Source organism: Rufibacter roseolus (assembly GCF_017916365.1).
GTDB classification, from domain to species: domain Bacteria; phylum Bacteroidota; class Bacteroidia; order Cytophagales; family Hymenobacteraceae; genus Nibribacter; species Nibribacter roseolus.
Genome location: NZ_JAFMSU010000002.1, coordinates 749,730 through 807,400 on the forward strand (window position 1 = coordinate 749,730; position 57,671 = coordinate 807,400).

A 57,671-nucleotide genomic window follows, 5' to 3' on the forward strand; every position below is an offset into this window, starting at 1 on the left:
CATCGGCAGAGACCGGCAAATGGTATTTGTCCAGGTCATGGGTCATAAAACGCCCGAGGTTATGATCCAGCACCGTGTGCTCCTCCAATGCTACCCCAATGCCCCAAACAGACCCGCCCAGAATCTGACTCCTGCCGGTTTTAGGGTTGATGATGCGGCCGGCCGCCACCGCGGTGACTATGCGGGTTACCTTCACGGTACCTAGCTCCTCATCCACTTGCACCTCCACAAACGTGGCCGAGTGGGAATAGCTGGAGTATTTTTTCTGTTTACTGTCTGGTTTCTGAGAAGCCTCGGCTTCCAGCGGCTTGCCTTCATTTTGGTCCAGAATGGCCTGGAGGCTAATGGAAGTGGCTGGTGCATGGGTCAGGAACATTTGTTTGTTGGCAAAAGACACATCGGCTAGTTTAGCTTCTGAAAATGGAGAGTTTTTCATTTTTTGGGCCATTTTTAGCAACTGCTCTTGTAATTTCTCGCACACCAGTTTCACCGCCGAGCCTACCGAAGATACGGTCCAGGAACCGCCTTCCAGGGGAGATTTGGGCATGGTAGAGTCACCCAGTTCAAACGTCACGTCCTCCAGCGGAAGGCCCATGACCTCGGCGGCGATCTGGGTCATGACGGTGTAAGTGCCGGTACCTATATCAGCGGTGGCGCTGGAGACCGTCAGTTTGCCGTTTGGGCTTAACACCGCTTTGGCCGAGGCTTCCTGCTGTTGGGCTTCCCAAGCTCCGTGGGCCACTCCCCAGCCAATGAGCTGATGCCCTTCTTTCATGGAGCGGGGTTCCATTTTGCGGTTGGCCCAGCCAAATTTCTCGGCACCCTGCCGGTAGCATTCTTTTAGTTCCTTGCTGGAGTGTGGCTTGTCTTCGTTCAGGTCTTTTTCGGTGTAGTTTTTCAGGCGGAATTCCAAAGGGTCCATTCCTATTTGAAAGGCCATCTCATCAATGGCGCATTCCAGGGCAAACGTGCCGGTGGTGCCTCCCGGGGCCCGCATGTCCAGGGGCGTGTACACGTCCAGGTCTACCAGTTGGTGGCTAACCTCCACGTTGTCGCAGTCATAAAGCACACCGGGCCAGATTACCACATCCTCATTGTAGTCCTCAAAACGGGAGGTTTCAGCAATGGCATTATGCGTGATGGATTGCAGTTTGCCATCTGGGGAGGCCCCGATGGCTAACCGTTGAACGGTATGAGGCCGGTGCCCGAAGGAGAACATCTGCTGGCGCGTGAGAACCACTTTCACTGCTCTTTTCAGTTCCAGGGCCGCCAATACGGCCAAAAACAGCTGGTACTGCGGCCGAAGCCCAGAACCGAAGGCGCCGCCCACAAACGGGGAAATCACCTGCACATTTTCTTTGGGTATCCCGAAGGCGTTGGAGATATATTGCTGGCTGTTCTGCACCCCCTGGATTTTATCATAGACGGTCAGCTTGCCGCCTTCCTTCCAAATGGCAATAGAGGCGTGCATCTCCATGGGGTTATGGTGGTGGGCCGGATGGGCGTACGCTTGCTCCAGTTTCACTTCTGCTTTATCAAAGGCCCCCGCGGCATCTCCGCGCGGATCAGAAGGAGGAGGGGATTTATATTTCTTGGGTTTGTAGGCTCTGGGCAGATTCGCTTCCAGGTCTGTCTCGTGCGGCTGCGCCTCATATTCTACGTGCACCAGAAGGGCTGCATACCGCGCCAGTTCATAGGTGTCTGCCACCACCAAAGCTATAGGCTGCATGCTGAATTTAATCTCATTGCTGCCCAAGGGGCGGAAAGGGGAGCCGGGTGGGGCATCCTCATCCTGGTGGTGCTTGTCAAACCAGGAGTAGCCGGGTCGGTTTTCATGGGTGAACACCTGATGCACCCCGGGCAACTGGAGGGCGGCGGAGGTATCCATATGTTTGATCTTTCCCTTGGCTATGGCGCTGTTGACTACTACGCCATACAGCAGACCAGGAACCTCAAATTCAGCGGCGTATTTGGCTTCTCCGGTAACCTTGGCCCGGCCGTCTACGCGGTTAGCGGGAGTACCTGTATAGTTCTCTTTCATGGTATCGCTTATCTGTTGGTGGCCTGTTCCAATGCCCGTACTATGGCTCGCTTGGCCAATTCAATTTTGAAATCATTATGGCCAAACCCCTGCGCTCCCTGCAGGTATGCTTCTGCCACTTTTCTGAAGTTATCCCTCGTGGCTTTTTGCCCTTGCAGCAATGCCTCTGCCTCTGGTACCCGCCATGGTTTATGGGCTACCCCGCCTAACACAATGCGCGCTTCTTTGATTGTGTCTCCTTCCAACTCCAGCGCGGCTGCTACAGACACCAAGGCAAACGCATAGGAGGCCCGGTCTCTGAGTTTGAGATATGTATAGTGTTTGGCAAATCCTTTGGCGGGCAGCTCAATAGAAGTGATGATTTCATCTGGTTGGAGGTTGGAGTCCAGGTGCGGGGTGTCACCCGGAAGGCGGTGGAAGTCAGCAAAAGGAATAGCTCTTTCCCCGTTTTTCCCGGTAACGTGCACGGTTGCTTCCAAAGCTGCCAGAGCCACACACATGTCCGAAGGGTGGGTGGCAATGCAATGCTCGCTGGTGCCCAGAATAGCCAGGTCTCGGTTATAGCCCTGGATGGCCGAACAACCGGAGCCCGGCTCCCGCTTGTTACAGGGCGTTTGGGTATCATAGAAATAGTAGCAGCGGGTGCGCTGCAGCAGGTTGCCGCCGTCAGTGGCCATGTTGCGCAGTTGCGCGGTGGCCCCGGCCAGAATGGCATGGGAGAGAAGCGGGTAACGGGTTTCCACCAGTTCATGGTAGGCGGTATCGGCGTTTTTAGCCAAGGCTCCTAACCTGATTCCTCCGGCCTCTGTTTCCTCAATGGTTTCCAGGGCTATCTGGGTGATGTCCACCAAGTGACTGGGGCTCATGACATCTATTTTCATTAAATCCAGCAGATTGGTTCCGCCGGCAACGAATTTGGCACCCTCCAATGAGACTTCCTGCACGGCGGTGTCTACATCCTGGGCTTGGGTAAACGTAAATGGTCTCATAATCCGGTATTTTTTTCCAGTGCCTCCTGCGCCACTTTTACAATGTTAATGTAGGCTCCGCACCGGCAGATATTGCCGCTCATGAGATCCCTGATATCGTCCAGCGTCTTGGCTTTGCCTTCGTTCACCATGCCAATTACTGAACAGATTTGCCCTGGGGTACAGTAGCCGCACTGGAAAGCATCATGGTCAATGAAAGCCTGTTGCACCGGGTGCAGTTCTCCCTCTTTGGCCAGGCCTTCTACGGTGGTGATTTCTTTGTTTTCTTGCATCACCGCCAGGGTAAGGCAGGAATTGATGCGCTTGCCGTCCAGCAGAACCGTACAGGCCCCACATTGTCCGTGGTCGCATCCTTTTTTGGTTCCGGTTAACTGAAGGTGCTCCCGCAAGGCGTCCAGCACAGAGGTCCAGGGGGCAAGTTGGAGTTGGTGGGTGGTCCCATTCACCCGAAGGGTAACCGTTCGGGTGTCGGGCAATTGCGGGCGTACGGCCGTTGTTGCCTGAAGAGAATTTTCTGTGTTCATGGGGGTTCTGGTTGAACAAGTGAAACTTACTTTTAACAGGTGCCAGTCATGTTTTCCAGGTTTTCTCACAGGCATCTTTTACACCTATCCAACCACACCCAAATTGGCGAACCATTTGCAATTGTCTTTCTTACGGGGCACACGCAGTTCTGTTAGGTCATTTAAGTAAATGATGGTGAAATGCCCTGTAGCAAAAACAGCTGTTTTAACCCTGCTTTTTTTAAATCAGGGACAAAACAGCTGCTCAGCCAGGGCCTTGCGCGGTAGTATTCCAGCGCAGGCGAACCATAAAATAAGGAAGGGATATTACTACTTAGTCTCGCCCGCTTTCAGAGCGGCATAATCTTCTGGGGTGTCAATGTCAGTGGCGCCGGCTGGGAATGGAAGGGAGATAACCTCTGAAGCATATAGCCCGAGCAACTTTTTAGCGCCTTCCTGGCCCTGCAGCTGCAACAATTGCGCGAAGAATTTTTCAGGAAACAGAACGGGAGCCCCTAATGTGCTTTGGTAGCTACTCGCCACTATTTGCTGGGTATTCTCCTGGTGGGCCTGAATAAGGCGGTTTAGGATATCAGAAGAGACAAAGGGTTGGTCGCAAAGCATGATAAGCGCCGCCGTACAGCCTGAAGAAACTTGTTGAAGGTGGATCAAGCCCGTCCGGATGGAAGAAGCCATTCCCTCAGACCAGGCTGGATTCAGAACCACCTGCACCTGAGTTGAGTCTAATTGGGGCAAGATGGCCTCGGCCTTAGCTCCTAACACCACAATGACCGGGGTTCCGGTAGAATCCAAGGCCGCCTGGAGGGCATGTTGCAAAAGCGTTTGTCCTTGGTAGACTAGCTGTTGCTTGGCCTGGCCTAAGCGGCTGGAGGAACCGGCGGCAAGTACAATGATCCCGGTGGTCATGCAGGGCAGGACGTAATTGGGTAAACTGCAGGGGCAGCAGATTGGGCATGGATACTTTCCTGCTTGTCTCGCAGAAAACCAGCATTTCTGCGGGCTAAAACGGCTTTGATTTCAGCGAGAACAGAAAGGGCTATTTCTTCTGAAGTTTCTGCGCCAAGGTCAAGGCCTACGGGCCCAAACACTTTGCTTAGTTGGGATTCGGTCAGGGTCAGGCCTTCCTCCTGAAGTTCGTCTAACATGCGCTGCATTTTCTTCTTTGGCCCCAAAACACCCACGTAGGGCAGAGGAAGAGGCAAAAGCAACCGCAGCATGGCCAAGTCATAGTTATAATTGTGCGTGAAGAGCAGAAAGATGGTATTCTGGTCCACCCTGACCTGGCTAAGAACCTGCTCTGGTTTGGCTACCAATACTTGCCGGGCATTGGGGAAGCGCTCTTGTGTGGCATAATTTGCGCGGCCGTCTATCACAGCAGTGGGCCAGCCCAGCAAATCTGCCATGGTCACCAAAGGCATCACGTCGTTTCCGGCCCCGCAGATGACCAAGGCAGGGGCGGGTTGAATTACCTCCAGAAATGCGGTGAACGTGTTTTGGCCGTGTTTATAGGATTTTGTGCTGGAAACAAGGTTTTGCTTTGCTTCCAAAACATCGGCCTTGATCTGGGCTAGAAGGGAACTGGGCAATGCGGGGGTAATCTCTTCCTCCCCAGATTGGTTAAGGTAACAGGTGCCAGGTTGCGGGCCCTTTCGGTCATACAACGAGAACAGGGTAATTACTACGGTCACCTGTCGCTGACTAATAACCTTCTGCAACAGCGCCAGGGGATGGTTAGGCAAGTTTAGGTCTATGGGTTCAATTAGGATATGGATGATGCCGTTGCAGCCCAGGCCCACGCCCAGTTTGGCGTCATCGTCATCCATGGTGTCGTATTTCACCAGGGCTGGTTTCCCTTCGTTCATGGCCATGCGGGCCTTACGCAGAGCGTCACCTTCCAAGCATCCGCCGCTAATGGCGCCAGTAAGCAGGCCATCCTCAGAAACCAGCATGCGGGCTCCGGGCCTGCGGTAAGAAGAGCCTTCCACGTGTACCACCGTGGCCAGGGCGGTCTGTTTTCCTTCTGCGGTATGGCGGGCAAAAGCCTCCACAATATCCTGTATTTCCTTCATGAGCGCTGTTCTTCTGGTTTAGTAGCCAATGGCCAAACGAAGATAGCACTTCTACTCTTTTGATAGGCTTGGGGTTTAGGGGCTGATTTTCTAAAAACCGTCGTCTTCCGCATCCTGGGCCTGAACGCCCGGCGGATTGAACAGGCCCCACTTGTCTGTGACGTAGTTCCAAGGGTCAAAGCCCTGCACCCAATCCACGAAGAGGTACCGGTATTCCTCCACGGCTTCGCGCAGCAGGTGAAAATACTGCACATCCTTAAAACCGAACATCTCAAGGCTGTTGCAGTGGGAGAGGAGATCGTTGGCGGCTTTTCTGATGAGGGTAGCGTTTTCCATACGCAGGTCATACAGGTCAGCCGCCTCGGCGCCGGCTACTTTCACCGTCAGAAAGGAGGCATCCAGGAGCATGTACTCTTTCAGGGAAGAAAGAATCTCGTCCTCTTCGTCTATAAGACCCGCAATTTTTTTGGTGAGACTGAAAATCTCTCTTCCTTTCAGGTACAGCGGAAGTTGCTCAGGCACAGCGAAGCCTTCATCGTCATCGGGTGGAAGCATAGGCAGGTGGCTTTTAGTAAATCTACTGAAGAATTGAGAAAGGATTACTAGAAAATTTGTTTTCTTTTTAAGTTCTAAGGGATTTTTGGAGCAAGAATGGGGTGAGTTGGAGCGGCTTACGGAAGAATCAGTAAGAGGCAGCTAGGTCAAAATTTAGAAGGGAGCTTTGGTGGAAGGATTTTGGCTCTATTTTTTATAAGGCCATCTAAACGGGCAATTACCCCAAGGCCTGGTTCTGGAGAACCAATAGGGAGTTTTGTTCAGAATGGAGAGAAAAGCCGAATGGCCCTTCTCCGGAAGGAGGATTAGTTTTTCTTCCTTCCGGGCAGCGTTAGCTCAGGGCAAGGTGCCTGCATGTCTGAGGAGAAAGGCATGGGATTCCATGAACCGGTCACAAAATCAGTGATGTAATCAGAGGAATGCCCCATCCGCTTCAGGCGCATGGCCAAAACAAGGTTCGCAACAGACATCTGCTCTGAGGGCCCTGCATACTGGTGCGACTGTAAAGGACTACCAAAAATATGATCCATCAGATAACTACTCAACTATTAAGTATTAATTTATACATATAGTAACGATGGAAAAATACTAAATAAACTTAAACAGGCAAGCAAAAAGAGCGACTTTATTTTTACTAGAAAACCACTTTAATTTTTTTGAATAAATAATCCCTGTTAAAGGTCTTTTAAACAAAATCACTATTTAAAAGCTTTTAGCACAACTTTGTATTTCCTGTAAGATGAAGTGGGGCAATATCTGCTTGAAAGTTAGTTATTTAAGGTTGCTTTCTTTAACATTGAATCAATTCTGTGAATGTTAATAAAAAGCATATTGCCTTTTTAGGCTAACCTAAGTTTTGCACCTTTTGGGTAATCTCCTCTATCAGGTCTTCGCACCAGCGGGCGGCTATTTCATCTGATTCCTTTGTAGACCAAGACTCCAGATAAGCTTTCTCTATCCAAGTGGTGTTCTTATCTGGACCCACCTCATAGGAAGAATACTCAAGTTTGAATACCAACTCCTTACTCATGTCAAAGGTCTGGGCACCGGCAGGTTGGAACCCATTTAGCCGAAGCCTGAGACCTACCTGTTGCACGTTTCCGTTTTCTATGCTGATTTCCTTTTCTGAGAAGCCAGACCGGTCCTTCGTCCAGTTGTCTACCACGCGCTCCAGGTTGAAATCATCAAAGAGCGGGGTAATCTCGGTCAGGTTCTGAAAAATGTGCTCGGCTAATTGGGGCAGAATCTTGTTGTATAAATGAAGAATAGCTTCTTTGTCTCTGGTGTGCTGCACTGCTTTGTATGGTAAGTTGGTGAAAGGTCCTCCTTGTTATAGAGAGGGATAGACAAAGTACGGGCAAACCAGAGAGATTGCAGTCACAGCAGGTCAAAAAAAGGATTGAATGGATTCTTGGTGATTTGATTTCAGGAGAAGGAGGAAGTAGTTATCACCAGGCAAGTGGCGGCCCTTGATAAAACCATTCCCCTTTTAAGGTAATAATTAGAAAGGAGGCTAAAACAGGTGAGGGTGGGCAAAAAAAAGCCCTGCCTTTTGGCAGGGCTTTTTTTGATGTCTTTATCACTAAAGACTAAGCGAGTCTAACGTTTACCGCGTTTAGCCCTTTTTTGCCTTCTTTGAGTTCAAAAGTAACTTCGTCATTCTCTCTGATTTCATCTACCAGACCAGAAACGTGTACAAAATACTCTTGGTTTGAATTGCTGTCTTTAATGAATCCGAAGCCTTTTTCGGTGTTAAAGAATTTTACTTTACCGTTGTTCATATTGTTTTTGATTATTCAGGTACTACCAAGTAAGTAAAAAAATCGTTCAATAGTATCTTAGTTTAAGAAAAAAAATTATTTTTTTCGGTATATACGATAGTATTAACCTCAAGGTAAACCCACTTTTCTAGTTAGAAGGCAAAAAAGAGGCCCTCATGCGAGAGCCTCTTTTCCCAACCTAACTTAAGAATAATTACTTGGCCAAAACCATTCTGTTGCTGATCTCTTTACCCTTGGTAGAAACCTTGTACAGGTAAGTACCGGCCGGTAAGTTATCGGCTTGGAAAGGCACTGAGTACGAACCGGCTCCTTTCTCTTCGGCCACCAGGGTGCGCACTTTGCTTCCTTTCAGGTTGTACACCTCAATGGTTACAAAGCCAGCTTCTTCCAGGGAGTAAGAGATAGTGGTAGTACCGGTAAATGGATTTGGATAAGCGTAGTTTCTAGCTTGTGCCTGAGCAGGCAAACCAATGGCTGCGGAGCTGGCAGTTGCGGTTGGTTGCGTTACTGCGTTCCAGCTTTCGTGGGTACGCGTAACAATCACGGCAAACTCTGCTCTGGTAACTTCCTGCAAAGGCTTGAAGTTGGCGTGCATCTTAGGGAACAAGTCAAATGGGCCTTGGGTCACAGAGTAGTAAGCGTTGATCAGGTTTAGATCAAGGGCCACACTCACGTAGCCTTCCAGTCCGGCAGGAATAGAAGCGCCGTCTTCAATAGGGTAAGATTGCCCGTCAATCGTCACAGAAACTGGTTTGCCGTTGCGTTGCAGCGCGTATTCCTGCAAGCCTAAAGACTGCACCAAAGAGTAAGCCAGTTGCGCCCGTTGCACGGTGCCGGTAGGGTTGAATTTACCGGTAGTCGCAGGCAGCATCACTCCGTTGAAGTTATGGGCTCTGTCTCTCAGGGCGGCGCCTTTAGCAGTTACTGATTCACCCAGCAGAGTTTGCGTGCCACTCAGGTCAGTGAAAGACAAAGTGCCGGTGGTAGGCATGAACTGCCGGATTCCCTGGCCCATCATGAGGTAATCTGCCAGATCAATGCGCTTCAAAGTTTCATTTGGTTTGAACCCGGTGGAAAGCCCATCCATCAGGCGTCTGGAAATGGCCATTTTAATGGAAGCTTCGGCCGGGTGGCCAGCAATGTCAGTTAAACCAGTGGTTCCGGTGATCTTGGAAGTGTTCAGCGTTCCATTGATCGTTTCAGGCAGAGCCAGACCGTTCAGGCCCTCGGCCTTCAAAGTCCACGTGCCTGGTTCTGGAGAAGCTACAGCCATGCCTCGGTCAGAGTACAAAGCGAAGGCCACCGGAATACCGGAGCGGTACTCAACACCACTAGGTGACAGCAGGATCAGGTTCACCGGATTACCAGTTTGACCCAAAAGACCGGTGGCGTTGAATTTGGCTTCGATGCTGTTGGTACCGGAAGCCACGTTGAATGTGATTTGGTTGCCGGCCGCTACCACAGGGTTAAAGTTGATGGTGAAGGCCTGAGACTCAGAAGAAGTGTTCACTGAGCTTTTGAAAGTACGGGCATAGTTCAGGAAGGCACCAAAAGCAGTGTTTCTGTAGATGTGGTCCACCGCTGCGTAGGCATTCACGTAGCCGGACCCTACTTCCCAGGACTCATGTCCGGGCATGTTGGTGGCGGTCTTCTGCAGAATCTCTTTCACCTGGCCGGGAGTCAAGGAAGGGTTTGCCTCCAATAATAAAGCCACTACACCTGCTACGTGCGGAGTAGCCATGGAAGTACCACTCATATGCGCATAGAAGGGAATATGCGCCGGATCCAACAACTCCACATCCATCTGCGCGGATAAAGATGACACAGGAGCGATGGCTCTTGTAGAAACCACGTCCACCCCAGGACCAACAATGGTTGGGCGGTTTTCATATTTCCAGGTCTGGTCTTCATAGGTAAAGGTACCGCCTTCGCCTTTCACCCCGCGGGAAGAGAAGTCGGCCAGCTTACCATATTTATCACCAGCCCCCACAGAGATCACCCAGGGAGCGATGGCGTAAGGGTTGTGGGTGTCAGAGCTGGGACCGTCGTTTCCGGCCGCAAAAACAGAGACTATCCCTAAATCATAGGCTTTCTTGGAAGCCAAGTTCACTGGATCAAACGGGTCAAAATCGCCGCTGGTACCCCAGGAGTTGCTGATAACCCTGATGCCATACTGGAATTGGTGGGTCAAGGCGTAGTCATAACCTCCAAGGGCGTCCAGGATGAACAGCGCCCCACCTGATCCATAGCCAACTAGGGTAGCACCCGGAGCCACTCCGGCGTACAGGCCGTTTGATCTGGCGCCGTTTCCGCCCACTGAACCCGCACAATGGGTACCATGGCCAGAATTGGTGTCAGTGTTCGGAACATTCTCCAGGTAAGTAACCGGCAGGAGGGTAGACAGGGAAGAAAGATTGGTTGAACCCAGAACGTTCTGCACCAGGTGCGTCCCCAATTTCACGTCCTCATGGGTTCCGTCAACGCCACTGTCGTTGATCATCACGCCTACGCCTTTGCCAGAAATTGGAACTCCTTTGTTGCGGGTGGTAAAGTTCTGGTCTTTTCTAAGACGCTGCACCCCGGTTAAGTTGGTGTCGTCATGGTTGAAGTAAGACAGTTTCTTGTTCAGGTAAATGGAGCGGACGTAAGGGCTTTTAGATAAGGCATCCACCTGCGCCTGGGTGGCTAATAAACCGGCAATAGGCAGGTTTTTGAAGGTGAGGCCCTTGTTGAGGCCCAGGCTTTGCAGGAGTTGCAGGTGCGTGCTGCTGGGAGCGCCGGACCCATTGAAGGTCACTACCACCTGAACGGGAGTAGTAGCAGATTGAAGTACCTGAACCAATTGTTTGTCAACAACGGCTTGACCAAAGGCTTGGGCCCCCAGGATGAAGGCTAGCGCAAAGACACTTAGTACTTTCTTCATGGTTTGAGAATAGAGGTTAGACATAAATGTTTGTTAGGTGAGAAATAGGATTGGTGCATTTAAAAAAAACTGGCAAAACCATTTACCAGGTCTTCAGGAATAAATTCTGTCCTGAGGCCACAAGGCCCAATGGCAGCGGGTAAGTAAATAAGGGAGAAAATTATAGGTGATAGTTTAAGTAATCCTCTCTACCTAGGATGGTAGTGGAAAGTTGGGGAAAGGATATTAGTAGAGGTAACTTGCATAATTCTAATTCTAGATAAGAATTTTTAGGCTTTAAAACCTCACTTATTCCAAACAGTGCAATTCAGAAAGATAAGAAAGGACATCTTTATGTTAAGTACTTAACTTATTCAAGTAAATGTGAGAAGCAAAAAATTTCCTTTTAGTAGCCTTGCAAAACTATACTCCTGCTAAAAGAGAAAGGTTAACAGACTAAGTGTCTATACGTTTGTGCTTCATTTTTCCTTAGGATGGCCAAAAGCAAAGGGGGTAGCTATAATTACCCTGCCTACAAATAATCAAAGTTAAAGTAAACTCCTCTTGACAGTAATTGTGACCCGATGCAAGGAAAATACGGGTTAACGAATCTTTAGATTAAAACAACACTTTATTAGATTATGAAAAAAGGTTTTAACTTAAGGTTCGGATAACCAGAAAGCATGATTTTTTGGAGGAAACAAAATAATAATTTTTAGTAAAGTGCAGATGGCTTAAATCTTTTAAACTTGACCACACCCATTGTATCCGGTATTTTATTGTCAATACCAGAAGTTATTAGCAGTTGCCTTCTTGGTGATACAATAGCACTTTTCTTGTATAAGTGAATTGCCAAACTTAATTTTGAATTATAAACTCTATCTAACCCTTTATGAAGAAAATATTACTCTCTATCGCTTTTATGTTGCCGTTGCTGGCAGCCGCCCAGGAAGTAAAGAAGCACCCGCAGCCGCAGCCCACTAAAGACGCTAACATCCTGGATGTAACCTCTAACAAAACCACGGCGGTTGTTTATGAAACGCCCAAGGAACTACAGGCCAGAATCCAAAGAGACGCCCGCGCCAAGAAGTGGAACGAGGCGTTAAAGAAAGAAGAGCTGGCCAAGGTACCAGTAGGGGGCTTTTTACAGGTTGATATTTCCCGCTACACCCCGGCCTCTGTCGATCCCAAGCTCTTTACCATCCTGGTGTTAGATGCAGCCGGAAAAGAAAAAGTGAGAACCAAGATTGACGGGGTAGTGTCCCCCACCATTGTGGCGGGTGTTTCTGGCTACAAAACCTCTGGCAAACTAGTGCTGGAGCAGCCCTTGAAAACTGGTGACTTTGTGTGCGTGCTAGACGAGAAAGAAAACAAGCGCTACGAATTCCTGGTAAAGAACGACTAATCTTTGGTCTTACCTTATTTCTTTATAAGGTGAATTCATAAGCTTTAGCCCGGCGGGTTCTGAATAGACAGAGCTCGCCGGGCTTTTTGGTTCATGCGGGTAGAGGATAAATATTTGGTATAAAATTCAAACGAACATTTGAATAATTGCGTTTAGCCTTGTATACTTGTTTCAGAAACGGCAAAGGCTTAGGCTTGGCTAAAAGGAATTGGATAGGTGTGGGTTTGAATAGCTTTTGTTCTCTACAAGCTTAAATGATAAAGAAAAAGAAGGACATCCGGCGGGAGAGCATCATGGAAGAAGCGGCCCGACTTTTCAAGCAGAAAGGCTTCGGGGGCACCTCCATGCGTGACCTAGCAGAAAGGGTAGGGATGGATGCCGCCACCATGTACCACTACATCAGCTCCAAAGACGAGATCCTCAAGACCATCTGTTTTGACATCGCCTCTATCTACATCACCCAATTATCCGAGATTGAAAAAGCCAACACGCCTTTTATGGATAAACTGAAGGCCTTGGTGCGTCTGCACATTCACCTGATGGTCACCAAAGGTCCGGAAGTTTCCGTGGCCAACAATGACTGGAAATACCTGGCGCCTGAGTCTTTGGCGGAATTCAAAGGGCTGCGAAGCCAATATGAAAAAGGGTTGGCCGGGGTGATTGAACAAGGAATCTTGGCTGGCGAACTGAAAGAGGTAAACCGCTCGGTGGCGCTTTTCACGCTTTTGTCGGCGGTGCGCTGGGTAGAGCTTTGGTGGCGGCCCAACCGCGGCATTTCCCTGGAAGAACTGGAAAACACCATCCTCACTATTTTATTCAATGGTTTGGGCAAATAGCAAGCATGAGCAGATTTCATAAAGTCAGAATAAAGAGCGTGGACCGGGATACGCACGACAGTGTGACCGTGACCCTGGATGTTCCTGAGGAACTCAAAGACACGTTCCGCTACACCCAAGGGCAGTACCTCACGTTTAGGAGAGAACATCACGGCGAGGAGCTGAGAAGATCGTATTCCATCTGCTCCAGCCCTCTGGAGAACATCTGGAAAGTGGCCATCAAGAAAGTACCGGAGGGCCGGTTCTCTTCCTTCGCCAATGAGGCCCTGCAGCCCGGCGAAGAGCTGGAGGTAATGCCGCCCATGGGCAAGTTCTACACCCAACTGCACCCAGACCAGCAGAAAAGCTACCTCATGGTGGCGGCCGGTAGCGGTATCACGCCCATTCTCTCCATCATCAAGACGGTTCTCCTTGCTGAACCCAAAAGCCAGGTATTGCTGCTTTACGGTAATCGTGGGCGCAACTCCATCATGTTCAAAGAGGAGATTGAAGGCCTCAAAAACAAGTTCCTGGAGCGCCTCAGTGTCTACCACATCCTTAGCCGTGAACACGGCGACACCGATCTGCTGTTCGGGCGCATTGACAAGCAGAAGACCGAGGTGTTCCTGCAGAAGCTCATCAAAGCCGAGGAGTTGGACGAGTGCTTTATCTGCGGACCGGAGGAAATGATCTTCGGGGCAAAAGAAGCTTTGGAAGAGGCGGGCGTGCCTCGCGAAAAGATCCACTTTGAGCTTTTTACCACCGCTGATTCGGGCCAGAAATCCCAGAAGCGGGCCGAAAACGCCCAGGCACACGAAGACAAGAAAAGCCGCGTGCAGGTTCGCCTGGATGGGAATTACCTCAATCTGGAAATGTCTTACTACGGCAACACCATTTTGGACGCCGCCGCCGAAACCGGTGCCGATGTGCCTTACTCCTGCAAGGGCGGCGTGTGTAGCACCTGCCGCGCCAAAGTACTAGAAGGAGAGGTGGAAATGGACGTGAACTACTCCCTGGAACCCGAGGAAGTGGCTGCCGGCTACATCCTCACCTGCCAGGCCCGGCCTATATCTGAGCGGGTGGTAGTGGATTTTGACCAATAACAATTAGGTAGGGGCAATCCCTTGTGGTTGCCCTTTGCTGCTTGATCTAAATAGGGCAATAATAAGGGATTGCCCCTACCAAATAATAGTTCTGTTTTGGCCTTGTTTTACAGAAAACTGGCCCTAAACGAATCATCTGCCACAGGGCTAAAAAGAAACGTAAGTATCAGTACAACTGTTAAAAGGGTATGGAAACGATCATAGAAAAATCACTGGAAGAAGCGTTTGAGGAGAAGATCGCGAACGAGATCCGCATTGAGCCCAAAGACTGGATGCCAGAGCAGTACCGTAAAACGCTGGTGCGCCAGATCTCGCAGCACGCCCACTCCGAGATTGTAGGCATGCTGCCCGAGGGAAACTGGATCACCCGCGCCCCTTCGCTCAAGCGCAAAGCCATCCTGCTCTCCAAAGTGCAGGACGAGGCCGGCCACGGACTGTATCTTTACAGCGCCGCCGAGACGCTGGGCACTTCCCGTGACCAGATGGTCGCTGATCTGCATTCGGGCAAAGCCAAATACTCCAGCATTTTCAACTATCCCACCTTATCCTGGGCGGATATCGGGGCGATTGGCTGGCTTGTGGACGGGGCGGCCATCATGAACCAGGTGCCCTTGATTCGGACTTCATACGGACCTTACGCCCGGGCCATGGTGCGGGTGTGCAAAGAAGAGAGCTTCCACCAGCGCCAAGGCTTTGAGATCATGATGACCTTGTGCAACGGCGCGCCCGCCCAGAAGAAAATGGCGCAGGAGGCGTTCAACCGCTGGTGGTGGCCTACGCTCATGATGTTCGGGCCGAAGGATGCGGAATCGCCCAATACGGAACAGTCCATGCGCTGGAAAATCAAACGCTTCACCAACGATGAGCTGCGCCAGAGATTCGTAGACATGATGGTGCCGCAGGCCGAGTTCCTAGGCCTCACAGTGCCCGACAAAGACCTGCGGTGGAACGAGGCCAAAAATGGCTATGACTTCGGCGAAGTGGACTGGGAAGAGTTCTGGAACGTGGTGAAAGGCAACGGCCCCTGCAACAAAGACCGCATCAGCACCCGCGTGAAAGCCCACGAGGAAGGCGCCTGGGTGCGCGAAGCCGCCTTAGCCCACGCCCAGAAACGTGCCGAACGGGAAGCGGTTAATCAGGCGTAAGCATTCACTCAATCACTCAACATCACATTCACTCAACCAATATGAGTCAGCAGAAAGAATGGCCCCTGTGGGAAGTCTTCATCAGAAGCAAACAGGGCCTTGACCATAAACACGTAGGCAGCCTGCACGCCGCCGATGCCGAGATGGCGATCCAGAACGCCCGCGACGTCTATACCCGTCGCATGGAAGGGGTGAGCATCTGGGTCGTGGAGTCAAAGCACGTGCACGCCTCCAACCCAGACGAGGCTGCTGCGTTCTTCGATCCCGCCAACGACAAAGTATACCGGCACCCTACCTTCTACGAGGTACCCGCCGAAATCAAAAACATGTAAGCGCCATGGACCTACACCATAAACCAACGGTTGACCTGCAAGGCTACTCGCCGGAACTCCGGGCGCTGCTGTTTGACTATACCCTGCAACTTGCCGACACCAGCCTCATCCTGGGCCACCGGCTTTCTGAGTGGTGCGGGCACGGCCCCATTCTGGAGCAGGACCTGGCCATGGCGAACATCGCGCTGGATTTAATAGGAGAGTCGCGCAGCTATTACCAATACGCCGCTGAGCTGGAAGGCCAGGGGCGCACCGAGGATGACCTGGCGTACCTGCGGGATGCCGTGGAGTACAAGAACCCGCTGCTGGTGGAACAGACCAACGGTGATTTCGGTGATACGGTCATGCGGCAGTTCCTCTTTGACGGTTTCCACTACTTTTTGCTGAAAGAGCTCCAAAACAGCCCCGACAAAGGATTGGCGGGCATCGCGGCCAAGTCGTTCAAAGAAGCCAGCTACCACGTTAAATGGAGCGCAGAGTGGATCATCCGCCTGGGCGATGGCACTGAGGAAAGCCGCCGCCGCATCCAGAAAGCCTTGGATAACCTCTGGATTTTCTCCGGCGAACTCTACACCATGACCGATACCGAGAAAGCATTAGCCCAGGCTGGCTTCATCCCGGATTACAGCGGTTTACTGAGCCAATGGGAAGCGCACGTAGCCAAGATTTTCGCCGAGGCGACCCTGGAGGTGCCTCAGAACGTGTTCATGCAGAAAGGCGGCAAAACCGGTCGGCACTCAGAACACCTGGGTTACCTTTTAGCCGAACTTCAGTACCTGCAGCGGGCGTACCCTGGGTTAGAATGGTAGAAATGAAGTTCCTGTTTTTAGCCTGTTTTTGCTTACGTAGGCCAAAAATGAGAAAAGCGCCTGACCTACAGAATCTTTAACTTTTAGAATGGCATTGGTGACCCAAAACCTTACCACCGAAGAACGCATCTGGAAACTATTGGAAGAAGTCTCTGACCCGGAGATCCCGGTGCTGAGCATCCTGGATCTGGGTGTGCTCAAAAAAGTGCAGGTGCAGGAAGACGGCAAGGTGCAGGTGACCATCACGCCCACGTATTCGGGTTGCCCGGCCATGAACACCATCGCCGCTGATATCAGGATGAGATTGTTGGCTGAGGGGTTCAAAGAAGTGGCAGTGAACCTGCAGCTCAGCCCCGCCTGGACCACCGATTGGCTGACTTCCGAGGGAAAAGACAAATTGGAAGCCTACGGTATTGCGCCCCCGGTAGAACCCAACGGCGACATACACGCGCTCTTTGGGCGTGATACGGTGGTGCGGTGCCCCCTCTGCAAATCAGAAAACACCAGACTCGTCAGCCAGTTCGGTTCCACTTCCTGCAAGGCCCATTACCAATGCCAGGATTGCCTGGAGCCTTTTGACTATTTCAAGTGCCTCAAATAAAACTATGACCCACAGCGACTACATCAAACACTCTCTGGAAAACGGCGTGGCCACGCTCACGCTCAATCGGCCCAACGTCTTCAACAGCTTCAACCGCGAGATGGCCCTGGCTCTGCAGGAGCACCTTCGGCAATGCGCCCAAGACCCAGCCGTGCGTGCGGTGCTGCTGACCGGTGAGGGAAAAGCCTTCTGCGCCGGCCAGGATCTGGCGGAGGCCACCGGCCCCAATAGCATGGAGATATCAGAGATTGTGGTGCAGCATTACAACCCTATCATCCTGCTTCTGCGCGAACTGGAGAAACCGGTCATTGCCGCGGTGAACGGTGTTGCTGCCGGAGCGGGCGCTAACCTGGCCCTGACCTGCGATCTGGTGGTCGCCAAAGAATCAGCGTCCTTTATCCAGGCGTTCAGCAAAATAGGGTTGATCCCGGACAGCGCCGGTACCTATTTCCTGCCCCGCCTCATCGGGCTGCAGCGCGCCTCGGCCCTGATGATGACGGGCGACAAAGTATCCGCTACAGAAGCGTTGCAAATGGGCATGATCTACAAAACCTTTCCCGACGATTCCTTTGCAGCAGAGTCCTTGGCCCTGGCCCAGAAACTTGCCTCCATGCCCACCAAAGGCTTAGCGTACACCAAACAACTGCTCAACGGCACGTTCCAGAATTCGCTCTCAGAACAGCTGCAGCAGGAAGCTGTTTACCAGCAAAAAGCCGGCCATACGGCAGATTTCAAGGAAGGGGTAGAGGCCTTTATCCAGAAACGCCAACCTAACTTCACAGGGAAATGATTGTAGGCATCATCGGGAGCGGAGCCATGGGCTCTGGCATTGCGCAGGTTATTGCCACGGCGGGCCACAAGGTCCACCTGCTGGACAAAAACGCCCAGGCGCTACAACGGGCAGCCCAATCTATTAAGGACACTTTGCGGAAAATGGCCGCAAAAGGCAAGATCTCTGAAAACGAAGCGGCAGACATCCTGGACCGGCTCAACTTCACCGAGAACAACCAAGAGTTCGGGAACTGTGACCTCGTATTGGAAGCGGTGGTAGAGGATCTGCAGGTGAAGCAGCAGTTGTTCAAGGAGTTGGAGTTGATGGTCACCGGTGATTGTGTCCTGGCTACCAATACTTCCTCTTTGTCTATTGCCTCCATTGCCGCCGCCTGCGAAAAACCGGAGCGCGTGATCGGAATTCACTTCTTCAACCCGGCCCCCCTGATGCCTTTGGTAGAGATCATTCCCGCGGTGCAGACCCGGGACGGTTTAGCCGAGGAGATGAAGAACCTGGTGCAGTCCTGGGGCAAAGTTCCCGTTATTGCGAAAGACACCCCCGGCTTCATCGTGAACCGCGTTGCCCGGCCGTTCTACGGCGAAGCCCTCCGCATCTACGAAGAAGGCATCGCGGACATCGCTACCATTGACTGGGCCATGACCGAGCTGGGCGGCTTCAGAATGGGACCGTTCACCCTCATGGATTTCATCGGTCACGATGTCAATTACCGCGTCACGGAATCCGTTTTTGCCTCGTTTTTCTATGATCCGCGTTATAAGCCGTCCTTCACCCAGAAGCGCCTGTATGAGGCCGGTTACTTCGGCCGGAAATCGGGGAGAGGGTTCTACAATTACCAGGAAGGAGCCGTTCTCCCAGAACCAACAAAAGACAAAGAGCTGGGCCAACAAATCCTGACCCGCATCCTGGCCATGCTCATCAACGAGGCCGTAGATGCCCTTGCTTTAAAAGTCGCCAACAAAGAAGATATCGAATTGGCTATGACCAAAGGCGTGAACTATCCCAAAGGCCTCCTGGACTGGGCCGATGAACTGGGACCGGAACATGTTCTTGCCAACCTGGATGCCTTATACAAGGAATACCACGAAGACCGCTACCGTGCCAGCCCGCTCCTGAGAAAAGTAGTCCGCGAGAACAGCACGTTTTTAGGCTGAGAAGACAAATCGTTTTAGGACCATTTTTATTAAAGAAGGCTTTAAACAAGAAGTAGGGTAACATTAATCAGCGATTTAAAATTACACGCATTCCATCCACTTTGAAGGGGGTAGGGGGATGACTAGGACGGTTGCAGAACCGTTAAGCTTTGGCTACAGGAAAGGGCAACCACAAGGGATTGCCCCTACAACAGCTTAAACAAAAAGAAAACTTAACCTAGCTCATCTAAAGGATCAGGTTAAAATATAACAGAACCACCATGAAACAAGCATACTTAGTTGACGGCGTGCGCACGCCCATCGGGAATTTCGGAGGGTCATTGGCCACGGTGCGGCCCGATGATTTAGGCGCCCTTGTGATAGAGGAGTTGCTGAAACGTAACCCCAGCGTAGATCCGGCCGCCATTTCTGATGTGATCATGGGCTGCGCGAACCAGGCCGGGGAAGACAACCGCAACGTTGCCCGAATGTCTTTACTTTTGGCAGGCTTGCCTTTCTCCGTGCCCGGTGAAACTGTGAACCGGCTGTGTGCCTCGGGGCTTTCTGCCTCGGTGGCGGCCATGCGCGCCATTCAGACCGGCGACGGGGACCTGTTCATCGCCGGAGGCCTGGAGAACATGACCCGAGGACCCTGGGTAATCTCTAAAACCAGTACTCCTTTCGGCCGCGATGCCCAGATGTTCGACTCCAGCTTCGGGTGGCGGTTCGTAAACCCTAAAATCCATGAGGTGTTCGGGACCGATGGCATGGGCGAGACCGCCGAGAACCTGGCGCGCCGGGAGGGAATCACCCGTGAGGATCAGGATGCGTTTGCCTTGTGGTCCCAGCAAAAGGCCGCCAAAGCCCAGGAAGCCGGAAGATTCATCCAAGAGATTGTGCCGGTCAAGATTCCGCAGAAAAGAGGGGAGTTCAAGGTGTTTTCCCTGGATGAGTTCATCAAACCCGCTACCACCCTTGAAGTACTGGCCAAGCTACGTCCGGCGTTCCATAAAGAAGGAACCGTGACGGCAGGCAACGCCTCGGGGTTGAACGATGGGGCGGCCGCGCTCCTGTTTGCCTCAGAAGAAGGACTGAAGAAATATAATCTTACGCCCAAGGCGCGCTACGTTTCCATGGGCGCTGCCGGGGTAGAGCCGCGGTACATGGGCATGGGGCCGGTGCCCGCCACGCAGATGGCGCTCCAGAAAGCCGGTCTCACCCTGAATGACATCGACTTAATTGAGATCAATGAGGCTTTTGCCTCCCAGGTATTGACCTGCACCAGGGCCCTGGGCATTGCTGATAATGATCCGCGTATCAACCCTAACGGTGGGGCTATAGCCTTGGGCCACCCACTAGGCATGAGCGGAGCCAGAATTCTGAACTCCGCTGCCCTGGAACTGCACAGACAAAACAAGCGGTATGCGCTGGTGACCATGTGCGTGGGCGTGGGCCAGGGGTACGCCGTCATTATTGAACGGGTATGATCTACGAGTTCAACGGCTACATTCCGGTGGTGCATGAAAGCGCCTTTGTGCATCCGCAGGCTACCGTCACGGGCAATGTGATCATTGGAAGAAACGTGTACGTGGGGCCGGGAGCCGCCATCCGGGGCGATTGGGGTCAGATCATTATTGAGGACAACTGCAACGTGCAGGAGAACTGCACCATCCATATGTTCCCGGGCACAACAGTGCTGCTGAAGGAAATGGCTCACATCGGGCACGGCGCCATCATCCACGGGGCTACCATTGGGCGCAATGTAATGGTGGGTATGAACGCGGTAGTGATGGACCGGGTGGAGATCGGGGATGAATGCATTGTAGCGGCGCTCTGCTTTGTGCGCGCCGATGAGAAGATCCCGCCGCGCAGTGTGGTGGTGGGCAATCCGCATAAGATTGTGAAAGAGGTGAGCGACGAGATGATCAAGTGGAAAACCGAAGGTACCCAAATCTATATGCAGCTTCCCGCCGATTGCCACGCCACCCTGAAGCCCTGCGAACCCCTCCGCGAAGTACCCGCTGACCGGAAAGTGCAGGAAGCAGGCTACCAAACCTGGAATGAACGGAAAAGCGGCTAAGGGTTTGTTTTAGGCCAGTTTTGCCCAAAATCGGCTCTAAACACCTTCCATCTTTAGTTCGCAATTCGCAAACTAAACAATTACCAATCAGCAACTAACCAGAAAAAAATATGACCGCAGTATTGCAGAATTACGCCCTGGGGCAATGGACACCCGGATCCGGAAAGGAAAGCGAGATTGTGGATGCCGTGACCGGTGACCTGATCTGCCTCGCCTACAGCGGAGGACTTGATTTCAACGCCATGATGGAGTTTGCCCGGGCCAAGGGAAACAAAGCCCTCCGGAAGATGACCTTCCAGGAACGCGGCCGTATGCTCAAAGCCCTGGCGCTGCACCTGCAGGCCAAAAAGGAGGATTTCTACAAGCTCAGCTACCGCACCGGCGCCACCCGCGCCGACAGTTGGGTGGACATTGAAGGCGGCATCGGGAACCTGTTTGCCTATGCCTCGCTGCGGAAGCAATTCCCCGACAAGCCTTACTTCGTGGAGGATGAACCGGTGGGCTTGTCCAAAGGCGGTACCTTCATGGGCCATCATATTCTGGTGCCTAAAGAAGGCGTGGCGCTGCACATCAACGCCTACAATTTCCCGGTGTGGGGCATGCTGGAGAAAATTGCGGTAAACCTGCTGGCGGGCATGCCGGCCATTGTGAAACCCGCGCCCATCACTGCTTTCCTCACCGAGGCCGTGGTGCGGGAAATTATCGCCTCCAACCTATTGCCTGAAGGCGCATTGCAATTGGTGACTGGCACTGGCGAGGGTATCCTGGACCACGTGACGTACCAGGATGTGGTGACTTTCACGGGATCGGCGCATACCGGACGCTTGCTCAAGGCCCACCCGCGGCTCATTCAGGAAGCCGTGCCGTTTACCATGGAAGCCGATTCTTTGAACAGCGCCGTACTGGGCCAGGATTCAGTACCCGGCACGCCGGAATTTGATTTGTTCATCAAAGAAATCCGGAAGGAGATCACGGCCAAAGCCGGGCAAAAATGTACTGCCATCCGTCGCGCTATTGTGCCCGAAAATTTAGTGGAAGACGTGCAAATAGCCTTGGGCAAAGAGCTTTCCAAAACCGCCATTGGTGACCCACAAGCCGAGGGCGTGCGCATGGGAGCATTGGTGGGCAGGGAACAGTTGAAGAAACTGCGCGAGCAGGTGAAAGAACTGGCCAAGCAGACGCCCATTGTGTACGGTGACCTGGACAAGGTGAACCTGGTAGGCGCTGACCAAAACAAAGGGGCTTTTATCTCACCCATCGTAATGCTGAACCCAGACCCGTTCCGGTACACCGATACGCATGAAGTGGAGGCGTTCGGGCCGGTGGCTACCATCATGCCCTACCGGCACCTGGACGAGGCGATTGAACTAACCAAAATGGGCAAAGGCTCGCTGGTTTCCTCCATCGCCACGGCAGACCCTATAATTGCCCAGGAATTCGCCATCGGGGCGGCTACGCACCACGGCCGTATTCTGGTGCTGGATAATGCTTGCGCGAAGGAAAGCACCGGGCACGGCTCACCCATGCCCATGCTCACGCACGGTGGTCCGGGTAGGGCCGGCGGAGGCGAGGAGATGGGCGGCGTTCGCGGCGTGAAGCACTTCATGCAACGCACCGCCATCCAAGGCTCGCCTACCATGATCACCGCCATCACTGGCGTGTACCAGCAAGGCGCGAAACAGATTGAAAAAGACGTGCATCCGTTCCGGAAACACTTTGAGGAACTGGAGATCTCCGAGACTTGGGTTACCCACCGCCACACCGTCACCGAAGCCGATATCACCAATTTCGCCAACGTCTCCGGCGATCATTTCTACGCCCACGTAGACGCTACCTCATTGGAAGGAACCCTGTTCACCGGTCGCGTGGCCCACGGATATTACATTCTCTCCAAAGCGGCGGGCATGTTCGTGGATCCCAAGAAAGGACCGGTCCTGCTGAACTACGGCCTGGAAAGCTGCCGCTTCACCAAACCCGTTTACCCCGGCATGACCATCGGGGTGAAACTGACCGTGAAAGAGAAAGTAGCCCAGGAGAAACGCAGCGAAGAAGACGTAGCCAAAGGCATTGTGAAATGGCTCGTGGATGTCACCGACGAAACCGGCGAAACCGTAGCCATCGCTACCATCATGACCATGGTGAAAAAGCGGAACCAGGATTAACCGGATTTGAGGATTAGGAGATTTGAAGGTGTGTAGATTTTCAGATCAAGACCTTGGAAGGTGACCAATTTCCTCTTCCAAGCCATGGTTTTGAGGATGATTTTCAGAAATCAACCTCAAAACCATGGCTATTAACACTGCTTCAAGTTTTCAACTTGGAGCTAAATTGACGCAAGTTTGCAACTTGCGTGGGTTCTTTTTGCAATGGGAGATTAAGCTGTTAGAAGTACTTCTTACCCAAAAGCAACCAAGCAATCGAAGTAATTATCGCTTTCAGCCATCTATTTAGCGCTTAAAGGCTCTTTCTATAAAAATAACCAACAAACAGGAACAAACCAAATGACCCACACAGGTAAAATTGACATCACCCTTGACGAGGCTGGTAGTGCCGTAATCTCCTTTTTCCATCCTTCGCACAACTCTCTGCCGGGGGCGCTGTTGAAGGAGCTGGCCCAGACCATCCTGCAGGCCGGAAAAGAGGAGCGGGTAAAAGTGATCGTGCTCAGGAGCGAGGGGGAACGGACTTTCTGCGCCGGCGCCAGCTTTGACGAGTTGATTTCCATCCAGAACAAAGAGCAGGGGCTGGAGTTCTTCTCGGGGTTTGCCAAGGTAATCAACGCGTGCAGGACCTGCGGTAAAATCATCATCGGGCGGGTGCAGGGCAAGGCCATTGGGGGCGGCGTGGGTGTAGCGGCAGCCACCGATTACTGTTTTGCCACCCAGCATGCCGCAGTAAAGCTAAGTGAGATTGCTTTGGGTATCGGGCCGTTTGTGGTGGGGCCGGCGGTAGAGCGCAAGGTTGGTGTGTCGGCTTTCTCGCAACTGGCATTGGATGCGACGGAGTTCCGGTCGGCAGCCTGGGCGCAAGAAAAAGGTTTGTATGCCCAGGTATTTGATACCACCGAAGAAATGGATGAGGCAGTACAGGCCTTCGCCCAGAAACTGGCCCTTTACAGCCCGGAGGCACTTTCTGCCTTGAAGGAAGTCTTTTGGCAGGGAACCCAGCACTGGGACTCGTTATTGGTGGAGCGGGCCGGTATCAGCGGCACTTTGGTGCTGTCAGACTTTACCCGCAACTTCATCCAGAACTTTAAAACCAAACAAGCTTGAGTTCTATAACATAGATGTTTATCATCCTCTTCAGAACTTCTTCTTGAGGTATTTATCCTCCAAACAGCGCTACATAAATCAGGAAAGTTCTGGTCAGGAGCCAACAAAATGTCTTGAAGGTTAGAATTGCTAGAGTCACTGCCTCATTTAGGGTGGTGACTTTTACTTTTTACAGTTGTCTAAATTTAATTCAGCTATCCTTTACAGAACCATATCGTCAGTTATGGCCACATCCAGGCTTTCGCTTTCAGACATCAACATCAGAACTTACCTTAAACCTGGTGACTTGGGGTACATTACTTCCTGCTGCTCATGGACCGCGGTGAGGCCGCGCAACTGCGGTATTTTCTTATAACACCCGGATACAGGGAAATTGGTCTGGGTAAAAAATTGCTGGGCCTTTTCCTTGAGTTCCTGTCCGAGGCCGGTTACCAGAAAACCTATCTCTGGACCACCCATGAACAGACAAACGCTGCCCAATTGTATAAGAAAATCGGGTTTGTCTTGAGCCAGGAAAAAGAATCAGAGGACTTCGGGAAGCCTTTGCGCGAGCAACGGTATAATCTGCTGTTCTAAAAAGTTAAACTTGTTTTTGCCTGCGTCATTACTTTTGCCTTTAAAGTATTGCTAACGTTTTGCCTCAGGTTTTAGAAAAGTATAGTCAAAATGGGTAAAAAGGTGTAAAATTACCTTTCCTCAACCCGGTAAAAGTCATGCCTTTCACCTATAAAAGAATCATAGTCAAGATAGGCTCCAACGTGCTCACGCAGCAGAATGGAATGCCAGACGAAGGCCGCATGCAGCACCTGGTGGAGCAGATCTCGGGCTTGAAAAAGGAGGGGAAGGAAGTCATTGTAGTCTCGTCTGGCGCAGTGGCCTCCGGCCGAAGTCTCCTATCCATTCCCGAGAAAACGGATGCAGTGAGCGCGCGTCAGTTGCTGGCCTCGGTGGGGCAGGTGAAACTCATCAATACCTATTCACAGCTGTTCAGCCAGCACGGGCTGGTCTGCGCGCAGGTCCTGGTCACCAAAGAAGATTTCCGGGACCGCGGCCATTACCTGAACATGAAGAACTGCTTTCAGGTGCTGCTGCAGAACAACGTCATCCCCATTGTGAATGAAAACGACGTAATCTCCGTCACCGAGCTCATGTTCACTGATAACGACGAGCTGGCCGGGCTCATCGCCTCTATGCTCAACGCCGATGCCCTCCTGATCCTGAGCAACGTGAACGGCATCTATAACGGCGACCCAAAAGACCCAGCCAGCTCCGTGATCAAAGACATTGACGCTTCTACCACGGGCTTTTCCTCATTTGTAACCACGCAGCGCTCGCAGTTTGGCCGGGGCGGCATGATTACTAAATGCCACATGGCCCGCAAAGTGGCGCAGCTGGGCATTCCGGTGCACATCACTAACGGAAAAACGGAAAACGTGCTGCCCCGGCTGCTGAAAGGAGAACTGGAGAACACTCGCTTCCTGCCCGATAAATCCGCCTCCGGGAGAAAGAAATGGATTGCCCATTCCGGCACCTTCGCCAAGGGAGTGGTGCAAATCAACGAGGGCGCCAAAGCCGCCTTGTGCAGCTCCCAGGCCGCCATCAGCCTGTTGCCGGTTGGCGTGTTGCAGATCCAGGGCGATTTCCAGAAAGGAGACATCGTGAAACTAGTGGATGAACAGCACCGGCAGGTTGGCTTCGGGATTGCCGAGTACGGCTCAGAGAAGGCGCTGGAGAAACTGGGGCTGCAAAAGCAGAAACCACTGGTGCACTATGATTACCTCTTCCTCAACCCGGAGCTTGTATAAACCGCTATCTGTTTTAAGCCTGAAATAAAGAAAACAGGCCTAAAACCCTTAAGGATTGTAGATTAAATAAAGAATCACCCTTGTAAACAGGAGCATGGAATACGAAGGAATATTCAGGCAAACCCAAAAAGCCAGCCGTTCTCTGGGACTGTTGAAGCCAGACCAAGTAAATACCATCTTGCGGGAGGTGGCCGCGGCTGCTTTGGCGCAGACGGACTTTATCCTGGTTGAGAACCAGAAAGACCTGGCGCGCATGTCTCCGGATGACCCCAAATATGACCGCCTGAAACTTACTCCGGCACGCCTGCAAGACATCGCCAAAGACTTGGAGAACGTAGTCAGCCTCCACTCACCTTTAGGCGAAGTCCTTTTGCAAAAGGAACTTCCCAATGGCTTGAAGATCACCAAAGTGCGGGTTCCGCTGGGCGTGGTAGGAGTCATCTATGAGGCCCGTCCCAACGTTACATTTGATGTCTTCGCGCTGTGTTTTAAAACGGGCAACGCCTGTCTGCTCAAAGGGGGCAGTGATGCAGCGTTCTCCAACAGAGCCATCATTTCGGTCATCCAACAGGTACTTGAAAAACACGGGCTGGACCGAAGCATCGCGACGCTGTTGCCGCCGGGTCGGGAGGCTACCCAGGCGTTGTTAGAGGCCATCGGGTACGTAGAGGTGCTTATACCCAGGGGCAGCCAGGCGCTGATAGATTACGTGCGGCAGAACGCCAAAGTACCCGTGATTGAAACCGGGGCCGGTATTGTTCATACCTACTTTGATGCCTCAGGAGACTTGGAGAAAAGCCGAAACATCATTCTCAACGCCAAAACGCGGCGAGTAAGCGTCTGCAATGCCCTGGACTGCCTCCTAGTTCACCAGAGCCGGTTAGCAGATTTAGCTTCCCTGGTTTCTCCCCTGGGCTCTGAAAAGGTGATGATCTACGCCGATGAACCGGCCTTCGCAGCCTTGAACCAGGCCTACCCGGCCGGGTTGCTGCAACTGGCCCAGGAAGAACACTTTGGGACGGAATTTTTGTCATTGAAGCTGGCGGTGAAAACGGTGCAGGATTTACCTGAAGCCCTGGAGCACATTGCCCGGTACAGCTCCAAACACAGCGAGGCCATTCTGGCGGAAGACCCACAAACCATAGAATCGTTCCTGACCACCGTAGATGCGGCTGCGGTGTACGCCAATACCTCCACGGCTTTCACAGACGGGGCCCAGTTCGGTTTAGGGGCCGAAATAGGAATCAGTACCCAGAAACTGCACGCCCGCGGTCCTATGGGACTGGAGGAACTCACCAGCTATAAATGGATCATAAGAGGAAAGGGGCAGGTGAGGGGTTAAACCTGGTCAATCAATTCCTTCAATAAACTAAGCTTTTACCTGATTTTGCGTAAAAGACTATTTTTGCACGAACACCCACACACATGAAAGCACTTCTGCTGATTGATATCCAAAATGATTTTATTCCGGGCGGCGCCCTTGCTGTTCCGGAAGGCGATGCCGTTCTCCCAATTGTCAATGCCTTACAACCGCACTTTGACCTGGTAGTAGCCACGCAGGACTGGCACCCCGCCGACCATAAAAGCTTTGCCTCCCAGCATGCCGGGAAACAGGTTTTTGAGACTACCCAACTCCACGGCCTGGACCAGGTACTCTGGCCCGATCACTGCGTGCAGGGAACACCCGGTGCGGAATTTTCTCCAGCTCTTGAGATGAACCGCGTGGAAGCCATTTTCCGGAAAGGCACCGATCCGAAGATTGATTCTTACAGCGGATTCTTTGACAACGGCCACCTCAAGTCCACGGCCCTGGCAGAATACCTCAAAGGTAAACAGATCACTGAGGTATACCTGGTAGGACTGGCCGCCGATTACTGCGTGTATTTTACAGCCCTTGATGCGCTACAGGAAGGGTTCACCACGTATTTCATAGAAGATGCCACCCGAGCCATCAACGCTGAAGGTTTCGCGAAAGCCAAAGCCGATGTACAGGCCAAAGGCGGCCTTTTTATCCAAAGCCAGGAGCTTTTAAGCTAAAAGAACCTGATTCTGTTTAGCCCCTGTTTTTGATAATACAGGGGCTAAACAGAAAATTGTATTATGCTTCCTGGCTTTGCTCTTTTTTGCGGAGCTGAATAATTAGGTCCATTTTTTGGTCGTGCAACCGTTCTTCCAAGCCTACCTTATAAATGTGTGGGTTCAGGAAACGCCGGTACGTCTCGTGCAGAAGGCTAAGCTGCTCCCGGGTGCGTTGCTGAATCGCTGTCAAAGACGGGGTGTCATAAACCAGTTTCCCGGCCCGGAAAACCGGCACCAGCAGGTCTTCATGGGTACATTCCCTGGAGAAGCTTTTTCGCTGGGTAGGGTCATTGGGGTGCACCATGGTGGCCGAGGCATTGACTTCTAGGGGTTCAGAGTAGATCATATCGCCCACAATGGAATTTCCCTGGTAGAAGCGGCGCACCTGCAAAATGCCCGGGGTGGAGATTTTGATCAGCTGCTCAGAGAGTTTGAGTTTATAGTCCCATTCGCCATTGGTTTGCCGGAAAGCGGCCAGTTTATAGACCCCGCCCAAGGCTGGCTGGTCATAGGCGGTCACCAGCTTGGTTCCAATTCCCCAGGTATCTATGCGGGCGCCCTGCAGCTTGAGGCTTTGGATCAGGTGCTCGTCCAGGTCATTGCTGGCCAGGATGGAAACCTCCGGGAAGCCTGCCTCGTCCAGCATCCGCCGGCCCTCAATGCTCAGGTACGCCAGGTCCCCGGAGTCCAGCCTGATTCCTCTGAGCTCACTGCCTTTCGCCCGCATGTCTTTAGCTATCTCAATGGCTTTCCTGATGCCATCCAGGGTTTTGTAGGTATCCACCAAAAACACCGAGTCATGGGGGAACACATCGGCGTAGGCCGAGAAAGCCTCCTGCTCTTCTTCAAAGGACATAACCCAGCTGTGCGCGTGGGTACCCTTCACCGGAATGTTGAACAACTGCCCCGCCATCATGTTGGAGGTAGCCCCAACCCCGCCAATGTAAGCAGCCCGGGCCGCCGAGATGGCACCATCCGGGCCTTGGGCGCGCCGCATGCCAAACTCAAGCACCTTATCGCCTTGAGCAGCATCTACTACGCGGGCCGCTTTGGTGGCAATTAAAGTCTGGAAGTTAAGAATGGTCAGCAATGGGGTTTCCAGCAACTGACACTGCAGAATAGGGCCTTTGATGCGCAACAGCGGCTCATTGGGGAACACCACCGTTCCCTCGGGGATGGCGTCTACATCACAGGTAAAAGCCAGGTCGCGCAGGTGCTCCAGAAAACCCTCTTCAAACAGTTGCTGGTTTTGGCTGCCTTTAAGGCTTCGGAGATAGGCAAGGTCCTCACCTGTGAACCTGAAATTCCTGAGCAGGTCAAGGGCGTCTTCCAGGCCAGCGCACACCGTGTAGCCGCCTTTGAAGGGGTTTGAACGGAAGTACAGGTGAAAAACCGCTTCCTGCTCCTGCATTCCCTTTTTCCAGTATCCCTGGGCCATGGTCAGTTGGTACATGTCGGTAAGCAGGGGTAGGGAAAGCCTATAGCGTTGGCTGATATTCATAAACAATTGGTTTGTGCTTCAAAGTAAGAAACTACGAATATGGCAAGTTTTATACTGCCTTGGGCACAGTTTAATTTATGCACCAGGTTAAAAAGTAGAAACTGCCGTGGTTCCTGGGGTTTTTGAACACTGGTTTGCCAAGCCAATGGATTATATGAATGATGTTTTCGGGTCTGTTTTTAAGGAAGTACGGTTAAAGCAGAGAGTCAAACTTTAATTGAAAAAATGATGAGAAAGTGTACTTTAAACCTGACATTTTTATGATAATTGTAAAAATATAAGAAACTACTGTAACTATCTAAAAACCAGATCGTATAAACACCTAAGCATATCACAATTGATGTGACATTTCCATGGAATTCAGTAGGGCTTTTAAATATAGAAATCATGAAAAAAGACCAATTATCTACCCTGATTGCCATAGGATTCTTTGCCGGAACCTTTGTGATAGCATTTTCCTCCAACGATTCTGACATTGCGGCCATGCGCGTACTGGCGTACCTGGCCATCGGTTGCTTTTTATCTATAATTACCATCTTTTGGGATAAGCTCATGACCGCTGATACAAAAGAGCACCATTCCAAAATAGACACTGTTTTATACGACGCAGAGAAATTCTCTGAAGAATATGGCGACGTCTATGTGCTGGCCGATAAATTGAAAAAACAGCGTAAAATCAACAAAGGCGAAGCACTCAATGGAACTACGGCTTAAGTTGTAACTCCTTTCTACTCTTGCTGGCCCTTGGCCAGACTTTAAGCACCTAGTGCCAAAAAGGCTTCTCTTTCTATGAGAGGCTTTTTTGTTTGTAGACTGGGTACAAAACCTTTCTAAAAGCCCATGAAAGGTAAATCACCGGCAATGTGCTATCTTCACCTCAACAAGCCATCATGCCAAACCTATGGACAAAGTAAACCTTGCGGAGAAACTGGCCCTTTTCTCTGACCACTGGAACCCCAGAATTGTAGGCGAACTCAACGGCCAGCACGTAAAACTTGCCAAGTTCAGCGGTCCCTTTGTGTGGCACCACCACGACGAGGAAGACGAATTGTTCCTGGTGGTGCAAGGTCAGTTTAAAATGGAATTCAGAGACAAAACGGTGGAGCTGCATGAAGGCGAATTCCTGATTGTGCCCCGGGGAGTGGAACACAGGCCCGTGGCCGATAAAGAGGTAAGCGTGCTGTTGTTTGAGCCGGCCTCTACGGTGAATACCGGTAACCGCCAGGATAATGAACGTACCCGCCTCACGTTAGAACACTTGTAGGGCAAACCCTCATTTCAATAGTTCTCTTTGCCGTGATCTCGCACAAACACGTCGTTTTCTTTGAAGTGGCCCGTCAGCTTAGTTTCACCAAGGCCAGCCAGATCCTGTACATCAGCCAATCTGCCATCAGTAAGCAGATAAAGGCCTTGGAAGACCACTACAAAACCGGTTTGTTTGAACGGCACGGCAACACCATCAGCCTTACCCCGGCCGGGCAACTGCTGTTCCAGAAACTGGAGGCGGTGCAGCAGATCCAGAATGATTTGCACCAGGAGCTTCCGCTTATCAGCCAGGAGTTTCAGCCGCAAATCTCTCTGGTGTTGGGTGCCAGCACCACCATCTCCCTGTACATCCTGCCGCCGGTGCTCTCGGCTTACCTCACGCAGTACCCGCAGGTGGAACTGAGCCTGCGTAACCGCAATAGCGAGAACATCCTCAAAGCCCTGCTTGACCATGACATTGACCTGGGCATCATTGAGGGCATCAACAAGGTAAGCCAGGTTACCTACACGCCCTTTCTCACCGATGAAGTCATCGCGGTCTGCTCTCCCCGCAACCCGTTGATCAAGCATGACCTGGAGCTGAAAGACCTTTACCAGATTCCCTTGGCCTTGCGCGAGGCCGGTTCTGGTACCTTGGCGGTGCTGGAAGAGGCACTGGTGCAACGAGGCGTCAAACTGGCCCAATTGCCTGTGCGCGTCCGGCTGGGTGGTACCGAGGCTTTGAAGAACTTTGTACGGGTAGACACCTGCCTAGCCTTTCTGCCGCGGCAAGCCGTGCTAAAAGAGCTGGAATCCGGTGAGTTGGTGCAGGTGAAAATCAAAGATTTGCAGGTGCAAAGGACTTTCAATTTCATTCAGCGCAAAGGCACCGAGAACAATGCACCTTATAAAAACTTCATCCAGTTCATGAAAAGGCAGTATTCCAAAACGGAATAGTCTATAGCAATTAGTTATTTGTTCTAATCATAGTAGTTATCCTACTTGCCAGGGTAAACTTATACCAATGGCAACCCCAGTAGAAACCAGCATCAGCAGTATCACCACGCTCACTTGTTCCAGGTGTGGGCAGCCCCATGACTTTGAAGTGCAGCAACGCGTCTCTTCTTGTTGCGCCATGCCGCTGCTGGCGCAGTATGACCTTTCTGGCACGTTTTCCAAAAAAGACCTCCAAAACAGGGAAGGTACCATGTGGCGCTACCAGGAAGTGCTACCCGTGCTGGACAACAAATTCAAGGTTTCTTTGGGCGAAGGTTTCACCCCGATTCTGGACTTCAAAAACCTGGGAAGCATCTACGGGTTCGCAAATTTGTTTCTGAAAGACGAAGGGAAAAACCCCACCGGTTCTTTCAAGGCTAGGGGGCTAAGCATGGCCATCTCCAAGGCTCTGGAACTTGGCGCCGAAGGCTGCATCATTCCCACCGCCGGGAACGCCGGGGTAGCCATGGCCGCTTATTGCGCCAAAGCCAACCTGCCCGCCGTGGTGGTCATGCCCCGCCATACGCCCAAGGCCTTTAAAGAGGAATGCTACTGGTATGGTGCCGAGATCCACTTGATTGACGGCCTGATCAATGACTGCGCCGCCGAGGTTCGCCACCTGAACCAGGATAACCAACTGCTGGATGTCTCCACGCTCAAAGAACCTTACCGCCTGGAAGGGAAGAAAACCATGGGCTACGAGATTGCCGAGCAGTTGAACTGGACCCTCCCGGATGTGATCCTTTATCCTGCTGGAGGTGGAACCGGGCTCATCGGAATCTGGAAAGCCTTCCAGGAGATGATCGCCTTGGGTTGGTTAAAAGATAACGTGCGGCTGCCCCGCATGGTGGCGGTACAGGCCGAGAACTGTCGTCCGCTGGTAGATACTTTCCTGGGCCTACAGGAACACTCCCAGAACTATAAAGGCTTACCAACCCTGGCCAACGGACTGGCGGTCCCGCGCCCCTTAGGCGAGCCGCTCATGTTGCAGGTGCTGGCGCAGTCTGGCGGCACGGCCATTTCCATTACCGAGGACGAAATGGTAGAAGGGGTAAGGGAGATTGGCCGAAAAGAAGGCTTGTTTGTTGCCCCAGAGGGCGCTGCCACTTGGATGGCTGTCTGCAAACTCCTGAAACAAGGCTGGCTCAAGCCCGAGGAAAAAGTACTGCTCCTGAACACAGGCTCCGGCCAAAAGTACATGGAGAACATTGAAGGAAGATATTAGGGGATAGTCCTGAGTTTTGAGTCCTGAGTTCTGAGTCAAGGTTAATTGTGGTTTTCGGGTTGGATTTGGGTTTAGAGCTTGTTTTTACGGATTCAGCTCAGAACTATAGATCCAGAACTCAGGACTAAACCCTTGGGTTTTGATCCTTTTTGTGTAAAATGGGTGCGCAAACCATTGTTCCTTCATTATTACCTGCATGAAAGCTTCTTTTCTCCCTCTCGCGGTATTGTCTATGGGCTTCCTGGCGTCTTGTAGCAGCTCTTACCAAGCGGTTCATCAGAAAGCCATTTTGGTGGATACCCATAACGATGTCTTGTCTCAGGTGGTCATGGAAGGCCAATCCATGGAGCAGGATTTGACCGGAAAGGCCCACACTGATTTGGTCCGGATGAAGAAAGGCGGGATGGATTTGCAGGTGTTTGCCGTTTTCTGCGACGAGACGTTTGGCCCCGGTAGAGCCTTCAACTTTGCGAACCAACAGATAGACACCCTGGAAGCCATTGTGCGACGGAACCCGGATAAACTGCAAATGGTTTTCACTCCTGCCCAGATGCGCGAGGTAGTGAAAGCCAACAAGATCGCGGCTTTGACGGGCGTGGAGGGCGGACACATGGTGGAGGACAAATTAGAGAACCTTGATCACCTCTATAGCCGGGGCGTGCGGTATCTCACCCTCACCTGGAACAACAGTACTTCCTGGGCATCCTCTGCCGCCGATGAAACCAAAGGCAGCGGCTTCAACGGGAAAAAGGGTTTGAATGACTTCGGGAAGCAGGTGGTGCGCCGCATGAATAATTTGGGCATGCTGGTTGACCTTTCGCACGTGGGGGAACAGACCTTCTGGGATGCAATAGCAACCTCAACCAAGCCGGTGCTGGTGTCGCATAGCTGCGCCGCCGCCCTGTGTCCGCATCCCCGCAACCTCAACGATGAACAGATCAAAGCCATCGGGAAAAACGGGGGCGTCATTCATGTAAATTTCTTCTCAGAGTTCCTGGACAGTGCCTACACCTCCCGCATTAAGGCTTTTATTGCCAAACATGACCTTGAGATAAAAGAACTTAATGACAAAGGCGTGAAAGGCATGGACCTGCGAAAAACCATTTTCCAAAGGTATCCTGAGGAGTCCAAAAATATTGAACCACCCATTGATGCGTTGCTGAACCATATCGATCACATTGTGAAGCTGGCGGGCGTTGACCACGTCGGCCTGGGTTCAGATTATGATGGCATCTCCTCGGCGCCCATTGGTTTGCACGATGTCAGCACCTATCCCTTGATCACCAAAGGTCTGCTGGAGCGCGGTTACAGTAAAAAAGGCATTGCGAAAATCCTGGGCGGCAATTTTATTAGGGTCTGGGAAGCGAACGAACCTAAAGGAATGGCTAAAAAGTAACAAGCCGCTTTTCTGTGTTGGGTCTATTTTGATTAAGAATTTGCTTAGTTAAGCGCAATGCATTCGTCGTAACGGAGTAACTCAGCTACCAGGTAATATGTAGCGTCGTTACCCTGTAACGACGTCCTCTGCCAATATGATAAGCCGCTGCCTTCACCAAGCATAGCAGCCGGGCCAAAAGCATCAAACTGTCCGGGATGTCTATACCTTTGCCTTTACTTAACAGGTTCTAGATTTACATTTAACCAGATAAGCTTACTTTTTTAAAACCCGAGCTCTTCCTGTATTCGATTTAGCACCGAGAATGAGGTTCCGGTTCTTTCACCTTCCACCGCTTCTATCATCCGTAAACCTGTGACATTCCCGGCAAAAACCAATTCTGCGGATTTTAGAACTTCAGGCTTGAACTGGTCTTCCTTTACCTCCCAATTGTTCTGGATTGCCCATCGCAGCAGCCTCCGACGGAGCACTCCATTTAAGCATCCAGTTTCCAAGGCTGGCGTGAAAAGCGTTTGGTCTTTGATCCAGAAAAGGTTAGAAAAAGTGAGTTCGGCCAGGTTTCCTGCCGGGTCTAATAAGAGTAGGTCATCTAAACTACGGTATACTTTCTCTCTGCTGGCCATCACGTAGACCGGCGAGTTGAAGCCCTTGAAAGAAGAGAAAGGAGAGGGGATGGTCCTCACCTTTTGGCAAATACCTACTTTGAAAGGGGTTGTTGCTGGTACCGTGGCGGCTTGCGCGGTCACCAACCAGTTGGTTTCATCTGTCTGCGGCGAATAAAGCCCTTCACCCGCCCGCCAGATCTTCAGTTTCACCCTTGCCAAAGCGCCGGTGTTATTTTCTTGGGCTAGTTTCTGCACCATTTTTGAAAATTGATCAGAAAACAACAGCGCCGGCAGTTCAAGTCCTAAAACTTCTCCGGCTTCTTTAATCCTTTCTAAGTGTTCGGGCCAGAACCTGATTTTGCCTTCTTTTAGAATAATCGTCTCGAAAAAGCCGTCATTGTACTGAAAGGCCCGGTTGGTGAGCGGCAGGCGCAATTCTTCTTCTAAAATGGTTTGGCCTTTGTACAGTAGAAACACGATTGTAAAGATGGAGGGTGTAAAAGGAAAAGGAACGGTTATACCAAGGCGAACTGCTTGCCCGGTAAACTCTTGACGTGGCTACTGAACTCCAGCGTGAGCAAGACCGTGGAGAGCTGGTTCATGGAAAGCTGGGTATGTCTGCTGAGCACGTCAATATGCAACGGGCCGGCTTCTTTTAAAGACCTGAGGACTTTCCGTTCCTCCTCAGAAAACCCAGCGTAGTCTTCCTGAGGCTCAGAACTTATTTTAGGAGAAGCCAGCGCATTATCCCAATTCAGGAGTTCTTCCAAATCTTTAGGTTGGGTGTACGGCACCGCTTTCAAGGTTTTAATGAGGTGGTTGCACCCCTGCGAGGTGGGTGACGTGATAGGTCCCGGAACGGCCATTACCTCGCGGTCATAGCCATGGGCAATATCCGCGGAGATGAGGGAGCCGCCCTTTGAGGTGGACTCCACCACAATGGTACAGTCTGCCAGCCCGGCGATGATGCGGTTGCGGGCCGGGAATCGGGGCGCATCCGGCGCCGTCCCGAAGGGGAACTCGGTTAACAGACCTCCTTTGGAAAGCATCTTTTGGGCCTCTGCTTTATGGACACTGGGGTAAATCAGATCAATGCCGGTGCCCATGACGCCCACTGTAGGCAAACCGGCTTTCAAGGCTACCCGGTGCGCCGCAATGTCGATGCCGTAGGCCAGGCCGCTTACCACCAGTACCTCGTGTTTCACCAAAGCCTGCACCAGTTGTTCCGTCACGGCCCGGCCGTACTCTGTGCTTTTGCGGGTACCCACAATACTGATCACCTTGGCCGCATTCAGGTCGGCGTTGCCTTTGTAGTAGAGCAGGAGCGGGGCATCTGGTACGTTTTTGAGCCGCTGCGGATAATCAGGCGATGTGTAGAAAAGGATTCTTACGTTTTCTTTTTCCACCCGCTTCAGAATGGTTTCTGCCTCGTGCAGAGCTGCTGAGCGATGGGAGAGGATTTTATCGGACAGGAGGGAACCCACCCCTGGCACCTTGGTTAGCCTTTCCTTGGAGGCAGAAAACACCGCCTCCGCAGATCCGCAGTAACCTAGCAATGCGCGCGACATCACTCCAGCCACGCCGGGGATCAAAGGAAGGGCTACCTGGTACAAAAGGTCTGGGGACACGGGGCGTCAGTTCTGGGTCTTGAGTTCTGGGTCTTGAATTCTGAGTCTGGTTTTTCAACTCAGGACTCTAAACTCAGAACTTAGGACTATCTTATGGTAATTGTGATTTTATGCTGATCAAGAATTCTTTCACCTTTTCCAGGGATTGAATCATCTCAAATTTTTCTTTGGCCTGCACGCCGCGGGTTTTGAGCATTTCGCGGGCGCCCTGGATGGTGTAGCCGCGTTCCTTTACCAAGTGGTACACAAAACGCAGGTTTTCAATGTCTTTTGGCGAAAACAGGCGGTTTCCCTTCTTGTTTTTCTTCGGCTTGAGGATGTCAAACTCGGTTTCCCAGAATCGGATCAAAGAAGGAGCCACCTCAAACATGGCCGCCACTTCCCCGATGCTGTAATACTGCTTCTCTATGTCTCGTTCTTTGTAAGGCACTTTCTTAAAGTTCTGAGTCTTGAGTTCTGAGCTCTGAGTCTGGAATATTCTCAAGCCGACTCAGGACTCAAGACTCAGAACTCAGGACTCATTTTAAGCTTGTTTTCTGAAAAACAGCGCTAAAACGCAACGGTGACCACCGCAGTTTGCTAAAAAAGCTTACTTTTGCAGACGGCGTGGTGCGCGCTGGAACGGCAAAAATTCGCTTTTTCTTTCGCATTTACAAGCCCTTGCGCCTAGTTTAAGAAAGCAATTATTTAGATACATGACCTCCGCTGAGATTCGTCAGAAGTTCCTGGATTTCTTCGCCTCCAAAGGCCACCAGATTGTTCCGTCCGCGCCTATTGTGGTGAAAGACGATCCTACGCTTATGTTCATCAACTCGGGCATGGCGCCGTTTAAGGACTATTTCCTGGGCAACAAACCCGCGCCATCTCCGCGCGTGGCAGATACCCAGAAGTGTCTTCGGGTGTCCGGTAAGCACAATGATCTGGAGGAAGTAGGCTACGATACCTACCACCACACCATGTTCGAGATGCTGGGCAACTGGTCTTTCGGGGACTACTTCAAGCAAGACGCGTTGAAATGGTCCTGGGAATTGTTGACTGAAGTATACCAATTGCCCAAAGACCGGCTGTACGTGTCCGTGTTCCAGGGCGATGGCTCTGAGAACCTGCCCATGGACCAGGAGGCCTACGATATCTGGAAGACCATGATCGCGGAGGATCGTATCCTGATGGGTAACAAGAAGGATAACTTCTGGGAAATGGGCGATACAGGCCCGTGTGGTCCTTGTTCTGAAATCCACGTGGACCTGCGTTCCGAGGAGGAAGTAACCAGAATCCCGGGGAAAGACCTAGTGAACAACGACCATCCGCAGGTGGTGGAAATCTGGAACAACGTGTTCATGGAATTCAACCGTTTAGCTGATGGCTCTTTGGTGAAACTCCCTGCGCAACACGTAGATACGGGTATGGGCTTCGAGCGTTTGTGCATGGCCATCCAGGGCAAACAATCCAACTATGACACCGACGTTTTCCAACCCATCATCCAGTTCATCGCCTCAGAAGCCGGCGTGACCTACGGCGAAAATGAGAAGACCGACATCGCCATCCGCGTGATTGCGGACCACATACGGGCCATCTCGTTCACCATCGCTGATGGGCAGTTACCGAGCAACAACAAGGCCGGGTACGTCATCCGCCGGATTCTGCGCCGTGCGGTTCGTTACTCTTTTACTTATCTGAACTTCAAGAAGCCGTTCCTCAACACCATTGTGCCGGTGCTCGCTGACCAGTTGGCGAACGTGTTCCCTGAACTGAAAGCCCAGCAGGCTTTTGTGCAGCGTGTGATTGAAGAAGAAGAAAACGCTTTCCTCCGCACCCTGGAGAATGGTCTGAAGCGTCTGGAAACATTGAACGATACTTTCAAGGCGAACGGCAACACCATTGACGGGAAAACCGCCTTTGAACTGTATGACACCTTCGGGTTCCCGCTGGATTTGACGGCTCTGATTGCGAAGGAAAACGGCCTTACAATTGACGAAGCCGGCTTTACCACTGAGATGGAGCAGCAGAAAAACCGCTCCCGCAACGCCGCGCAGACAGAGCAGGGCGACTGGATCGTGCTGCAGCCGGAGGTGGAGACCGAGTGGCTGGCCTATGACGCTGAGTCGGTAGAGGCCCGCATTGTGCGCTACCGGCAGGTGACCGCCAAAAACAAGAAGGAATTCCATGTAGTGCTGGACCGCACGCCTTTCTACGCCGAGAGCGGTGGACAGGTAGGCGACACCGGCGTATTGGAATCTGCTGCGGGCAAGGTGAAAGTCCTGAACACCACCAAGGAGAACGACCTGATCATCCATATTACCGCTGAGCTGCCCAAAGACCTGGAGGCTCCGGTAATCGCCTCCGTGGACGCCAGACGTCGGGACCTGATCAAGAAGAACCACTCGGCTACGCACTTGCTGCATGCTGCTTTAAAACAGGTGTTGGGTGATCACGTGAACCAGAAAGGCTCTTTGGTGAGCGACAAACTGCTGCGTTTTGACTTCTCGCACTTCACCAAAGTAACCGAGGAGCAACTGCGGGAGGTGGAGCAGATCGTGAACGAGCGCATCCGGGAGTCCATTGAGAAAGACGAGCGCCGCAACGTGCCTATTGAAGAAGCCAAGGCTTTCGGGGCCACGGCTTTGTTCGGGGAGAAGTACGGCGAGTTCGTGCGGATGATCACGTTCAACCCGGCGTTTTCCATTGAGCTTTGCGGTGGTACGCACGTGGCCAATACCGGGAACATCGGGTTCTTCAAAATCGTGAGCGAAAGCTCGGTGGCCGCCGGAGTGCGCCGTATTGAAGCCGTGACCGCCGATGTAGCCGAAGAGTACGTGGATGAGCAGATCACCCAGTTCGAGGAAGTGAAGCAGTTATTGGGCGTGCAGAAGGAATTCGGCAAGGCCATTGAGAAACTGCAAGACGAGAACAGCGCGTTGCGCAAGCAGCTGGAAGCCTTCGAGCTGAAACAGGTGACCGCCCAGAAAGAGAAACTCGCCTCCGAAGTTCGCCACCTCAACGGTATCAACTTCCTGGCAGCCCGCGTAGACGTGAGCTCCGCCGATTACCTCAAGAAACTGGCCTTCGACCTTCGCAGCGTAGTAGACAACCTGGTGCTGGTGTTGGCCGCCGATGTAGACGGAAAACCGCAGTTGGCCGTTATGTTATCGGATGAAGTGGTATCAGGCAAAGGCCTGAACGCCGTGCAGATGGTGAAAGAGCTGGCCAAAGAAATCAAAGGCGGCGGCGGCGGACAGCCGTTCTACGCTACCGCTGGTGGCAAGGAAGTAGCCGGCTTACCAGCTGCCTTGGCCAAAGCTGAGTCTTTACTGTCTTAAACATCTGGTGATTTAGACCTGATTATAGAAAAATAGGTCTAAATCACTAATTAATTAAATTATTGATTATTGATTATAAATGAGATTCATTACGATAGGGTTTTCACTGCTATTCTTTCTTTGTTTTAATACCTTTTCAATAGCTCAACAAATTCCTTTAAAGGATATCTATGAACTTCGTGACAAAGACTCATTGGTACTAAAAGAATTTTGTTTGAATAATGGATTTGTTTTAAAAGAGGGAAAAAAAGATGACATTAAAATCTCTTACGTGTATGAAACTCTGGACAAGAAATATAGAATTGAGAAGACATATCCCTTAAACTTCACTGATTCTTATACTTTATATTTTTACTTTAACTCTAATAAAGAATTAAAAGCTTATAGAAAAGAAGTATTAGATCAGTTATTCCTCCTTAGAGGAAAAAGCTCCACTGGTTCTCCTGAAATATACCAGACAATAACAGAGATCTACTACAATGAAAGTGACCAAGTGCAGCTATCTAGCTCTTATAGTAATGGTGCTAGTAGAGGAAAAGCAATAGTTATCACTAAATTACTTGAAGTTGATAAAAAGAGATGGCCTTACATAAAGCCTTCTACCAAGATTTAATAAAGCCGTTTCACGGCAGTTTTTAAGAAAATAGACCTAAAACAGAAATCGTGTTACGTGCTACGTGATACGTGCTACTAGAGAAACATGAACGAAGAGATCCGTTCCCAATACCAAGCCATCATCGGTCTGGAGGTGCACGCCCAGCTGCTCACCGAGAGCAAGGCGTATTCCTCAGATTCTACGGAGTACGGCATGTTGCCAAACACCAACCTGAGTGTGATCACCCTGGGGCATCCGGGCACTTTGCCGCGCGTGAACAAGAAAGTAGTGGAAATGGCCATGAAAATGGGCCTGGCTACCAACTGCGAAATCACCCGGAACAACTTCTACGCCCGGAAGAATTACTTCTACCCAGACCTTCCCAAAGGTTACCAGATCACGCAGGACAAAACGCCTATCTGCACCAAAGGTCACCTGGACATCAAAACCAAGGACGGGCAGGAAAAGCGCATCGGGATTACCCGCATCCACATGGAAGAGGACGCCGGAAAATCTATGCACTTGGCAGGGGAGACCGAGACCCTGGTGGACCTGAACCGTGCCGGCACGCCTTTGATTGAGATCGTGTCTGAGCCGGACATCCGGGATTCTGAGGAAGCTTATGCATACCTGACGCAGATCAAGAAACTGGTGCAGTACCTGGAGATCTGCGACGGAAACATGGAAGAAGGCTCCCTGCGCTGTGATGCCAACATCTCGGTGATGAAGAAAGGCGCCAGCAAGTGGGGCACCAAGGTGGAGGTGAAGAACATGAACTCCTTCCGGAACGTGCAGCGCGCTATTGAGCACGAGATCGATCGGCAGATTGAGATCCTGGAGAACGGCGGTACCATTGACTCCGAGACCCGGAACTTCGATGCCAACACCGGCACCACCACCGGCATGCGTTCCAAGGAAACCATGAACGACTACCGGTACTTCCCGGAGCCGGACCTTCCGCCGGTGATCATCTCCGAGGAGTGGCTGCATACGGTAAAAGAAGGCATGCCTGCGTTGCCGCAGGAGCTGTACAACCGCTTCACGCAGGAGTTCGGCCTTTCTGACTATGACGCCGGCGTTTTGACGGATGACAAAGAGGTGGCCTTGTTTTACAATGCGCTTTGTCAGCACACCAGGAACTACAAAGCCGCCGCCAACTGGGTAAGCGGACCGGTGAAATCTTACCTGAATGAACTGGCGCTGGACATGCCTGCCTTCCCGCTGAAGCCGGAGCAGATTGCCGGCCTCATTGAATTGGTAGACTCCAACAAAGTAAGCCACAGCGTAGCCGCCAAGCAGATCTTCCCGTATTTGCTAGAAAATCCGGGTAAAACGGCCCAGCAGGTAGCCACCGAGCAGAACCTGGTGCAGGAATCTGACGAGGGGGCCTTGCAGGGGATCATAGACCAGGTGCTGGCGGCCAATCCGCAGAAAGTGGCGGAATACAAAGCCGGAAAAGCCTCTTTGCTGGGTATGTTCATGGGCGATCTCATGAAGCAGACCAAAGGTAAAGCAGATCCTAAGGTTGCCAATAAACTGTTGAAAGAGAGCCTTGATAGATAAGCTCATTTCCATAAAAAGATGAAGAAACAATTGATACTGGCCGCTGCCTCCCTGTTGGTGATAGGCGCCTGCCAAAAGAAAGGAGTTGCCACGGCAGATACGGATAAAAGCTACCGAATCTCTGGCAAGATCAACAACATGACCACGGGTAAAGTCTACCTGGACGAACTGGGAGAGCAGGCCTTTGTTCCTTTTGACACAGCCAGCATCAACAAAGACGGCACCTTCCTGTTGGAGGGCACCGTAAATGAGCCAGCGATCTACAAACTCGGTTTCGAGAACCAGGAAGGCGTTATGCTGGTGGTAGACAACAAGAGCATCCAGGTCACCGCAGATTCTGGGAAAGTAGCGCAGACCTACACGGTGACCGGTTCTAAAGATTCTGAGCTGATTAAGGAGTTGAACGGCATCATGCAGGGCATGCAACAGAGTGCCACCGCCCTGAACCAGCAATTCCAGGAGGCCGCCAACTCTGGCAACCAGGCCGAGGTAAAAAGACTCCAGGAGCAGTTCATGAACTTGCAAAAGGATAACCAAACCAAGCTGAAGGCCTTTGTGAAAGCGAATCCTTCTTCGGTGGTTTCGGTGTACACGGCGGGCAACATCCTGAACCTGGATGAGCACTACACCTTCGTGGACAGCATGGCTACTGCCTTCAAAGCTGCTTTGCCAAACTCTAAGTACACCAAATCCCTGGAAGAGCGCCTGACCAAGTTGCGGAGCACCGCCATGGGTAGCGTAGCACCAGACATCAAGCTGCCGTCTCCAACCGGACCTGAGGTGGCCTTGTCATCCCTCAAAGGAAAATACGTTTTGATTGATTTCTGGGCAAGCTGGTGTGGACCTTGCCGCCAGGAGAACCCTAACGTGGTACGCATGTACAACAAATACAAAGACAAAGGCTTTGAGATCTTCGGGGTGAGCCTGGACCAGGACCGCGCCAAATGGTTAAAGGCCATTGAAAACGATAAACTAACCTGGCCGCACGTTTCTGACCTGAAAGGTTGGGAAAGTTCCGCTGCCGCTCTGTACGGCATCACCGCTATTCCGCAAACGGTGCTGCTAGACAAAGAAGGAAAGATCATCGCCAAAAACCTGCGTGGACCAGCGCTTGAGGAGAAACTGGCCTCCTTGCTTCAGTAAGAATACTTTTAAGCCCCACAAACAGAAAGCGGCTGCCATTCTCCAATGGCAGCCGCTTTCTGTTTGTGGGGCTTATTTTTAATTCTGCTGCAAAAAAATCTTCTGCAATACATCCCAGAGTTTCTTTTTGAGCTCCACGCTTTTCTCAATATCCTCCAGGGAATCTACCAGCACAAAGCGTGATTCTCCTAATCGGTACATGCGGTAGAACTCCATGCGGGAGAGATTGGCTATCGGTAGACCTTGCCCAAACAGGATGATGTGTCTGGCTACGTTCTCCGCGGCTATTTTCTTAACGTCATGTTCCAACGCCGGAGACATATTCCCGAATTTGATCTGATCAGTGTTAAGACCCACGGCTGTCATTACTTTTTGAAGAAAAGGATGCTGCGGCAATTGCCAGAACACACTTTCCGGAACCTCAAATAGCAAGTACGTGCCGTGCACGGCTTCTCCGAGCCATTTTATCTCCTCTGCTGGCGCAGCGGGCGCGACAACCGGTTCTTCTATGACCTGAACTGTCACCGGAACCGGATCAGGAGTTTCCACCTTTTCCGGGGTTGATTCTGGTACCGGTGCCTCTGCTGTTACCGGAGATGCCAGGCTTGCCAACGGAATAGAAATGGCTTCTTCGCTGGCTGGTTCAGGAATCACATACAGGGTGTCCTGGCCATACAGCTGCTGGAGGAAAATAAAGTCTGCGGGTGAAGAAGACATCGGGGTAAGTAAAATCTTAAGAATTAATCTTCAAGTTCAAAGATCGCCTTCAGTTCGTTGGCATCGTGGGGTTTCATGCGGCCCGCCAGGATAAGGCGAAGCTGGCGTCTGCGCAGGGCACCGGCAAATTTCTCCTGCTCCTCGGCAGATTCCGGGATTGCTTCCGGAACGGGTACTGAATTTCCGTTTTCATCCAGGGCCACAAAGGTAAAATAAGCCTCGTTTGACTTCACCTTGGTACCCGAAGGAATATCCTCGGCCCAAACCGTGATATGAACCTCCATGGAAGTGCTGAAAGCTCGGGTTACCTGCGCCTCCAGGGTAATCACGTTCCCTAGTTTAATGCTCTCCCTGAAAGAAACGTTGTCTACTGAGGCGGTGACCACAATGCGGTTAGAATGTTTTTGGGCGGCAATGGCAGATACAATGTCCATCCAGTGCATCATGCGGCCGCCCATGAGGTTGTTGAGCGTGTTGGTATCGTTGGGCAGGACCAACTCGGTCATCCGCACATAAGAATCCTTGACAGATTTTTGCTTACGCATAAAAAGGTGTGTAATTGAAAAGTAAAGATACGGTAGAATGGGCAAAGCCTACCACATTTTTATCTGTAGGGACTTTGATTCCTCAGGCAGGAAAGAATAAAAAGTAATTAAATAAAAACGCAAGACTCTGGTCTATTTCCAGCCTTGTTTTCCCAAAAGCGGCACAAACTTGAAGTTATCGAACTCCTCCTTCGTGAATTCCTCTTCGCCCAGGCGGGTGATCCGAAGCATTTTCTGGGTTCCCGTATCGCCTACCGGAATCACCAGTTTGCCACCTAAGGTCAGTTGCCGGAGCAGGGTTTTGGGGATGATGGGCGCACCCGCCGTTACCAGGATCTTATCAAAAGGTGCGTGCTGCGGAAGGCCCTCAGAGCCGTCACCCAAAAAAGTGAAAGGAGTAAGGCCCATCAGAAGAAACTGACGGTTGGCTTTGTGAAACAGCACCTCATTGTATTCAATAGTATACACGTTAGGCGTGAGTTGCAGAAGGATGCTGCATTGGTAACCAGAACCAGTGCCAATCTCCAGCACTTTGTCGTGAGGCTGCACGTCTAGCAGCTCGGTTTGGTAGGCTACCGTATAAGGTTGAGAAATGGTTTGACCCTCGCCAATAGGAAAGGCCTTGTCTTGATACGCTTGCTCCAGAAAAGCCTTTTCAAAGAAGAAATGACGGGGCACCTGCTCTAGGGCTTGTAGCACCTTTGGGTCTTTGATTCCTTTTCCCTGAACAACACGCACCAAGCTTTTGCGCATGCCTTTGTGTCGGTAACTGTCTATGAGCATAAGAGGTCAGGTATAAACTTTATATACGTTTAAAGGTCAAATCTGAAGGGAGTACGTCGCGAAATTAGCAAATAGCCTCTCATTGCCATGAAATTTAATTTTTGGTCTTGATTTTGGAATTTGCGTGTAGCTTTGCGATAGAATGGAGCTAACCTGTGCCGTGTTGTTTTTGATGTGATTCATGCCGCTAAACCGAAACCAACATTTATATAAACTGATTTTAGGGGATTTCCTGGCAGCTTTTCTGGCTTGGTCTGTCTTCTATGTATCAAACAACAATGTATTTGTAGATTTCTCCCAAACGCTTACCCTGTCGTTTTTCACGCGCTCGTTTATCATTGCTTCCTTTTGGGTGATTCTCTATGGCCTTCTGGGCCGGTACCGTGATATTTTCAGGATCTCCAGGTTCAAGGAAGTAACGCTTCTGGCTGGGATGTCATTGGGCGGTGCCATGGCCATTTACCTGGCTTTCCTGTTTGAGGACCCCAACCTCTACCGCTTCCAGGTCTACTCCAAACCCATATTAAGTTATTTTCTGCTGCATTTTGGTTTCTCGCTGTTTTTTAAGCTGGCCATTCTAAGTCACTTGAAAAAGCTGGTGTACAACGGAAAAGTGTTTTTCAATACCGTGGTGGTAGGCTCCAGCGGCAATGCCCGCGAGGTATATGATGAACTGGAAAGCAACAACCGGCACCTGGGCTTCAGGATGGTGGGATTCGTGCAGAGCCAACCATCACAACCGCACGCCTTCCAGGAGGAGATCCCATCGCTTGGTTCATTCCACCGGTTACCCCAGGTAATAAAAGAGTTTGATGTGCAGGAAGTTATCATCGCCATTGAACCCTCAGAGCACCGCCTGATTGAACAGATTCTAAGCTCGCTGGAAGGCGAGGACGTCCGGATCAGCATTCTGCCGGATGTGTACCAGATTCTGTTGGGCTCGGTGAAAGTGGCGCACCTGTTCGGGACGCCGTTGATTGAGGTAAAACGCGACCTGATGCCCGTGTGGCAGCAACTCCTGAAAAGGATCATTGACCTGGCCGCAGCTATTCTGGTGTTAACCTTGCTGTCGCCAGTGTACGCCTTGTTGGCTATTCTGGTGAAGGCTTCCTCGCCCGGACCGGTGTTCTTCCGGCAGGAGCGGATAGGCCTGCACGGAAGGCCCTTCAACATCCTCAAGTTCCGAAGCATGTACCTGGATGCCGAGAAGATGGGCCCGGCCCTGTCCTCAGATGATGACCCTCGGGTAACCAGACTAGGCCGGTTCATGCGGAAAGTACGGCTGGATGAACTCCCGCAGTTTTACAACGTGTTAATAGGCGAGATGAGTCTGGTGGGCCCCCGGCCCGAGCGGCAGCATTTCATTGATCTTATCACACAACATGCCCCCCACTACAAACACCTGCACCGCGTAAGGCCAGGTATCACCTCCTTAGGCCAGGTGAAATTCGGATACGCCCAAAACGTGCAGGAAATGGTTAGACGCCTTAAATACGACATCCTCTACATAGAAAACATGTCCCTGGTCATGGACTTCCGGGTCATGCTCTACACCATTAAAATCATTATACAGGGAAGAGGTAAATGATGAGGAGATTTGAAAATTTGAAAATGGGGAGATTTGAAAATTTTCTCATATCCAAATTTTTGAATCGTCACATCTCCTAATCTCCACATCTTCAAATCTAAAAAACATGTTCACTGGAATTATAGAAGCGCAAGCCGAGGTAGTGGCCATCAGAGATGAGCAGTCTAACCGGCATTTCACCTTAAGGTGTCCGTTTACGTCTGAGTTGAAGATAGACCAGAGCGTGGCGCACAATGGGGTTTGCCTGACCGTGGTGGCGCTGGAGGAAGACACGTATTCTGTGACGGCCATCACTGAGACGCTGTCCAGAACCAACCTTGGTCAACTTAAGCAAGGTGATACGGTGAACCTGGAGCGGTGCCTTTTGGCGGGCAGCCGCTACGATGGGCATATTGTGCAGGGGCACGTAGACCAGGTGGGCATTTGCGAAGAGGTGAAAGACCAGCAGGGCAGTTGGCTGTTCCGGTTCCGTTACCAGCCCCAAGGCGCAGGCAACGTGACCGTGGAGAAAGGATCCATCTGCGTGAACGGCATCAGTTTGACAGTGGTAGAATCAGGCACTGATTTCTTCTCAGTGGCCATAATACCGTATACTTACGAGTTCACTAACCTGCACGCTGTGAAACCCGGCGACCAGGTGAACCTGGAGTTTGACATCATAGGAAAGTACGTGGCCCGATTGCTGCAAAAGTAAAATCCGTTAAAAGCCTGAAAAAGGAATTTCAGGCTTTTAACGGATAGCAGCCCTATGGCGGGATGTAACTTTAACTTTGCCAGAAGGCGTAGCGTTCTGATGCTTTTTTGTAGAAATACATGCTTAGCCAGGCGGTGGCAATCCCAATCAAAGCGCCGCCGGTAATGTCGCCGGGGTAATGCACGCCCAGATAGACGCGGCTGTAGGAGATGGCCATGGCCCAAACCAGGAGCAGCAGCTTGAAACCCCACTGTTTCTTTGGCAAGAGCATGATCACGAAAATGGCCACTGCAAAGGCATTGGCTGCGTGCGAAGACACAAACCCGTACTGGCCGCCGCAGCCATCCACGGCGTTGACCACCTCGCCAAGCGTTAAGTCATGACAAGGGCGCAAGCGGGCTACATTAGGTTTCAGGATGCCGGAGGAGATGAAATCTGCGAGGCCCACGCTGGCGCCCAAAGACAGGACCATGAGCCAGCCTTTTCTCTTGTAAAAATAGATGAACAGCCCCACCAGTACGCCATAAAAAGGAAACCACACATACTTGTTGGAAATCAGGATCATCACGGCGTCCCAGAAAGGGGAGTGGTGCCGGTTCAGCTCCAGGAAAAGCGCGTGGTCTAAGGCTATCAGTTCATCCATGGTTAAGAAAGGCTAACCCAATCAATTCCTTTTTTGAAACAAGCCAGGGCTTCCGCCTCAGGCGTACCTACGGCAGGGGCATGGCTGTAGTGCCAGGAGGCCAGGGGCGGAAGGCTCATGAGAATAGACTCCGTGCGTCCGTTCGTCTCCAGTCCGAACTTGGTACCGCGGTCATTCACCAAATTAAATTCCACATAGCGTCCCCGCCTGATCAACTGCCACTCTTTTTCATGGGCGCTGAATTCTAGGTCTTTGTTCTGGTTCACAATGGTGGTATACGTAGGAGAAAACGTGTCTGCCACTGCCTGCACAAAAGCAAAACGTTCTTCCAGTGAGATTTCCGCCGTTGGTGTGAGCCGGTCAAAGAAAATGCCGCCAACGCCGCGGGTTTCTTCGCGGTGCGGGATGTAGAAGTAGTCATCGGCCCAGCGCTTGAACTCGGGGTAATACTCCGGCCGGAAGCGGTCGCAGGTGTTTTTAAGACTCTGATGGAAGAACCGTACCTGGTCTTTGTTCACGTAGATGGGCGTGAGGTCAATGCCGCCGCCAAACCAAGCCTCTCCGTTGCCGGCTTCAAAATAGCGCACGTTCATGTGGGTGATGGGCACATGCGGATTGGTCGGATGGATCACCACCGAGACGCCCGTGGCAAAGAAATGCGGATCTGGCAGGTGCAGGGCCGCCGCGGCTTTTTCTTGTAATACGCCTTCCACGGCAGAGAAATTCACGCCTCCTTTTTCAAAAACGGCTCCGTCCTGGATCACGCGGGCCGCGCCGCCGCCGCCGCCGGGTCTTTCCCAGTGGTCTTCCCTGAAGCGGGCCACGCCGTCACAGTTCTCCAGATCGGCGCAGAGGCGCTCCTGAAATGACTTAAACCATTTTTGTATCGTATCTCTCATTATTGATGCTTTTCCGTTTTAGGCCGTTTTGGCAAAAATAGGCGATAAATAGGAGAGGCCCACCATTTCCTCATTTTGCTTTCTTCAGGATTAGCTGTACTTTAGAAAACCGAACAAATGTTAGCTCATGAACCAGACGCCTGTTGAAGCTCCCGCCCCCGTAGCGGTTGAACTTCTCTTAAAAGCCTATCGGCTGATGCTCACCGCCAAAGCCATGGCCGACACCTACGAAGAAAACAAAGCCGTTTGCAGCAAATACGTCCATAGCACCTCCCGCGGCCACGAGGCCATCCAACTGGCCACCGCTTTTCACCTCACCAAAAAAGATTTTTTATCGGTTTACTACCGTGATGAATCTGTTTTGCTGGGCCTGGGCCTCACGCCCTACGAACTCATGCTCCAGCTCATGGCCAAGCGCGATGATCCTTTCAGCGGCGGCCGCACCTACTACGGACACCCGTCCCTGAGAAGGGCCGGTTTTCCTGTGATCCCGCACCAAAGCTCGGCCACCGGCATGCAGGCTATCCCGGCCACCGGCATGGCCCATGCTTTGGCTTACCTGGAGTCCCAGAACCTGGTAGATGCCAGGGAGGGCCGCGTGGTGGTATGTTCCCTGGGCGATGGTTCCGTAACTGAGGGCGAAGTGGCCGAGGCCTTCCAGATGGCGGTGCTCAAGAAACTGCCCATCATTTACCTGGTGCAGGACAACGACTGGGGCATCTCTGCTAAAGGCACCGAGATGCGCGCCATGGATGCCTACGAGTATGCCGCTGGCTTTAAAGGATTGGAACGTCTGCGGGTAGACGGTGCTGATTTCATTGACTCCTACACCGGTATGACCGAGGCCTTCCGGATTGCCCGCCAGGAGCGGCGCCCGGTGCTGGTGCATGCCAAGTGCCCGCTGCTGGGCCACCATACCTCCGGCGTAAGAAGGGAATGGTACCGCGGCGACAACCTGGCGGAGCACAGCCTGCTGGACCCCTTGCCAAAATTGGGCACTTATCTCCTGGAACAAGGCCTAATGGCCGATGAACTAATCTCCATAGCCCAGGAAGTAAAGGAGGAAGTGCAGGCCCAATACGTGAAAGCGTTGGCAGCACCAGATCCTGATCCGGCTACTTTCAACCAGCATGAATTTGCGCCTACTCCGGTTACCGAGGAAAGCGGAAACCGCACGCCAGCCAACGCGGAGAAAACAACCATGGTAGATGCGGCGCTTCATGCCGTGGACGATATTCTAAAGCAGTACCCAGAAGCGCTCTTTTACGGCCAGGACGTGGGCGGAGAATTAGGAGGCGTTTTCCGGGAGGCGGCATTGCTGGCAAAAAAATACGGTGATGCCCGCGTGTTCAATACGCCCATCCAGGAAGCGTACATTGTGGGGTCTACTGCGGGAATGTCAGCGGTGGGGGCAAAACCTATCGTGGAGATCCAGTTCGCGGATTATATCTGGCCGGGCATCAACCAATTGGTAGAAGAACTCTCTAAGAGCTGTTACCTGAGCATGGGCAAATTCCCGGTTCAGGCTCTCATCAGGGTGCCTATCGGGGCCTATGGTGGGGGCGGCCCGTACCATTCCGGCAGCGTGGAATCTACATTGCTCAACATCCGGGGTATCAAAGTAGTCTACCCTAGCAACGGCGCGGATATGAAAGGCCTCATGAAAGCCGCTTTCCTAGACCCGAACCCAGTGGTGATGCTGGAGCACAAAGGCCTTTACTGGTCCAAAGTGCCCGGCACCGAAGACGCCAAAACCACAGAACCTGCCGCTGACTACATCCTGCCACTGGGGAAAGCGAACGTGGTGCAGCAAGCCTCTGATGAACAGTTTAGCCAAGGGAACAGCCTTACAATGATCACCTACGGCATGGGTGTGTACTGGGCCAAAGCTGCCAGTAAGAAGTTGGCTGGCTCCGTGGAAATTGTAGACCTGCGTACTCTCAATCCTTTGGACTATGAAACCGTGGAAGCCTCGGTAAAACGCCACGGTAAAGTGCTGGTTTTAACCGAGGAGCCTCTCATGAACTCCTTCGCAGAGTCTCTGGCCGGCCGCATCGGCAGAACCTGCTTCAAGTATCTGGATGCCCCGGTTTTTACCCTGGGCGCCGAGAACCTGCCTGCCGTGCCGCTTAATGTAGACCTGGAAAAGATGATGCTGCCAAACGCTGACAAGGTGTTTGCAGCCTTGCAGGAATTGCTGGAGTATTAAGCAAGTACAAGTATTTTTGAAGACCTATACCTACACTCACTTTTCCTCAACTGTCATCTTGAAAAGATCTTGTGGGCGAACTAGGCAAGCTCTTACTAGGCGCTTTTACCGTTTGCCACCAAGATCCTTTCAGGATGACAGATAAGAAGTAGAGGGGAAAGGAAGGTTTGCAGCTCTAATTACACCAAACAGTTCTGATTATAAATAAAAAGAAGGGCTCCTGTTTTGACGCTGTTTTCCTAAAAACAACGCCAGAACAGGAGCCCTTCTTTTCGCTCATTCCCTAACAATTAACTATCAACAATCCTAAAAAGGGTACCCGATCCCCAGGTTGAATGTGGTTTGGGTGTCGTTGCCGAAGATGCGGTTGGAGCGGAATTCGTTGATGACAAACCGGCTGCCTTGCGGTTGGGCGGGGTCATAGACTTTGGTGGCGATATCGAACCGAAGGATGGCGAACGTGAAATCAAACCTAACCCCGAAGCCGGTGCCCACTGCCAGTTCTTTGTAAAAGCGGTTAAACTGAAACTGGGCGCCGGGCTGGGCCACGTACAACTCCGGGTTCGGATTGGTGTTCCGCTCCTTGAAAAGCCAGATATTACCCGCATCCAAGAACAGGGCCCCGTTCACGTTGGTACTCCCGAAGCGGAACATCCGGAAGCGGTACTCTGAGTTGAGCTCTAGTAGGATCTCGCCAGTTTGTTCAAAAAGGTAATCGGTTTCGCCGGTGGTTTTGTTGATGAGCGCGCTGGAACCAGGCCCCAGTCGGCGGGGAAGCCAAGCTCTTACGCTGGAGGATCCCCCGGCAAAGAAGTATTTGTCATAGGGCAGGGCGCGAGAGGTGCCCAGCGGTTTAGCCACCCCGGCGTTGGCCCTGTACACAAAGGTCATGTTGTTGCCCAAGGCATGGTAGCGACGGTAATCCAGGTTCAGCTTTGCAAACCGGTAGGTGTTGAAGTCCTTGAACTGCTCCGCCACGTAATTCCACAGCAAACCACCGGTCTCAGCAAAAAGCCTGAACAGCTTGGCATCATTGGTCTGGTTGTAGTTGGCGGTGTTGTAAAGGCTGGTGAAGTTGATGGAAGAGACAAAGGCGTTTTTGAAGCTTTCATTTAAGGGGTTTCCCGATTGCTGCAGCGTGAGGAGGTACTCATTGAATGTGGGGTCAATGCGGGGCGTGCTGATCACGCTGATGTCCAGCGGCGAGAAACTGAACTGATGGATGTTCAACCGCTGCCAGATGTAGTCAAAGGAAAAATCAAGGTTTGTCCGGGTGTATTCATTGCGGTCTACGTAGGTGTATCCGGTACTGAAACGGGTCCTGGGGTTGAAGCGCACCAGCAAGTCATTCGTCCGGAAGGGCACCAGGATCTGCGGGAAGGTCACCCCCATATCAGCACCGATCTCTGTTCTACGTCCAACGGTGTTCACGTTGCGCTGCAGCTGCCCTTCAATCCCGGCCCTTACCCCGATGTCAAAGATCTCGGCCCCGCCAAAGATATTCCTGATCCGGAAACGCATACTGGCATAAGGCCCCGGCACCTGCTCGGTGAAAGTACCGCCAATCTCAGTGGTTTCTTGGAAACGCGGAAGCAGAGAGGTGTTGATTTGAGTGTTCAGGTAGCCTCGGTGGGAATCAGCCGTGACGGTATCAGCCTTGGTGTAGCTGATGGTGGTGTACTTGAAGACATCCAGGTTACTGATGATGCGCTGGTTGTTGAGTGTGCGGTTAGCCGAATAGGTCTGGCCTTTTCGGATAATTACTTTCCGTTGCAGAATGCGCGGCTTTATCTGCTGGTCATAAGCCAGGAAATGAATGTTGCTCAATTCAACCGTATCGCGGGAACGCCCAAACCGGTTCAGGCCGGCATCGGTGGTAAAAAACACATCCTGGATGGTATAGATTTTGTGCAGCGTGGTATCGGTGGGGTTGGCGATAAGGGTGCTCAGCCTAACGGTGTATTCTTCGTAGCTGGTGTCTGCCTCCACGGTGATGAACTGCTGCCGGAAATCATAGAAGCCGTTGTTTTTGAGGAGTTGCTCAATGCGGGTACGTTCCTGGGTGAGCAGGGCCTCGTCAAAGTTCTGATTCACTCTGATCAGGCTTTCCTTTTGGTTCTCGTTCAGGATTCTCAGGATGGCTGTGTCTGGGACCTGATAGGTGTGCTGCGAGACTACGTAGGGCTTGTCTTCCTGGACCTGCAGGGTGGCGTACACTTTCTTGTTTTTGACCTCAGTGGTGGCAGAGACCTTGTTCCTGAAAAAGCCTTTGGAACTGAGGTAAATGCCCACCTGCTCCTGGGTTTGCACCAGTTTAAGGGAGTCAAAGATGGCCGGGGGCTCGCCCACGGTGCGCATCAGCCAGTTGCCGTTCTCCTTTTTGTTCTGCAGCCGGTTAAGTTTATTTTCTTTTTTCTCTATGAGCTTGTCCACCCTCACAGAGTCGCTGCCCGCTCGCTGAATGCGGCGGTTATAGTCTTCGGTTTCCTCGGCAATATTGGCCTGAATGCGCTCTGGGTTGTAGAATCTCTTTCCTAAATAATAGAGGTTGAGGTAGATAGGAGAGCCTAGGACCCGGCGGTTGGGTTTCTGCTGGTAAAGCGGCGTAATGGCGCTTTTGTCTGCCTGCTCAACTCCCTCCAGTTTTATTTTCCAGAGCAGCCGCTCATTGGGGGCAAGGTGATGGGTGGGCGTACAGCCCATAAAAAAGCCCAGCATTGTGAATACCGCGCCGAATACGTAACATCGTAGCTTCAAACGAAGAATGGTTATGATCTCAAAGGGGCTTTTGAAGTACATTAGGTCACTGCAAATAAAGAAATATAGGTCGCTTCACCAAGCTTTCACGGTGGAAGGTGAAAAGAGCGTGGCAGAATTACTACAATCAGACTTTGAACTGGAAACGGTACTGGTCACCCAAAAATTTTTACTCAAGCATACCCATCTCCTCCGGAAAGGTTTTGAGGTGATTACAGTAGGTGAGGATGAACTGGGCAAGGCCGGTTCCATGGAGACGAACAACGCCGCGCTGGCCATTGCCACAATGAGACCGGTTCCGGAATTCTCCTGGGAGCAGCACCCGTTTGTGCTGGCTTTGGACGAGGTGCGTGATCCCGGAAACCTGGGTACCATCATCCGGATTGCCGACTGGTACGGGCTCACCTCCATTGTGCTCTCAGAATCCTCCGCCGATTTCTACAACCAGAAGGTGATTGCCGCCACCATGGGCTCTTTCACGCGCATCACCCCGCACTACGTAGATTTAGCCTCAATCCTGGAAAAACGGCCCCTAAACGTTCCGGTCTTCGGAGCGGCGCTGGAAGGAGAGAACGTGCACAGGCTACAACTGCAGCCGCAGGGCGTGCTGGTGATGGGCAATGAGTCGCACGGCATCCGGCCCGAGATCATGAGCCTGGTGACGCAGCCGCTGCACATCCCTGGCCGGGGCGGCGCCGAGTCTCTCAACGTAGGCACTGCCGCCGCCATCCTGCTGGACAACTTCTTCCGAAATATTTAGAGCAGACTATTTGCGGTTGGAGAACTATTACTTTTCTACTGTAATCCATTTTCAAGGTATTTTGATGAAATCTGCCTGAAAACGGAGAATCACGAGGCCGATAAAAACAAAAAGAGGAGCGATCAAGCTCCTCTTTTCTTTTACCACTTTTCTAACACTTTTAGGATTTTTCTACCCGTTAGAATTTCAAGATTCTTACTCCGGCAGCGAAAGCGTTGGCCTGCGGTCCTTTGTTGTCTTGGAACATATCATTCAGGTTATACTTCGCGAAGAACTCCAGGCTTCTGATGCCAATGAATCCGGAGACGCCGTATTGGAAATCATTCAAGTAGAAATCATCTTTGGCTTTGCTCTTCACATTGTCTCCGTCCTGGGAGTATTTCACTTTGGAGTGGCTGCTGAGCATGTAGCCTACAAAACCCCCGCCGCCGATTTTAAAAGCTGTTTTGCCTCTTTTGGTTTTGAAATCGAAACCCAGTTCAAGGGGCACGTTCAGGGACGTAGTAGACAGTTTGCTTTTCTCCAGGTTAATTCCGGTGGGTATGACGAAATCTGATTTCTCACCGGTGTTCTGGATCATGATGTTGTCATCAAACATGTAGTTGTGGAAGTCCACGGTGAAACCGGTAATCAGGCGTACTGGGCTGGACTCACCGCCAATACGGTTGTACCATTTGGTGTTAAGGCTGATGTAGCGGGAGGCGGCGGTTCTGAATTTGATGTCCTGCACTGCGCTGCCAGCCTGCTCTTCTTTGTTCAACCAGGTAGAAAGACCCGCGTCAACCTGGAAATCCAGGGTTCTTCTAGGATGCCGGTTTTTGTAGCGCTCCTCGTCTCTTTCCTTCACCTCTAATGAGTCTTCATTGCCTACGTTCACCTTCACTTTGGTGGATTTGGTATCCTCATCGTGGTCAATGTCAATGCCTACTTTGTCGGTGATCCGGATGCGGTTCTTCTCTTTGATGGTGACTTCGGTACCCTCTGGGCCGTGTTGGGTGATGGTGATGTTTACGTCCTCTGAGGTATTGGCTTTGGACTTGTCAATGGTCACGGTAACCTCATCGCCTTTCTTGCCTGCGGCCTCAATCTGATCGGCGTATTTTTCTACCAGCAGCATGATTGAGTCAATGCTCTGGTTTTTTAAATTTTTCAAATCTTTCACATCCTTTACCACAATCAGCAAGCGGGCCTCGTTTTTCAGCTTCAGAATGAGCGTATCCTGGGTAGCAGCCGGTATAAGGCTTTTTGAACTGGCGTGAGAAGGCAAGGCGATAGCTGCAGCCATCATGATGGCCGTAAGCAGGGCATACAAACGTTTCATTGAAATGGGATTTTAGAGTTCTATGGTCTTTGTGATTTTTTTGTTTCCTATGCGGGTTTCCAAAGCATAGGTGTGTTTGGTAATTCCTAGTTCTGAAAGATTCACTTTTTCACCGTCTTTGAGGTTCTTCACTTGTTTCAGGATGCCTTTCAGAACGCGTCCAGATCCAGGTTGGTCCTCAGTGTGAGGTGTGTCAGTTTCTTTAGTAGATGCCTGGGCGAGGGAGGAGGTTGCCTGGGCGTTATCTAATTTTACAATTATTTCTAAAGCAGGAGCATCGGCGTTGGCTTTGGCGGTTTCCTGCGCTTTCACCGGCGTGGCCACGGCCATCATCACCGGCTCCTGGGCCTTCTGGAATGCTTTGTTCGTTTCTACCAGGCTAGCTTCCTTTCTGGTGCTTACAACGGCAGCTTGGGTTCCTTGGGAAGACACGGATGCAGCCTTGGTGTTCACCGAAGCCATGGCTTGTCGTTGCTCAGTGGCTTTAGAGGCAGCAGGATAGTGGATGGTGGTTTCCTGCTCAGCAACGGATTTCTGCTCGGCTTGGACGTTAGCAGCGGTACCCTCAGCTCCTGAGATCGCCTCTTGAGAAGGAGAGGTTCTTTCTACTGGTGCTTGTTTTTGCTCGTGTACCGTAGCCACGGTACCGGATGGTTGCAGCGGATTTATGTTATCGCGGTTAACCCAAAGACCCACGCTCAGCAGCATGGTCACGGCCGCTGCGGCTGAATAGTACCACATTCTTACCGTGCCGCGTTCCTCTTTTTCTTCAGTAACAGACGGCACCAGGAACGGATTAGGGGTTTCCTGCTGCGCGTTCTGCTGCATGCGGGCCTGTATGCGCTCCCAGACATCGTTGCCGGGGGCAACAGGTCTGTTCTGCAGCTTGTCTCTGAATAATTTATCTAAATCTTCTGCGCTCATAGTCTTTGTCTGTTTAGAGGGCGATCACTACTCCTTGCTGGGCCAGCATGCGTTGCAGCATGGCCCGCGCTTTACTTAACTGTGATTTGGAAGTGCCTTCTGTTATGTTGAGCATTTCCGCAATCTCTTTGTGCGAGTAACCTTCAATGGCATATAAGTTGAAGACTGCTCGGTAGCCGGCCGGAAGTTCCAGCAGCAACTCCATCATTTCCTCGGCGGTCATCTCGCTGTCTGCCGAGGCGTCTTCTGAGGCCAGGTAGTTGTGTTCCTTTTCAATGGCCAGGTGCATGGGCTCCTGCTTGCGCAAGTGCTGCAGCGCCTCGTTCACCATTATCCGGCGAACCCACCCTTCAAAGCTTCCTTTCTGCTCAAACCGGCCTACGTGTT

At 51.7% G+C, this 57,671-nt stretch carries 53 protein-coding genes (2 of these 53 cut by a window edge); 30 read left to right on the forward strand and 23 right to left on the reverse strand.

Annotated elements, in window-relative coordinates; translation table 11 throughout:
* From J3P35_RS12080 to J3P35_RS12125, 10 genes are all read right to left on the reverse strand, one after another.
* Positions 1-2,041: the 5' portion of a xanthine dehydrogenase family protein molybdopterin-binding subunit gene (locus tag J3P35_RS12080; protein WP_210464849.1), read on the reverse strand. It extends 179 nt beyond the left edge of the window; the window shows 2,041 of its 2,220 coding nt (coding positions 1-2,041); it begins with the start codon at positions 2,039-2,041; its stop codon lies off the left edge, out of view.
* 8 nt (positions 2,042-2,049) lie between these two features.
* Positions 2,050-3,030 (reverse strand): FAD binding domain-containing protein, encoded by a 981-nt coding sequence (locus J3P35_RS12085; protein ID WP_210464850.1) that lies wholly within the window; start codon positions 3,028-3,030, stop codon positions 2,050-2,052.
* On the reverse strand, positions 3,027-3,554 hold the full coding sequence (locus J3P35_RS12090) for a (2Fe-2S)-binding protein (RefSeq protein WP_210464851.1): 528 nt from the start codon (positions 3,552-3,554) through the stop codon (positions 3,027-3,029). Before J3P35_RS12090 ends, J3P35_RS12085 begins: the two co-directional genes overlap by 4 nt.
* 309 nt (positions 3,555-3,863) lie before the next feature.
* Complete coding sequence (locus tag J3P35_RS12095) at positions 3,864-4,460, reverse strand: nucleotidyltransferase family protein (protein ID WP_210464852.1); 597 nt, start codon at positions 4,458-4,460, stop codon at positions 3,864-3,866.
* Entirely contained in the window at positions 4,457-5,623 is a 1,167-nt protein-coding gene (locus J3P35_RS12100) for an XdhC family protein (protein ID WP_210464853.1), read from the reverse strand. Before J3P35_RS12100 ends, J3P35_RS12095 begins: the two co-directional genes overlap by 4 nt.
* 90 nt (positions 5,624-5,713) lie before the next feature.
* Positions 5,714-6,178: a hypothetical protein gene (locus J3P35_RS12105; RefSeq protein ID WP_210464854.1), complete on the reverse strand. Its 465-nt coding sequence runs from the start codon at positions 6,176-6,178 to the stop codon at positions 5,714-5,716.
* A 305-nt stretch (positions 6,179-6,483) separates the two neighbouring features.
* Positions 6,484-6,708, reverse strand: coding sequence for a hypothetical protein (locus tag J3P35_RS12110; RefSeq protein WP_210464855.1), 225 nt, complete (start codon positions 6,706-6,708; stop codon positions 6,484-6,486).
* Between the two features lie 314 nt (positions 6,709-7,022).
* Positions 7,023-7,472 carry a hypothetical protein gene (locus J3P35_RS12115; RefSeq protein WP_210464856.1) on the reverse strand — a complete coding sequence of 150 codons (450 nt, stop codon included), beginning with the start codon at positions 7,470-7,472 and terminating at the stop codon, positions 7,023-7,025.
* A 295-nt stretch (positions 7,473-7,767) separates the two neighbouring features.
* The gene (locus tag J3P35_RS12120) at positions 7,768-7,959 is read right to left on the reverse strand and encodes a cold-shock protein (RefSeq protein WP_123125815.1); all 192 of its coding nucleotides are present in this window, start codon (positions 7,957-7,959) and stop codon (positions 7,768-7,770) included.
* A gap of 193 nt (positions 7,960-8,152) precedes the next feature.
* A complete protein-coding gene (locus tag J3P35_RS12125; protein ID WP_210464857.1) occupies positions 8,153-10,882 on the reverse strand; it encodes a S8 family serine peptidase in 2,730 nt (909 codons plus the stop codon).
* A gap of 871 nt (positions 10,883-11,753) precedes the next feature.
* Here J3P35_RS12125 and J3P35_RS12130 point away from each other — a divergent pair.
* The 17 genes from J3P35_RS12130 to pncA all read left to right on the forward strand — a co-directional run bounded on the left by J3P35_RS12130 (position 11,754) and on the right by pncA (position 28,188).
* Positions 11,754-12,266: a hypothetical protein gene (locus J3P35_RS12130; protein WP_210464858.1), complete on the forward strand. Its 513-nt coding sequence runs from the start codon at positions 11,754-11,756 to the stop codon at positions 12,264-12,266.
* A gap of 254 nt (positions 12,267-12,520) precedes the next feature.
* A complete protein-coding gene (locus tag J3P35_RS12135; protein WP_210464859.1) occupies positions 12,521-13,102 on the forward strand; it encodes a TetR/AcrR family transcriptional regulator in 582 nt (193 codons plus the stop codon).
* Positions 13,103-13,107: 5 nt separating this feature from the next.
* Entirely contained in the window at positions 13,108-14,184 is a 1,077-nt protein-coding gene (gene paaE, locus J3P35_RS12140) for a 1,2-phenylacetyl-CoA epoxidase subunit PaaE (protein WP_210464860.1), read from the forward strand.
* 188 nt (positions 14,185-14,372) lie between these two features.
* Positions 14,373-15,329, forward strand: coding sequence for a 1,2-phenylacetyl-CoA epoxidase subunit PaaA (gene paaA, locus J3P35_RS12145; protein ID WP_210464861.1), 957 nt, complete (start codon positions 14,373-14,375; stop codon positions 15,327-15,329).
* 41 nt (positions 15,330-15,370) lie between these two features.
* The gene (gene paaB, locus J3P35_RS12150) at positions 15,371-15,661 is read left to right on the forward strand and encodes a 1,2-phenylacetyl-CoA epoxidase subunit PaaB (RefSeq protein ID WP_210464862.1); all 291 of its coding nucleotides are present in this window, start codon (positions 15,371-15,373) and stop codon (positions 15,659-15,661) included.
* Between the two features lie 5 nt (positions 15,662-15,666).
* Positions 15,667-16,470, forward strand: a complete 804-nt coding sequence (gene paaC / locus J3P35_RS12155) for a 1,2-phenylacetyl-CoA epoxidase subunit PaaC (protein WP_210464863.1) — start codon at positions 15,667-15,669, stop codon at positions 16,468-16,470.
* Positions 16,471-16,558: 88 nt separating this feature from the next.
* Positions 16,559-17,071 (forward strand): 1,2-phenylacetyl-CoA epoxidase subunit PaaD, encoded by a 513-nt coding sequence (gene paaD, locus J3P35_RS12160; RefSeq protein WP_210464864.1) that lies wholly within the window; start codon positions 16,559-16,561, stop codon positions 17,069-17,071.
* Positions 17,072-17,075: 4 nt separating this feature from the next.
* Positions 17,076-17,861 (forward strand): enoyl-CoA hydratase-related protein, encoded by a 786-nt coding sequence (locus tag J3P35_RS12165; RefSeq protein ID WP_210464865.1) that lies wholly within the window; start codon positions 17,076-17,078, stop codon positions 17,859-17,861.
* Positions 17,858-19,015 carry a 3-hydroxyacyl-CoA dehydrogenase NAD-binding domain-containing protein gene (locus J3P35_RS12170; protein ID WP_210464866.1) on the forward strand — a complete coding sequence of 386 codons (1,158 nt, stop codon included), beginning with the start codon at positions 17,858-17,860 and terminating at the stop codon, positions 19,013-19,015. Before J3P35_RS12165 ends, J3P35_RS12170 begins: the two co-directional genes overlap by 4 nt.
* Before the next feature lie 260 nt (positions 19,016-19,275).
* On the forward strand, positions 19,276-20,481 hold the full coding sequence (gene pcaF / locus J3P35_RS12175; RefSeq protein ID WP_210464867.1) for a 3-oxoadipyl-CoA thiolase: 1,206 nt from the start codon (positions 19,276-19,278) through the stop codon (positions 20,479-20,481).
* Entirely contained in the window at positions 20,478-21,074 is a 597-nt protein-coding gene (locus tag J3P35_RS12180; protein WP_210464868.1) for an acyltransferase, read from the forward strand. Before pcaF ends, J3P35_RS12180 begins: the two co-directional genes overlap by 4 nt.
* Positions 21,075-21,184: 110 nt before the next feature.
* The gene (gene paaZ, locus J3P35_RS12185; RefSeq protein WP_210464869.1) at positions 21,185-23,236 is read left to right on the forward strand and encodes a phenylacetic acid degradation bifunctional protein PaaZ; all 2,052 of its coding nucleotides are present in this window, start codon (positions 21,185-21,187) and stop codon (positions 23,234-23,236) included.
* 339 nt (positions 23,237-23,575) lie between these two features.
* Complete coding sequence (locus J3P35_RS12190) at positions 23,576-24,346, forward strand: enoyl-CoA hydratase/isomerase family protein (RefSeq protein ID WP_210464870.1); 771 nt, start codon at positions 23,576-23,578, stop codon at positions 24,344-24,346.
* Positions 24,347-24,658: 312 nt separating this feature from the next.
* On the forward strand, positions 24,659-24,922 hold the full coding sequence (locus J3P35_RS12195) for a GNAT family N-acetyltransferase (protein ID WP_210464871.1): 264 nt from the start codon (positions 24,659-24,661) through the stop codon (positions 24,920-24,922).
* A 137-nt stretch (positions 24,923-25,059) separates the two neighbouring features.
* A complete protein-coding gene (gene proB, locus J3P35_RS12200) occupies positions 25,060-26,151 on the forward strand; it encodes a glutamate 5-kinase (RefSeq protein WP_210464872.1) in 1,092 nt (363 codons plus the stop codon).
* Between the two features lie 94 nt (positions 26,152-26,245).
* Positions 26,246-27,493: a glutamate-5-semialdehyde dehydrogenase gene (locus J3P35_RS12205; RefSeq protein WP_210464873.1), complete on the forward strand. Its 1,248-nt coding sequence runs from the start codon at positions 26,246-26,248 to the stop codon at positions 27,491-27,493.
* An 83-nt stretch (positions 27,494-27,576) separates the two neighbouring features.
* Entirely contained in the window at positions 27,577-28,188 is a 612-nt protein-coding gene (gene pncA, locus J3P35_RS12210; protein ID WP_210464874.1) for a bifunctional nicotinamidase/pyrazinamidase, read from the forward strand.
* Positions 28,189-28,249: 61 nt separating this feature from the next.
* On the opposite strand, the gene J3P35_RS12215 is transcribed toward pncA, so the two are convergent.
* A complete protein-coding gene (locus tag J3P35_RS12215) occupies positions 28,250-29,731 on the reverse strand; it encodes a nicotinate phosphoribosyltransferase (RefSeq protein WP_210464875.1) in 1,482 nt (493 codons plus the stop codon).
* 387 nt (positions 29,732-30,118) lie between these two features.
* Between J3P35_RS12215 and J3P35_RS12220 the strand changes: the two genes are divergently transcribed.
* From J3P35_RS12220 to J3P35_RS12240, 5 genes are all read left to right on the forward strand, one after another.
* Complete coding sequence (locus J3P35_RS12220) at positions 30,119-30,445, forward strand: hypothetical protein (protein WP_210464876.1); 327 nt, start codon at positions 30,119-30,121, stop codon at positions 30,443-30,445.
* A gap of 187 nt (positions 30,446-30,632) precedes the next feature.
* On the forward strand, positions 30,633-30,995 hold the full coding sequence (locus tag J3P35_RS12225; RefSeq protein ID WP_210464877.1) for a cupin domain-containing protein: 363 nt from the start codon (positions 30,633-30,635) through the stop codon (positions 30,993-30,995).
* Positions 30,996-31,027: 32 nt separating this feature from the next.
* Positions 31,028-31,933, forward strand: coding sequence for a LysR family transcriptional regulator (locus J3P35_RS12230; protein ID WP_210464878.1), 906 nt, complete (start codon positions 31,028-31,030; stop codon positions 31,931-31,933).
* Between the two features lie 67 nt (positions 31,934-32,000).
* Positions 32,001-33,197: a threonine synthase gene (locus J3P35_RS12235; protein WP_210464879.1), complete on the forward strand. Its 1,197-nt coding sequence runs from the start codon at positions 32,001-32,003 to the stop codon at positions 33,195-33,197.
* A gap of 196 nt (positions 33,198-33,393) precedes the next feature.
* Complete coding sequence (locus J3P35_RS12240) at positions 33,394-34,593, forward strand: dipeptidase (protein WP_210464880.1); 1,200 nt, start codon at positions 33,394-33,396, stop codon at positions 34,591-34,593.
* 263 nt (positions 34,594-34,856) lie between these two features.
* On the opposite strand, the gene J3P35_RS12245 is transcribed toward J3P35_RS12240, so the two are convergent.
* From J3P35_RS12245 to J3P35_RS12255, 3 genes are all read right to left on the reverse strand, one after another.
* Entirely contained in the window at positions 34,857-35,675 is an 819-nt protein-coding gene (locus J3P35_RS12245) for an aminotransferase class IV (RefSeq protein ID WP_210464881.1), read from the reverse strand.
* Between the two features lie 38 nt (positions 35,676-35,713).
* Entirely contained in the window at positions 35,714-36,826 is a 1,113-nt protein-coding gene (gene dprA, locus J3P35_RS12250) for a DNA-processing protein DprA (protein ID WP_210464882.1), read from the reverse strand.
* A 91-nt stretch (positions 36,827-36,917) separates the two neighbouring features.
* Entirely contained in the window at positions 36,918-37,256 is a 339-nt protein-coding gene (locus J3P35_RS12255) for a MerR family transcriptional regulator (protein WP_149091241.1), read from the reverse strand.
* 265 nt (positions 37,257-37,521) lie between these two features.
* On the opposite strand from J3P35_RS12255, the gene alaS reads away from it, so the two are divergent.
* The 4 genes from alaS to J3P35_RS12275 all read left to right on the forward strand — a co-directional run bounded on the left by alaS (position 37,522) and on the right by J3P35_RS12275 (position 43,444).
* The gene (gene alaS, locus J3P35_RS12260) at positions 37,522-40,143 is read left to right on the forward strand and encodes an alanine--tRNA ligase (RefSeq protein WP_210464883.1); all 2,622 of its coding nucleotides are present in this window, start codon (positions 37,522-37,524) and stop codon (positions 40,141-40,143) included.
* Between the two features lie 79 nt (positions 40,144-40,222).
* Positions 40,223-40,756, forward strand: a complete 534-nt coding sequence (locus J3P35_RS12265; RefSeq protein ID WP_210464884.1) for a hypothetical protein — start codon at positions 40,223-40,225, stop codon at positions 40,754-40,756.
* Positions 40,757-40,843: 87 nt separating this feature from the next.
* The gene (gatB, locus tag J3P35_RS12270; protein WP_210464885.1) at positions 40,844-42,301 is read left to right on the forward strand and encodes an Asp-tRNA(Asn)/Glu-tRNA(Gln) amidotransferase subunit GatB; all 1,458 of its coding nucleotides are present in this window, start codon (positions 40,844-40,846) and stop codon (positions 42,299-42,301) included.
* A gap of 18 nt (positions 42,302-42,319) precedes the next feature.
* The gene (locus J3P35_RS12275) at positions 42,320-43,444 is read left to right on the forward strand and encodes a TlpA disulfide reductase family protein (RefSeq protein ID WP_210464886.1); all 1,125 of its coding nucleotides are present in this window, start codon (positions 42,320-42,322) and stop codon (positions 43,442-43,444) included.
* Between the two features lie 78 nt (positions 43,445-43,522).
* Here J3P35_RS12275 and J3P35_RS12280 read toward each other — a convergent pair whose 3' ends face one another.
* From J3P35_RS12280 to J3P35_RS12290, 3 genes are all read right to left on the reverse strand, one after another.
* On the reverse strand, positions 43,523-44,161 hold the full coding sequence (locus tag J3P35_RS12280) for a hypothetical protein (protein ID WP_210464887.1): 639 nt from the start codon (positions 44,159-44,161) through the stop codon (positions 43,523-43,525).
* 23 nt (positions 44,162-44,184) lie between these two features.
* A complete protein-coding gene (locus J3P35_RS12285; protein ID WP_210464888.1) occupies positions 44,185-44,706 on the reverse strand; it encodes an acyl-CoA thioesterase in 522 nt (173 codons plus the stop codon).
* A 132-nt stretch (positions 44,707-44,838) separates the two neighbouring features.
* On the reverse strand, positions 44,839-45,489 hold the full coding sequence (locus J3P35_RS12290; protein WP_210464889.1) for a protein-L-isoaspartate(D-aspartate) O-methyltransferase: 651 nt from the start codon (positions 45,487-45,489) through the stop codon (positions 44,839-44,841).
* Positions 45,490-45,670: 181 nt separating this feature from the next.
* Here J3P35_RS12290 and J3P35_RS12295 point away from each other — a divergent pair, with 181 nt between their 5' ends.
* Positions 45,671-47,077 (forward strand): sugar transferase, encoded by a 1,407-nt coding sequence (locus J3P35_RS12295; RefSeq protein WP_210464890.1) that lies wholly within the window; start codon positions 45,671-45,673, stop codon positions 47,075-47,077.
* Between the two features lie 106 nt (positions 47,078-47,183).
* Positions 47,184-47,771 carry a riboflavin synthase gene (locus tag J3P35_RS12300; protein ID WP_210464891.1) on the forward strand — a complete coding sequence of 196 codons (588 nt, stop codon included), beginning with the start codon at positions 47,184-47,186 and terminating at the stop codon, positions 47,769-47,771.
* A 70-nt stretch (positions 47,772-47,841) separates the two neighbouring features.
* Here J3P35_RS12300 and J3P35_RS12305 read toward each other — a convergent pair whose 3' ends face one another.
* A complete protein-coding gene (locus tag J3P35_RS12305; protein ID WP_210464892.1) occupies positions 47,842-48,414 on the reverse strand; it encodes a phosphatase PAP2 family protein in 573 nt (190 codons plus the stop codon).
* A 2-nt stretch (positions 48,415-48,416) separates the two neighbouring features.
* On the reverse strand, positions 48,417-49,313 hold the full coding sequence (gene hemF / locus J3P35_RS12310; protein ID WP_210464893.1) for an oxygen-dependent coproporphyrinogen oxidase: 897 nt from the start codon (positions 49,311-49,313) through the stop codon (positions 48,417-48,419).
* A 127-nt stretch (positions 49,314-49,440) separates the two neighbouring features.
* On the opposite strand from hemF, the gene J3P35_RS12315 reads away from it, so the two are divergent.
* Positions 49,441-51,522, forward strand: coding sequence for an alpha-ketoacid dehydrogenase subunit alpha/beta (locus tag J3P35_RS12315; protein WP_210464894.1), 2,082 nt, complete (start codon positions 49,441-49,443; stop codon positions 51,520-51,522).
* Positions 51,523-51,828: 306 nt separating this feature from the next.
* Here the strand turns inward: J3P35_RS12315 and tamL are convergent, their stop codons facing one another.
* On the reverse strand, positions 51,829-54,240 hold the full coding sequence (gene tamL / locus J3P35_RS12320) for a translocation and assembly module lipoprotein TamL (protein ID WP_210464895.1): 2,412 nt from the start codon (positions 54,238-54,240) through the stop codon (positions 51,829-51,831).
* Positions 54,241-54,292: 52 nt separating this feature from the next.
* On the opposite strand from tamL, the gene J3P35_RS12325 reads away from it, so the two are divergent.
* Positions 54,293-55,039 (forward strand): RNA methyltransferase, encoded by a 747-nt coding sequence (locus J3P35_RS12325; protein ID WP_210465586.1) that lies wholly within the window; start codon positions 54,293-54,295, stop codon positions 55,037-55,039.
* A 178-nt stretch (positions 55,040-55,217) separates the two neighbouring features.
* Here the strand turns inward: J3P35_RS12325 and J3P35_RS12330 are convergent, their stop codons facing one another.
* The 3 genes in view from J3P35_RS12330 to J3P35_RS12340 are tightly spaced (at most 13 nt apart) and all read right to left on the reverse strand, a layout consistent with a single transcriptional unit that may run on beyond the window.
* Positions 55,218-56,360, reverse strand: a complete 1,143-nt coding sequence (locus tag J3P35_RS12330; protein ID WP_210464896.1) for an outer membrane beta-barrel protein — start codon at positions 56,358-56,360, stop codon at positions 55,218-55,220.
* Positions 56,361-56,372: 12 nt separating this feature from the next.
* Positions 56,373-57,284, reverse strand: coding sequence for a hypothetical protein (locus tag J3P35_RS12335; RefSeq protein ID WP_210464897.1), 912 nt, complete (start codon positions 57,282-57,284; stop codon positions 56,373-56,375).
* 13 nt (positions 57,285-57,297) lie between these two features.
* Positions 57,298-57,671 carry the 3' portion of an RNA polymerase sigma factor gene (locus J3P35_RS12340; RefSeq protein ID WP_210464898.1) on the reverse strand. 166 nt of this gene lie beyond the right edge of the window, so 374 of the gene's 540 nt are visible here — the last part of the coding sequence; its start codon lies off the right edge, out of view; it ends in the stop codon at positions 57,298-57,300.

Coding starts and splice junctions, on each gene's coding strand:
- J3P35_RS12085 (WP_210464850.1), bottom strand. CDS start 3,030: ATGAGACCATTTACGTTTACCCAAGCCCAGGATGTAGACACCGCCGTG.
- J3P35_RS12090 (WP_210464851.1), bottom strand. CDS start 3,554: ATGAACACAGAAAATTCTCTTCAGGCAACAACGGCCGTACGCCCGCAA.
- J3P35_RS12095 (WP_210464852.1), bottom strand. CDS start 4,460: ATGACCACCGGGATCATTGTACTTGCCGCCGGTTCCTCCAGCCGCTTA.
- J3P35_RS12100 (WP_210464853.1), bottom strand. CDS start 5,623: ATGAAGGAAATACAGGATATTGTGGAGGCTTTTGCCCGCCATACCGCA.
- J3P35_RS12105 (WP_210464854.1), bottom strand. CDS start 6,178: ATGCTTCCACCCGATGACGATGAAGGCTTCGCTGTGCCTGAGCAACTT.
- J3P35_RS12110 (WP_210464855.1), bottom strand. CDS start 6,708: ATGGATCATATTTTTGGTAGTCCTTTACAGTCGCACCAGTATGCAGGG.
- J3P35_RS12120 (WP_123125815.1), bottom strand. CDS start 7,959: ATGAACAACGGTAAAGTAAAATTCTTTAACACCGAAAAAGGCTTCGGA.
- J3P35_RS12125 (WP_210464857.1), bottom strand. CDS start 10,882: ATGAAGAAAGTACTAAGTGTCTTTGCGCTAGCCTTCATCCTGGGGGCC.
- J3P35_RS12130 (WP_210464858.1), top strand. CDS start 11,754: ATGAAGAAAATATTACTCTCTATCGCTTTTATGTTGCCGTTGCTGGCA.
- J3P35_RS12135 (WP_210464859.1), top strand. CDS start 12,521: ATGATAAAGAAAAAGAAGGACATCCGGCGGGAGAGCATCATGGAAGAA.
- paaE (WP_210464860.1), top strand. CDS start 13,108: ATGAGCAGATTTCATAAAGTCAGAATAAAGAGCGTGGACCGGGATACG.
- paaA (WP_210464861.1), top strand. CDS start 14,373: ATGGAAACGATCATAGAAAAATCACTGGAAGAAGCGTTTGAGGAGAAG.
- paaB (WP_210464862.1), top strand. CDS start 15,371: ATGAGTCAGCAGAAAGAATGGCCCCTGTGGGAAGTCTTCATCAGAAGC.
- paaC (WP_210464863.1), top strand. CDS start 15,667: ATGGACCTACACCATAAACCAACGGTTGACCTGCAAGGCTACTCGCCG.
- paaD (WP_210464864.1), top strand. CDS start 16,559: ATGGCATTGGTGACCCAAAACCTTACCACCGAAGAACGCATCTGGAAA.
- J3P35_RS12165 (WP_210464865.1), top strand. CDS start 17,076: ATGACCCACAGCGACTACATCAAACACTCTCTGGAAAACGGCGTGGCC.
- J3P35_RS12170 (WP_210464866.1), top strand. CDS start 17,858: ATGATTGTAGGCATCATCGGGAGCGGAGCCATGGGCTCTGGCATTGCG.
- pcaF (WP_210464867.1), top strand. CDS start 19,276: ATGAAACAAGCATACTTAGTTGACGGCGTGCGCACGCCCATCGGGAAT.
- J3P35_RS12180 (WP_210464868.1), top strand. CDS start 20,478: ATGATCTACGAGTTCAACGGCTACATTCCGGTGGTGCATGAAAGCGCC.
- paaZ (WP_210464869.1), top strand. CDS start 21,185: ATGACCGCAGTATTGCAGAATTACGCCCTGGGGCAATGGACACCCGGA.
- J3P35_RS12190 (WP_210464870.1), top strand. CDS start 23,576: ATGACCCACACAGGTAAAATTGACATCACCCTTGACGAGGCTGGTAGT.
- J3P35_RS12195 (WP_210464871.1), top strand. CDS start 24,659: ATGGACCGCGGTGAGGCCGCGCAACTGCGGTATTTTCTTATAACACCC.
- proB (WP_210464872.1), top strand. CDS start 25,060: ATGCCTTTCACCTATAAAAGAATCATAGTCAAGATAGGCTCCAACGTG.
- J3P35_RS12205 (WP_210464873.1), top strand. CDS start 26,246: ATGGAATACGAAGGAATATTCAGGCAAACCCAAAAAGCCAGCCGTTCT.
- pncA (WP_210464874.1), top strand. CDS start 27,577: ATGAAAGCACTTCTGCTGATTGATATCCAAAATGATTTTATTCCGGGC.
- J3P35_RS12215 (WP_210464875.1), bottom strand. CDS start 29,731: ATGAATATCAGCCAACGCTATAGGCTTTCCCTACCCCTGCTTACCGAC.
- J3P35_RS12220 (WP_210464876.1), top strand. CDS start 30,119: ATGAAAAAAGACCAATTATCTACCCTGATTGCCATAGGATTCTTTGCC.
- J3P35_RS12225 (WP_210464877.1), top strand. CDS start 30,633: ATGGACAAAGTAAACCTTGCGGAGAAACTGGCCCTTTTCTCTGACCAC.
- J3P35_RS12235 (WP_210464879.1), top strand. CDS start 32,001: ATGGCAACCCCAGTAGAAACCAGCATCAGCAGTATCACCACGCTCACT.
- J3P35_RS12240 (WP_210464880.1), top strand. CDS start 33,394: ATGAAAGCTTCTTTTCTCCCTCTCGCGGTATTGTCTATGGGCTTCCTG.
- alaS (WP_210464883.1), top strand. CDS start 37,522: ATGACCTCCGCTGAGATTCGTCAGAAGTTCCTGGATTTCTTCGCCTCC.
- J3P35_RS12265 (WP_210464884.1), top strand. CDS start 40,223: ATGAGATTCATTACGATAGGGTTTTCACTGCTATTCTTTCTTTGTTTT.
- gatB (WP_210464885.1), top strand. CDS start 40,844: ATGAACGAAGAGATCCGTTCCCAATACCAAGCCATCATCGGTCTGGAG.
- J3P35_RS12275 (WP_210464886.1), top strand. CDS start 42,320: ATGAAGAAACAATTGATACTGGCCGCTGCCTCCCTGTTGGTGATAGGC.
- J3P35_RS12280 (WP_210464887.1), bottom strand. CDS start 44,161: ATGTCTTCTTCACCCGCAGACTTTATTTTCCTCCAGCAGCTGTATGGC.
- J3P35_RS12285 (WP_210464888.1), bottom strand. CDS start 44,706: ATGCGTAAGCAAAAATCTGTCAAGGATTCTTATGTGCGGATGACCGAG.
- J3P35_RS12290 (WP_210464889.1), bottom strand. CDS start 45,489: ATGCTCATAGACAGTTACCGACACAAAGGCATGCGCAAAAGCTTGGTG.
- J3P35_RS12295 (WP_210464890.1), top strand. CDS start 45,671: ATGCCGCTAAACCGAAACCAACATTTATATAAACTGATTTTAGGGGAT.
- J3P35_RS12300 (WP_210464891.1), top strand. CDS start 47,184: ATGTTCACTGGAATTATAGAAGCGCAAGCCGAGGTAGTGGCCATCAGA.
- J3P35_RS12305 (WP_210464892.1), bottom strand. CDS start 48,414: ATGGATGAACTGATAGCCTTAGACCACGCGCTTTTCCTGGAGCTGAAC.
- hemF (WP_210464893.1), bottom strand. CDS start 49,313: ATGAGAGATACGATACAAAAATGGTTTAAGTCATTTCAGGAGCGCCTC.
- J3P35_RS12315 (WP_210464894.1), top strand. CDS start 49,441: ATGAACCAGACGCCTGTTGAAGCTCCCGCCCCCGTAGCGGTTGAACTT.
- tamL (WP_210464895.1), bottom strand. CDS start 54,240: ATGCTGGGCTTTTTTATGGGCTGTACGCCCACCCATCACCTTGCCCCC.
- J3P35_RS12325 (WP_210465586.1), top strand. CDS start 54,293: ATGATCTCAAAGGGGCTTTTGAAGTACATTAGGTCACTGCAAATAAAG.
- J3P35_RS12330 (WP_210464896.1), bottom strand. CDS start 56,360: ATGAAACGTTTGTATGCCCTGCTTACGGCCATCATGATGGCTGCAGCT.
- J3P35_RS12335 (WP_210464897.1), bottom strand. CDS start 57,284: ATGAGCGCAGAAGATTTAGATAAATTATTCAGAGACAAGCTGCAGAAC.